We start from the raw sequence: 57,132 nt of genomic DNA on the forward strand, positions 1-57,132 counted from the left end.
CACGCCCTCGTGCTGCGGACCGACGCCGGCGTCTTCTCGGCGGGCGGGGTCGACCCGGGGACCCGCGTGCTGCTCGAGGACGGGGCCCGGCCGGAGCCGACCGACCGGGTGATCGCCGACGTCGGCTGCGGGTACGGGCCCATCACCATCGCCCTCGCCCGGCGCGCCCCCGACGCCGTCGTGTGGGCGATCGACGTCAACGAGCGGGCGCTCGAGCTGACGGCCGCCAACGCCGAGGCCCTCGGCGTGGGTGACCGGGTGCGGGTGGCGACCCCCGACGCAGTCCCCTCCGACCTCGTCGTCGACCGGTTCTGGTCGAACCCGCCGATCCGGGTGGGCAAGGCCGCCCTCCACGACGTGCTGGCCACGTGGCTGGCCCGGGTCGCCCCCGGCGGCGGCGCCCACCTGGTGGTGGGCAAGAACCTGGGCGCCGACTCGCTCCACCGGTGGCTGGCCGACCAGGGCCACAGCGTCACCCGACGGGCCAGCCGGAAGGGCTACCGGCTGCTGGACGTCGTACCGGGTGGCTGAGCACCTCGTCGAGCCCGAGCCCCAGGGCCCGTCGACGCCGCTGACGCTGCTGCGGGACCGAACGTTCGGGCCGTTCTTCTTCGGGAACCTGGTCTCCAACGCCGGCAACTGGTTCCAGAACCTGGCCGCGGCCGTCGTCGTCTACGAGCTGACCGAGTCGAACACGCTCGTCGGTGTCGTGAGCGTGCTCCAGTTCACGGCCACGCTGCTCCTGTCGCCCTGGGCCGGCGTGGCCGGCGACCGCTACGACCGGCGGCGGCTCCTCATCGGCGCCCAGCTGCTGTCGGCGACGGGGGCCGGCGCCCTGGCCGTCGCCGTCCTCGCCCTCGGGGTCGACGGGCTGGGCGGACCCGTCCCGGTGTTCGCGGCCACGGTCGTCATCGGCGTCGGCTACGCCATGTCGGTCCCGATGGTCCAGGCCATCGTCCCCCAGCTGGTCGAGGCGCGGGACCTCGACGGCGCCATCGCCCTCTCGTCGGTGACGTTCAACCTCGCCCGCGCCATCGGCCCGGCGGCCGCGGGGGCGCTCATCGCCGCCGCCGGGGTGGCCGCGGCCTTCGGCGTCAACGCCCTCACCTTCGTCGTGATGGTCGTGGTGCTGCTGGCGATCCGGCCTCACCCGACCCCCGCCCGCGACCCCGACGCCGACCGGTCACTCCGCGCCGGGTTCCGATGGGTGCGCGCCGACCGGGTGGCCGTGCCGGTGATGCTCGCCACGCTGGCCGTCGGCTGGGGATCGGATCCGGTCAACACCCTGACCCCCGCGGTCGCCGAGCAGCTGGGGCGGGGCGACGGCTTCGTCGGCGCCCTGGTCTCGGCCTTCGGGGCCGGGGCGGCGGCGTCGGCCCTCGTCGTCGAGCGCGTCCGTCGGCGGCTCGGGCACCGCGGCACGACCCAGCTCGGTCTGGGCCTGCTCGCCACCGGGATGGTCGGCCTCGCCGCCGCGCCCGGCCCGGTGCCCGCCGTCGCCGCCCTGGCCGTGGCCGGCTCGGGGTTCCTGGTCGGCATCACGTCGCTCAACGGCGCCATCCAACGGCGCGTGCCCGAGGCCATGCGCGCCCGGGTCATGGCCCTGTGGTCCGTCTCCCTGCTCGGCGTCCGCCCGCTCGCCGCCCTCGTCGACGGGGGCCTCGCCGACCTCACCTCGGTGTCGACCGCCCTCGCCGTCGCCAGCATCGTTCCGGTCGTCGCCCTGGTCGCCCTGGCCCGCACCGACCTCGACCCCGACGACGGGGGTGACCGGGCCTCCCGCGCCCCGACGTTCTGAGCCAGGAACCGGTCACGGGTGGCCGCCCTCTGGCTCAGAACCGACCCGCCGCACCCCACCCCCGTTCTGAGCCAGGATCCGGTCACGGATGGCCGACCTCTGGCTCAGAACCGAGGAGGACCGACCGGTGCCTCAGGCCCGGAGGGGGTCGACGTCGATGCGGAGGCGGCCGGGCGGTCGCTCCACGGCCGCGAGGGCGTCGCAGAGGGTGCGGTGGTCGTCGGCCCGGACCCGCCACGCGCCCGCGCCGGCCTGGACCTCGACCCCGGGCGGCCGCCCCAGGGCGGCCACGAAGGCCGGGGCGGCCTCGCCGGAGATGTCGGCCACGGCAGCGAAGGGCGCCAGCCGGAACGTCCGGCGGACGAGCTCCTCGGCCTCGGACACCCGCACCGGGTCGCCGTGGAGGGCGGCCTGCACCACCACGTCCTCGGGACGCCGGGTCTGCACCAGCAGGCGGCCGTGCTCGGCGCGGCCCCGCACCAGGCGGGCGGCCCGGGCCAGCAGGGCGAAGGCCTGCTCGCGCGCCCGCTCCCGGGGGGCGAGCAGCTCCTGGTCGAGGTCGAGGAAGGCGACGGCGTCGGCGGACGGGACGCGATGGAGTGCCGCCTCGGTCCCGACGACGACGCGGGTCGTGGGGGCGTCGGTCCCCCGGGCGCCGGTGACCTCGTCGACGGGCTCCCCGACCAGAGCCTCCAGGTCGTCGCGCAGGCGGGACACGCCCGGGCGCAGGACCCGGAACCGGGTCGACCCGCACACCGCGCACAGCACCGGCCGCTCGGTGCCGCACCGGGTGCAGCGCAGGACGTCGTCGTCGGGCTGGACCACGGGGCCCTCGCACGCCGCGCAGGCGACGATCTCCCGGCACGTGGCGCAGGCCGAGAGGCGGGACCGGCCCGTCCGGTTGACCACGCACACCACCCGGCCACGCCGACGCAGCAGCGCCGCCAACGGCTCGGTCAGCATCCCGGCGGCCGGGTCCTCCTCCCGCCGGTCGACGACCTCGAGAGCCGGCCACCCGCGCCGCTCGACCGACCGGTCGACGGTCGCCAGCTCCCCCCAGGCCTGGGCCTCGAGGGTCGGCTGCGACGAGACCAGCAGGACCGGCACCCCGGCCCGGCGGGCCCGCTCGACGACGACGTCGCGGGCGTGCCAGGTCGGCGAGCCCTCCTCGGCGTAGGCCTCGTCGTGCTCGTCGAGCACGACGACTCGCGCCAGCCGGGGCACGGGTGCCCACGCCCCGGCCCGGGCGCCGACGACGGTGGCCCCGCCGGCTGCGGCCCGGGCCCACTCGGCGGCGGCGGCCGTGCCCGGCTGGTCGTGGGCCACCACGGCCACGGGGCGCCCGGCGCGGCGCAGCCGGCCGCCGAGGGCCCGGGCCTGTCCGACCGACGGGCACAGGACGAGGGCGTCCCCGTCGGGCGGGAGGGCGGCGAGGGCGGCCAGGACCACCGGCAGGCGGTCGGCCGCCGGCGGCAGCCGCAGGACCCCCCGCTCGTGGCCCAGCACCTCGTCGACGCGGTGATCGGATCCCCCCTGGTCAGCGGGGATGCGATCACCGGTGGACGAGGGTGGGGGCAGCGCCGTCACCCGGCCGAGGGGCGATGCCGCCCGCAGGAAGGTGCGGGGGCGGCCGGCCCACCGCCAGGCCGCCCAGTCGGCCAGGGCGACCAGCTCGGGCGCGGGGCCGATCCCGGTGACCCGGGCGAGGGGCTTGATCTCGACGCCGGCGACGGGCTCGACGTCGTCCTCCACGACCCACCCCCCGACCCGGCGGCCGTGCAGGTCGATGCGCACCAGGGTCCCGACGGTGACCTCGCCCGCCAGGCGAGCCGGCACGACGTAGTCGAACCGGCGGCCGATCCCGGCCACGTCGGGGACCACCCGCACGACCCGCCCCTCGGGGCGCGCCGGAGCAGGCCGCACCGGCGGCCGCGGGTCGCCCAGCTCGAGCGCCCCCTGCTGGGTCGGGGCCGTTCTGTCGCGCTCAGGCGTCATCGGTGAGCGCCCACCGCGACAGAACGGACCGAACCGCCGGACCCACCCGTTCTGTCGCGCTCAGGCGTCATCCCTGAGCGCCTGCCGCGACAGAACCGAGGGGGCGGGGCGGGCGTCGCGACCTAGAGGCCGAGGGCCGACTTCACGTCGTCGACCTTGGTGGTGGCCTCCCACGGGAAGCCGTCGCGGCCGAAGTGGCCGTAGGCCGCCGTCCGGGCGTAGATCGGCCGGCGCAGGTCGAGGTCGCGCATGATCGCCGCCGGGCGGAGGTCGAAGATCTCGGCGACGGCCTTGTCGATCTGGTCCTTGTCGACCTTCTCGGTGCCGAAGGTCTCGACCAGCAGGGACACGGGGCGGGCCACGCCGATGGCGTAGGCGACCTGGACCTCGGCCCGGTCGGCGGCGCCGGCGGCGACCAGGTTCTTGGCGACCCAGCGGGCGGCGTAGGCGGCCGAGCGGTCGACCTTGGACGGGTCCTTGCCGGAGAAGGCGCCGCCGCCGTGGCGGGCCCAGCCGCCGTAGGTGTCGACGATGATCTTCCGCCCGGTGAGGCCGCAGTCGGCGTGGGGCCCGCCCAGGACGAACTGGCCGGTCGGGTTCACGTAGACCTTGAGGTCGGGGCTGGCCAGCCCCTCGGGCAGCACCGGGTTGATGACCTGCTCGATGAGGTCGGGCTTGATCGTGGTCTCGGAGTCGATCCCCGGGCCGTGCTGGGTCGAGATCAGCACCGTGCTGATGTCGACCGGCTTGCCGTCCTCGTAGTTGACCGTGACCTGGGTCTTGGCGTCGGGCCGCAGGTACGGGAGGGACCCCGCCTTGCGCACCTCGGCCAGCCGCTCGGCCAGGCGGTGGGCCACCCAGATCGGCAGCGGCATGTAGTCCGGCGTCTCGTTGGTGGCGTAGCCGAACATCATCCCCTGGTCGCCGGCGCCCTGGCTGTCGAGGATGTCCTCGCCGGAGGCGCCGGTGCGGCGCTCCTGGGCGGTGTCGACGCCCTGGGCGATGTCGGGCGACTGCGGGTCGATGGTGGTGATGACACCGCAGGTCTTGCCGTCGATGCCGTAGTCGGCGTTGTCGTAGCCGATGCGCAAGATGGTGTCGCGCACGATCTTGGGGATCTCGACGTAGGCGCTGGTGGTGATCTCCCCGGCGACCAGGGCCAGACCCGTCGTCACGAGCGTCTCACAGGCCACCCGGGCCATCGGATCCTCGGCCAGGATGGCGTCGAGGATCGAGTCCGAGATCTGGTCGGCCATCTTGTCGGGATGGCCCTCGGTCACCGACTCCGAGGTGAAGGTGAAACGGCTCACGGGTGGGTCTCCTTGGGTGTCTGTCTGAGATCTGGGGGGGCGGCGGGCAGCACCGACCGATCGGCGACCTGAGCACGGTGCTCCACCACGGCATCGATCACGGCCCGCGCCACGGCGCGCTTGTCGCTGAGGGGCACATCTTGGTCGATCCCCGAGGCGGACACGACAACGACCTGGTTGGTGTCGTGCTCGAAGCCGACACCGGGCGCCCCGACGTCGTTGGCCACGATGAGGTCCAGGCCCTTGCGCGCCAGCTTGTCGCGGGCGTTGGCCAGCACGTCGTCGGTCTCGGCCGCGAACCCGACGAGCACCTGGCCGGCGGGCTTGTCCCGCCCCAGGTCGACGAGGAAGTCGTGCGTCGGCTCGAGCTCGATGACCGGCGGGCCCTCGTGCTTCTTGAGCTTGCGGTCGGCCGGTGCCGCCGGTCGGAAGTCGGCCACGGCGGCGGCCATCACGACAACGTCCTGGTCGACGGCCCGGGGGACGACGGCGGCCTGCATGTCGGCCGCGCTCTCGACGGCGACCACCTCGGCCACGCCGGGCGGGACGGGTCGGTCGACCGTGGTGACCAGGGTGACGTGGGCGCCGCGGGCGGCGGCCTCGGCGGCGATGGCGTAGCCCTGCTTGCCCGAGGACCGGTTGCTGATCACCCGCACGGCGTCGATGCGCTCCCGGGTGCCGCCGGCGGTGACCAGGACCCGGAGGCCGGCCAGGTCGTCGGCGGCGGCCCCGCCGCCCGCGGCCAGGACGGTCTCGACCACCTGGGCGATGGCCCCGGGGTCGGCCAGGCGCCCGGCGCCGACGTCGCCGCCGGCCAGGCGCCCCTCCTCGGGGGGCACGATCACCACGCCCCGACGGGCGAGGGTGGCCACGTTGTCCTGCACGGCCGGGTGCTCCCACATCTCGGTGTGCATGGCCGGGGCCACGACCACCGGCGCCCGGGTGGCCAGGAGGGTGGCGGTCAGGAGGTCGTGGGAGCGGCCCGACGCGTAGTCGGCCAGCAGGCGGGCCGTGGCCGGGGCGACCACGACGAGGTCGGCGCCCTGCCCCAGACGGGTGTGCGGGATGGGGTCGGGGTCGTCGAACAGCGAGGTCCGCACCGGCTCGCTGGCCAGGGCGTCGAATGTCGTCTTGCCCACGAAGCGCAGGGCGCCGTCGGTGAGCACGGGCGACACGAAGGCGCCGGCGTCGACCAGCCGCCGACACAGCTCGATGGCCTTGTAGGCGGCGATGCCGCCGGTGACGCCGAGGACGACGCGCCGGCCCTCGAGGGGACGGGTCACGGCCTCGGACATGGGATGGGTCAGGAGGTCGGCGGGTGCCGGTCCTTCAGTCGTCCCCGGCCTCGAGGGCGGCGGCGTCGGCCGCGGCGGCGGCCTCGGCGGCCTCCATCTCGGCCAGCTCCTCCGCCGTCGGCGGGTCGACCGGCAGGATCTTGTCGGCCGCGATCTCCTCGAAGGCGATCGACAGCGGCTTGCGGGCGACGCTGGTGACCTGCGGCGGGACCAGGGTGCCGAGACCCTCGCCCAGCTGGCCGAAGTAGGAGTTGATCTGCCGGGCGCGGACCGCCCCGAGGGTGACCAGCTTGAACTTCGACTCGTCGGCCCGGGTGGTGAGGGCCTCGATCGAGGGGTTCATCATGGTGTCGTGCTGCCAGCTCATGGGCGCGCTGCTCTCCGGGTGCGTTCAGGCGGACGGTTGATCCTACCGGTCCGCCGGCACCGGGCGCGAACCCTTCGTCGTCTCGGCCACTCGGCTCCGCCTCGCCGGCCTGATCGCCGTCCGGGCCACTCGGCTCCGCCTCGCCGGCCTGATCAGGGTTGCGCGGAGCGGGCGGCGGCGGCGATCCGGGCGGCCACCTCCGCCTTGGGGGTGACCGTGGTGTCCACCACCAGGTCGTAGGGCGACAGGTCGGCGATGTCGATGCCGTAGTAGGCGAGGTAGCGCTGGGCCTCGCTCGCCTCCCGGACCTCGTTCAGGCGTCGGGCCTCGTTCGGGGTGCGCCCCTCGCGCTGGGCCACCCGCCGGGCCCGCTCCCCGTCGTCGCACGACAGCCACACCCGGAACCCCTCCAGGCCCTCGTTGCGGGCGATCCACCCCGCCAGCCGCGACTCGAGGACCACGTCGCCCTTGCGGCCCCGCTCGGCCAGGCGGGTGTCGAGCTCGAGGTCGATGCGGGGGTCGTGCTCGGCCACGGCGCTGAAGGCGCCCAGGTCGAGGCCCCGCTCGGCGGCCAGGGCCCGGAACACCTGGCCACCGTCGAGGTGGTCGAGGTCGAGGGTCTCAGCGACCGCCCGGGAGGCGGTGCTGGTCCCGGAGCCGGGCAGGCCGGAGATGGTGACGAGCACGGCCGGACCTTAGAGGCCGCCCCCCACGGGGGACGACGGCTCGCGGGCCGACCGGTCAGCCGAAGGCGTCGAGGAGGGCCTTGCGCTGCTGGGCCCCGAGGCCCTTGAGCGTGCGGCTCTCGGCGATGCCGATCTCGTCCATGGTCCGGCGGGCCTTGACCTTGCCCACGCCGGGCAGGGACTCGATCACGGCCAGGACCTTGGTCTTGCCGACGATGCGGTCGGCCTCGGCCTGGTCGAGCACGGCGGAGAGGCTGAGCGATCCCATCTTCAGCTTCTCCTTGAGCTCGGCGCGGGTGCGCCGGGCCTCGGCGGCCTTGGCCAGGGCGGCTTCACGCTGCTCCGGCGTCAGTTGGGGGGGCTGGGGCATGCGCGCACCCTACCCCCGCCACCCCCACCAGGCGCGGACTCCATGTGCCATGCGCCACATCCGTACCAGGAGCCATCACCGTGTGGGAGGAGCCGATGGCACACGACCCGCTCCGGTCGGCCCGGCGGCAGCCCCTCCCCCCGGCCTGCGTCGGATCGAGCCGGCGGCGAAGCCGCTTCGGCGGGAAGCGGCCCGGCCCACCGCGTCAGACGCTCAGGCCTGCGACATGGCTTCGGCGACCTCGGCGGCGACGGCCGAGGCGGCCGCGGCCCGGTCGATGGCCCGGGTGACGGTGCGCCCGACGACGAGGATGTCGGCGCCCTCGGCCGCCGCCTCGCCGGGGGTCGCCGGGCGGGCCTGGTCGTGGCGGGCGTCGCCGGCCAGGCGGATGCCGGGCACCACCCGGGTCATCGTCGGGGCGATGGTCCGGGCCTCCTCGAGGTCCGACGCGGCGCACACCAGGCCCCCGCACCCGGCCTCCATGGCGGCGGTGAGCCGCTTGCCCAGGATGTGGGGCGGGGCGCCGGCGTCGCTGGTGAGGATGGTGACGGCGAGCGAGGTGGGCTCGGGCAGGTCGACGGCGGCGGCGCCCTCGCGGAGGCCCTGGTCGCCGGCACGCAGCATCTCCCGCCCGCCGACGGCGTGCATGGTGACGTAGGTGGCGCCGAGGGCGCCGAGCACCCGGGCCGCCCGCCCCACCGTCGTGGGGATGTCGTGGAGCTTGAGGTCGACGAAGACCTCGTAGCCCATCTCGCGCAGCGGGGCGACGACGTCGGGGCCGACCGCGCTGTAGAGCTCGAGCCCGACCTTGGCCACGCCGAACCAGGGCCGCATCTCGCGCGCCAGCCGGGTCGCCTCGACCATGTCGTCGACGTCGAGCACCAGCGCCAGCCGGCGTCTGACGCGGTCGTCGACCTCGGCCGCGCGCGTCGTCACTTCGGTCATCGCATCCCTCCGATGAGCTCGGCCATCCCCGGGATCCCCCGTCGGCGGCACCAGTGTTCCAGGTCGGCGGCCACCCGGGCGGGAGCCCGGGGGTCGGCGAAGGTCGCCGTCCCCACCTGCACGGCGCAGGCCCCGGCCAGGAGCAGCTCCACGGCGGTGGGTCCGTCGACCACGCCCCCCACCCCGACGATGGGCAGGTCGGGGTGGGCCCGGTGCACGTCGTGGACGACGCGCACGGCGACGGGGTGGATCGCCGGGCCGGACAGCCCGCCGCCCCGCTCCCCCGCCCCCAGCCGGTAGGTCCGGGTCTCGGGGTCGATGGCCATGCCCATCACCGTGTTGATCAAGGTGACGGCCTCGGCCCCCGCCGCCGCCGCCGCCCCGGCGACCTCGGCCACCCGGGGCGTGTTGGGGCTGAGCTTGGCCCAGCGGGGCCGGCCGCAGCCCGCCGTCGCCGCCACCACGGCGGCGGTGGCCTCGGGGTCGTGGGCGAAGAGGTCGCGCCCGGCCTCGGTGTTGGGGCACGAGAGGTTCACCTCGACGGCCACGACGGCGGCGGGCGCCGCCGCCAGGGCGTCGGCGGCCCGGCGGTAGTCCTCGACGCTGCGGCCCCAGATGCTGGCCACGACCCGGGCCCCGGTGGCGACCAGGGCGGGCAGGTCGTCGGCCAGCCAGGCCTCCACGCCCTCGCCCTGGAGGCCGACGCTGTTCAGCATCCCCGACGGCGTGGCGTGCACCCGGGGGGCGGGGTTGCCGGGCCACGGGTCGGCGCTCAGGGACTTCACGACCACGGCCCCGAGGTCGGCCAGCGGCAGGTAGGCGTCGAGCTCGGCCCCGTGCCCGCCCGTCCCCGACGCCGTCATCACCGGGTTGGGCAGCGTGACCGACCCGACCGTCGTGCTCATGGCGCACGCCGGCAGATCCCTCCCCCGCCGCCGCATCAGCTCCCACCCCCCCAACTTTGTCCGGAAGTCCCCCTCCTCGGCAGGGTTCCGGACAAGGTTCGACGGGCGTCGCTCAACCTTGTCCGGAAGTCCCCCTCCTCGGCAGGGTTCCGGACAAAGGTCGCGGGGGTCACTGGAGGGCCCGGCCCCGGGCGTGGAGCTCCTGGAGGGACCGGACCTGGAGGGGGTGGGCCCGCCAGTCGGCCATGCCCTCGGCCGCGGCCAGGGCGGCCGCCGCGGTGGTGAGGATCGGGATGCCGGCGACGCCGGCGGCGGTGCGGATGTAGGCCCCGTCGGCACGGGGGCCGCGACCCTTGGGGCTGTTGACCACCAGCGTGCAGGTGCCCTCCTCGATGAGGTCGACCGCGGTCCGGCCCTCGTCGACGCCCAGCTTGCCGAGGACCTCGGCCACCTCGATGCCGGCCTCGTGCAGGGCCGCAGCGGTGCCGGCCGTGGCCGCGATGGTGAACCCCAGGTCCAGGAGGCGACGGGCGGCCACCACGCCGCCGGGCTTGTCCCGATCGGCCAGGGAGAGGAACACGCACCCGCCGGCCGGCAGGCGATCACCGGCGGCGATCTGGGCCTTGGCGAAGGCCAGGCCGAAGGTCTCGTCGATGCCCATGACCTCGCCCGTCGAGCGCATCTCCGGCCCCAGCACCCGATCGGCGTCGGGGAAGCGGTTGAAGGGCAGCACCGCCTCCTTCACCGCCACGTGGCCGCCGATCGGCGCCTGGAGCAGGCCCTCCTGGCGCAGCTCCTCCAGGGTGGCGCCGACCATCAGGCGGGCCGCCACCTTGACCAGCGGCACGCCGGTGGCCTTGGCCACGAACGGGACGGTGCGGCTGGCCCGGGGGTTGGCCTCGATCACGTACACCGCGTCGCGGGTCACGCCGTCGGCGCCGGCCTCGGAGCGGACGGCGAACTGCACGTTGATCAGGCCCACCACGCCGAGGGCCTCGGCGATGCGCCGGGTGTGGGTCTCGATCACGGTGACGGTGGCCGGGTCGAGCGAGTAGGGCGGGATGGCGCAGGCGGAGTCGCCCGAGTGCACGCCGGCCTCCTCGACGTGCTCCATCACCGCGCCGATGACGACCTCGCCGGTGGCGTCGCGCAGGGCGTCGACGTCGACCTCGGTGGCGTCCTCGAGGAAGCGGTCGACGAGGACGGGGCGCTCGGCCGACAGCCCGCCCTCGCGGCCGAGGGTGCCGAAGCCGGAGAGCTCGGCCATGGCCCGCCGCAGCTGGTCGTCGTCGTAGACGATCTCCATGGCCCGCCCGCCGAGCACGTAGCTGGGGCGGACCAGGGCCGGGTAGCCGATCTCGGAGGTGATGGCGTGGGCCTCCTCGACGGTGACGGCGGTGCCGCCGGCGGGCTGGGGGATGCCCAGCTGGTCGCAGAGGGCGTTCCAGCGGTCGCGGTCCTCGGCCAGGTCGATCGACGCCGGGCTGGTGCCGAGCACCAGGGCGGGGTCGATGTCGTCGGCCAGCTTCAGCGGCGTCTGCCCGCCGAGGCTGACGATCACGCCCCGCAGGTCACCGTGGGCGGCCTCGGCGGCGAGCACGTGCTCCACGTCCTCGGTCGTGAGGGGCTCGAAGTACAGGCGGTCCGAGGTGTCGTAGTCGGTCGACACCGTCTCGGGGTTGCAGTTGACCATGACCGTCTCGAAGCCGGCGTCGCGGAGGGCGAAGCTGGCGTGGACGCAGCAGTAGTCGAACTCGATGCCCTGGCCGATGCGGTTCGGGCCCGAGCCGAGGATGACGACCTTCGGCTTGGCGCTGGGCCGCACCTCGTCGGTGTCCTCCCAGGTCGAGTAGTGGTACGGCGTCTCGGCCGCGAACTCGGCGGCGCAGGTGTCGACGGTCTTGTACGTCGGGTGGACGCCGGCGGCCCGGCGGGCGGCCCGCACGTCGGCCTCGTCCTCGCCCCACAGCCACGCCAGCTGGGCGTCGCCGAAGCCGAGGCGCTTGGCCCGACGCCAGGCGGTCCGGTCCATGCCGGCCGAGCCCACGCCGGTGAGGTGGGCGCGCTCCTCGACGATGAGCGACATCTGGTCGAGGAACCAGGGATCGACCCGCGTCGCCGCCGCCACCTGGTCGATCGTCATGCCCCGACGGAGGGCGGCCTCGAGCTGGAAGGGCCGGTCGGGGGTGCCGATGGCGGCCGCGGCCAGGAGGTCCTCGTCGGACAGGTCGTCGAGGCCGGCCTCGGCCGGGTCGCAGTTGAGGCCCAGCTTCCCCTGCTCGAGCGAGCGCAGCGCCTTCTGGAGCGACTCGGGGAAGGTCCGGCCGATGGCCATGGCCTCGCCCACCGACTGCATCTGGGTCCCGAGGGTCGGCGACTGGCCCGGGAACTTCTCGAACGCCCAGCGCGGGACCTTGGTGACGACGTAGTCGATGACCGGCTCGAAGCTGGCCGGGGTGGCCCGGGTGATGTCGTTGGGGATCTCGTCGAGCGTGTAGCCGACGGCGAGGCGGGCGGCGATCTTGGCGATCGGGAACCCGGTCGCCTTCGACGCCAGGGCCGAGCTGCGGCTCACCCGGGGGTTCATCTCGATGACGACCATGGCCCCGTCCTCGGGGTTGAGGGCGAACTGGACGTTCGAGCCGCCGGTCTCCACCCCCACCCGGCGCAGGCAGGCGAAGGCGGCGTCGCGCATCGTCTGGTACTCGACGTCCGACAGCGTCTGGGCCGGGGCCACGGTGATCGAGTCACCGGTGTGCACGCCCATGGGGTCGAGGTTCTCGATCGAGCAGATGATCACGCAGTTGTCGGCCCGGTCCCGCATGACCTCCAGCTCGTACTCCTTCCACCCCGCGATCGACTTCTCGATGAGGATCTCGGTGATGGGGCTGGCATCGAGGCCGAGGGCGGCGAGGCGCTCGAACTCCTCGGGGGTCGAGGCGATGCCGGTGCCCTTGCCCCCGAGGATGTAGGCGGGGCGGATCACGACGGGGAGGCCGATGTCGGCCACCACCTCCCGGGCCCGCTCCATCGCCGCCTTGACCTGCTGGGCCTTGGGCACGTGCGCGGCCCGCATGCCCTCGTCGGGGGCCGCCGTGCCCGAGGCCGGGACCGACAGCCCGATCTCGGTCATGGCCACCTTGAACTGCTCGCGGTTCTCGGCCGTGGCGATGGCCTCGGCGTTGGCGCCGATGAGCTCGGGCGTGCCCGGGACGCCCACCAGGCCGGCCTCGAACAGCTCCATGGCCAGGTTGAGGGCGGTCTGGCCCCCGAGCGTCGGGAGCACCGCGTCGGGGCGCTCCTTCTCGATGATCTTCGCCAGCACGTCGACGTCGAGGGGCTCGACGTAGGTGGCGTCGGCGAAGTCGGGGTCGGTCATGATCGTGGCCGGGTTCGAGTTGGCCAGGATCACCCGGTAGCCCTCCTCGCGGAGGACCCGGCACGCCTGGGTGCCGCTGTAGTCGAACTCGCAGGCCTGGCCGATGACGATGGGGCCGGACCCGATCAGCAGGATCGACTCGATGTCGGTGCGCTTGGGCATCAGCGGCTCTCGGGCTGGCCGGCGCCGTCCATGAGGGCGGCGAAGGCGGCGAACAGGTGGGAGGCGTCGTGGGGGCCGGGGCCGGCCTCGGGGTGGTGCTGCACGCTGAAGGCCCGCTCCCGGGGCAGGGCGAAGCCCTCGCACACGCCGTCGTTGAGGTTGACGTGGGTCAGCTCGGCGTTCGACGGCAGGGTGTCGGCGGCCACCGCGAAGTTGTGGTTCTGGCTGGTGATGTCGATGCGACCGGACCGCACGTCGCGGACGGGGTGGTTGCCCCCGTGGTGGCCGAACGGGAGCTTGACCGTGTCGGCGCCGACGGCCAGGCCCAGGACCTGGTTCCCCAGGCAGATGCCGAACAGCGGCACCTCGCCCAGCAGGCCCCGCACGGCGTCGGCCACGTAGGGGACCATCTCCGGGTCGCCGGGGCCGTTGGAGAGGAAGACACCGTCGGGCTGGCGGGCCAGCACCTCCTCGGCGGTGGTGGCGGCGGGGACGACCTCGACGGTGGCGAGGGTCGACAGGTGGCGCAGGATCGTGGTCTTGATGCCGAGGTCGTAGGCCACGACCCGGCGGGGACCGTCGCCGACGGTGTAGGCCTCGGCCGTGCTCACCTGAGCCACCAGGTCGACGCCGTCGGTGCCGGTCTCGGTGGCCGCGGCGGCCCGCAGGGCGGCCTCGTCGACGACGGTGCCGTCGGGGGCCTCGCCCAGGGGGCCGAAGGCCCCCGGGGCCGCGCCCCGGTCGCGGATGTGCCGGGTCAGGCGCCGGGTGTCGATGCCGCCGATGCCGGCGACGCCGTGGTGGACGAGCCAGGCGTCGAGGTCGCCCTCGCTGCGCCAGCTCGACCGCCGCCGGGCCGGCTCCCGCACGATCACGCCCCGGCAGAAGGGCCGGACGCTCTCGTCGTCGTGGCGCGTGACCCCGTAGTTCCCGATGTGGGGGTAGGTGAAGGTGATGATCTGGCCGGCGTAGGAGGGGTCGGACAGCACCTCCTGGTAGCCGGACAGCACGGTGTTGAAGACGACCTCGCCGGTGGCGATCCCGGTCGGGGGCGTGGCGCCGAGGGCCTCGCCCTCGAACACCTCACCGTCGGCCAGCACCAGCAGCGCCGGGCGCACGTCACGTCGGGTCAACGGAGCTCCCGGGGGCGAGAAAAGCCCCCTGCCGGGAGGCAGAGGGCGGCGGCGACGGTGTCCAATCTGGGGCTCTCCTGCCGTGCGGGCCTCACGGGACCCGCTTCACGGTCAGGCGCCGAACCTAGCCGACACCGGCCCCGATCCCTCCCATCGATCTCACCGCTCGAGCACCTCGATGCGGAGCCGCTTGTTGCCCTTGCCCTTGGACTCGGTCTTCACCACCCGGAGCCGACCGACGTGGCCCGTCGAGGGGACGTGGGTCCCGCCGTCGGCCTGCTTGTCCAGGCCGACGATGTCCACCACCCGGATCTCGGTGACGGACTCGGGGATCATGTTCACCTTGGTGCGGATGAGGTCCTCGTCCTCGACGGCGACGTCCCGGGGCAGGAACCCGACCTCGATGGGCCGGTCGGCGGCGATCTCGGCGTTGACGAGCTCCTCGACGCGGGCCCCGAAGCCCTCGGGCAGCGGGTCGAAGGCGAAGTCCATCCGGGCCGTCAGCGGCTCCATGTTCCCGCCCGTGACCGGCACCCTCCACTCGTTCCAGATCACACCGCAGAGGATGTGGAGGGCGCTGTGGGTCCGCATGAGCGCCCAGCGCCGCTCGGCGTCCACCTCCCCCGCGACCGTGTCTCCGACCGCCGGCAGGGGGCCGTCGCCCACGGTGTGCCAGGCCACGGACCCGTCCTTGCGCACGTCGACCACCGGCAGGCCGGCCAGGGTGCCGGTGTCGTGGGGCTGACCGCCGCCGGTCGGGTAGAAGGCGGTCCGGTCGAGGGCGATCCGGCGGCCCTCGACGTCGACGACGGTGACCGTGGCCTCGAACGACAGCAGCCCGGCGTCGCGCAGGTACAGGAGATCGGTTCCCATCGGGCGAGTCTGCCGCCCTCAGAGCTCCCACCGGGTCGCGCCTCCGGGCTCCTCGAGGGCGAGGGCCATCGCTCGGCGGGGCGCGAGGCGGAACACGTGCCAGGGCGGCGGGCCGGCCGACGGGGCGCTGAAGTCGGCGGTGACGGCCGTCCCGGACGCGTCGACGCGGGCCGGCCACCCGCCGTCGACCGCGACCTGGACGAAGGCGGCCACCTCGTCGGGGTCCTCGACCACGGTCGCCGTCCCCTCGATCACCAGGTCGAACTGGTCGGTGGCGAGGCTGACGGTGCACCGGGGGTCGCGGGTCAGGTTGCGGCCCTTCCGCGTGGTGAGCCCGGTCTGGAACCACAGGGCCTCCCGGTCCCAGAAGCCGCCGATCCCGGCCACGTGCGGGGCGCCGTCGGCGTCGATCGTCGCCAGCCACCAGGTGTGGTGGTGCGGGCCGCCGGTCCCCGGCGCCTGGGTGATCTCCTGGGAGAGCCGGGTCGTCACCGCCCCCCAGTCGAGGAGGGGCAGGTCGTACAGCTCGGCCAGGTTGCGGGCGTCCATGGGAGGACCGACGAGGCAAAGGGGAGCCGATCATCGGTCGCGGTGGGCCACCATCGGCAGATGCCCACCGTCTCGTCCTGGATCTCGCCCCGCGCCCGCAAGGGCACGCCCAGCGCCATCTCCGGCCGCGGCCTCGTGGCCCTGGAGGACATCGCCGCCGGCGAGGTGGTCGCCGTCAAGGGCGGCCACATCGTCGACACCGCCACCGTGCGGGCCCAGCCCCCGCGCCTGCAGAACAGCGAGGTCCAGATCGCCGAGGGCCTGCACCTGATGGCCCTGGCCGAGGAGGAGTACGAGCCGGTGATGCTGTTCATCAACCACTCGTGCGCGCCCAACGTGGGCTTCCGGGGCAACACGGTGCTCGTCGCCATGGTCGACGTCCCCGCCGGCGAGGAGCTGACCACCGACTACGCGCTCTTCGACGGCACGGTGTGGCCCGAGCCCATCCGGTGCAGCTGCGGCGCCGAGGCGTGCCGGGGCGAGGTCACCGGCGACGACTGGCGACGCCCCGACCTCCAGCGGCGCTTCGCCGGCTGGTTCTCGACCTACCTCGCCGAGCGCATCGCAGCGTCGGGCACCATGGGGCCATGAGCACCCCCGACGCGACCACGGCCTCCCCCGCCGCCTCGACCACGCCCGAGATCGAGGTGGTGCTGGCGTTCCTCGGCCACCTCGAGCGCATGGACGTCGCCGCCGCCCTGGACCTGGTCGCCGACGACGTGGTGTACCAGAACGTGCCCCTGCCCCCCGACCGGGGCCGGGCCGCCGTCGCCCGCACCCTGCACGGGATGATGCGGCTGGGAAGCGGGTTCCGGGTCGAGAACCACAACATCGCCGCCAACGGTCCCGTCGTCTTGACCGAGCGCACCGACGTGTTGTCCGTCGGCCGGGTCGACGCCGCCTTCTGGGTGTGCGGCACCTTCGAGGTCCACGACGGGCGGATCACCCTCTGGCGGGACCGCTTCGACTGGGTCGACTTCTCCCTCGCCTGGGTCCGGGGCGGGGCCAAGGCGGCCCTCGCCGCCGCCCGCGCCCGGCCGGCGGGGGCCCCCACCGGTGGGTGACCTCCTGGTCGTCAGCGGACCGCCCGGGGCGGGCAAGACCGCCCTGGCGGCGGCGATCGCCGACCGGTGGGACCCGAGCGTCCTGATCGAGGGCGACGCCTTCTTCGGCTTCCTCCGTCGGGGGGCGATCGCGCCCTGGCGGCCCGAGGCCGACGCCCAGAACGCGGTGGTCGCGGCGGCCACGGGGGCGGCGGCGGGGCGCTTCGCCGCCGGCCCGGCGATGGTCGTCTACGATGGCGTCGTCGGGCCCTGGTTCCTGCCGACCTTCCTCGGCCATGCCGGGCTGGTCTCGTGCAGCTACGCCGTCGTGCTCCCCCCGCTCGAGCAGTGCCTGCACGGGATCCGGACCCGCGTGGGGCACGGGTTCACCGACGAGGGGGCGGCCCGGCACATGCACGCCCAGTTCGCCGGGGCGGCCATCGAGGCCCGGCACCTCTTCGCCAACCCGCCCGGTGCCTTCGAGCAGACGGTCGAGGCCATCGTCGCCGCCCACGCCGCCGGCACCCTGGCCACCCTGGCCGTCTGACGGGCGCCACGGATGGTGCCTGGCACCATCCGTGGTCGTCAGCGCTGGGCGGACCCGTCGACGACGACGGGCTCGCCGGCGACGACGGTGTGGCGGACCCGGCCCCGGAGGGTGCGGCCGACGTAGGGGATGTTGCGGCTGAGGCTGGCGGTGGCGCCGGCCGCGACGGTCCACTCGGCCGTGGGGTCGATCACGCACAGGTTGGCCGGGCGCCCGACGGCGACGGGGCCGCCCTGGGTGTCGGTGAGCCCGGCGACGGCCGCCGGCCGCCAGGAGAGGCGGGCCAGGACCTCGGCCAGCGGCAGGTCGAGCACGGCCAGGGCGACGCCGAGGGCGAACTCGAGCCCGAGCATCCCCGGCGGCGCCTCGGGGAAGGGCAGGGCCTTGGCCGCCGGCGTGTGGGGGGCGTGGTCGGTGGCGATCACGTCGAGGGTGGCGTCGACCACACCGGCCCGCACCGCCGCCACGTCCTCCTCGGTGCGCAGCGGCGGGTTGACCTTGAAGACGGGGTCGAGCGAGGCGACCTCGGCGTGGGTGAGCAGCATGTGGTGGGGGGTGGCCTCGGCGCTGATGGCCAGCCCGTCGGCCCGGGCCCGGGCGATGAGGGCGACCGACCCGGCCGTCGACATGTGCTGCATGTGGACGCGGGCGCCGGTGTGCGTCGCGAGGGCGATGTCGCGGGCGACCATGGCCTCCTCGGCGGTGTGGGGCTGGCCGGTGAGGCCCAGGCGCGCCGACCACTCGCCCTCGTGCATGGCGCCCCCGGCGGCGAGGACGGCGTCCTCGCAGTGCTGGGCCAGGACGACGTCATGGGGCAGGCCCACGGCGACCTCCATGGCCCGGCGCATGAGCTCGCCGTCCTGGACCCCCGTGCCGTCGTCGGTGAAGAGCCGGACCCCGAGGTCGGCCAGGTCGGCCATCGGCGTCAGGGTGTCCCCCGCCCGGTCGACGGTGATGGCGGCGGAGGGGTGGACGGCGCACAGGGCGGTCCGGCCCAGGGCGGCCACCTCGCGCACCACGGCGACGGAGTCCATGGTGGGCGTGGTGTTGGGCATGGCGACCACGGCCGTGAACCCGCCGAGCACGGCGCAGCGGCTGCCGGTCTCGATGGTCTCGGCCTCCTCCTTGCCCGGCTGGCGGAGGTGGGCGTGGAGGTCGACCAGGCCCGGCGCCACGACGCAGCCGCCGGCGTCGAGCACCCGGTCGCCGTCGAGGTCGGGACCGACGGCGGCGATGCGCCCGTCGACGACGACGACGTCGGCGGGCCGGGATCCGGTCGCGTCGACGACGGTGCCGCCCGTGAGGACGAGGGAGCGGTCAGCCATCGGCCGGGGCCGCCGTCACCGGACCATCTCGCCCAGGTCGACGCCCTCGGGGTGGACGTCGACCACCTCGTCGCGCCGGGTGGGAAGGTTCTTGCCCACGAAGTCGGGCCGGATCGGCAGCTCGCGGTGGCCCCGGTCGACCATCACCGCCAGCTGCACCGATCGTGGCCGCCCGTGGTCGTGCAGGGCGCCCAGGGCGGCCCGGATCGTGCGCCCGGTGAACAAGACGTCGTCGACGAGCACGACGCAGCTCCCGTCGATGTCGTCGGGGATGTCGGTCGCCTCCTCGGGCAGCACCGGCCGCAGACCGATGTCGTCGCGGTGCGACGCCACGTCGAGGACGCCGACCTCGGGGCGCACCTGCTCGATGGTGTCGAGGGCGTCGGCCAGCCGGTCGGCGATCCAGCAGCCACCGGTCTGGAGACCGACGAGGACGACCTGGTCCAGGCCGTGGTTGCGCTCGACGATCTCGTGGGCCATCCGCCAGACGGCCCGGGCCACGTCGTCCCGCTCGAGCACCCGTGTCCGGGGCACGAACACGCCGCCGTAGGGCGGCGAGATGCGACGCTCTCTCTCGGCCATCTCTCTCCCGCCGTGCGGGCCTCACCGGACCCGCTTCACGGCGTCGTCGACCCTACACGGGGGGTCGCGCCGTGGCCCACAGGTCCCGGTCGGCACCGAGCGGGCCGAGCCGGGCGAGGCCGACGGCCCGGGCCACGCCGGCCGAGGCGGTGTCGCCCCGGCCGATCCGGGCCACCAGGCGGGGGACCCCGAGGTCGTCGCCGGCCCACCGGGTGAGGAGGCCCGCGGCGGCGGTGGCCACGCCGCGACGGCGGTGCGGGGGCCGGACCCACCACCCGACCTCGACCTCGTCGCGGGCAGCCCCGGCCGCCGTCAGCCGGAGCGGGGCCAGCCCCACCTCGCCCCACACGTCGGCGCCGTCGACGGGCCCGACCACCAGGTCGAGGGAGAGCCCGACCTCGCGGCGCGCCGCGGCGCCCTCGATCCAGCGGCGGGCGTCCGCCTCGGTGCCCGACCCGGGCACGGTCGCCTGGGCGGCGATGTCGGGGACCGCCCACGCCTCGGCCAGGGCCGGCGCGTCGTCGACGGTCCACGGGCGGAGGCGCAGGCCCACGGCGGCGGACACCAGCGGCGGGGCCGGGAGCGGGAACGCCATGGCGGCGAGTCTCGCAGCCCGTCCGACCAGGCCCGGAGCGTCGCCCCAGCCGGCGCCGTACCGGTGGTACCGTCGCCGGCTTGGCCCGTCTCCGCCCGTCAGCCGCGCCCACCACGTCCCTGGTCTCCGGGGCCGTCGGCGGCGTCCTGCTGCTGGGGTCGACGTTCCTGCCCTGGTCCCGGGAGGGCGCCGGGTCCGCCATCGCCCTGCGCCGCATCGGCGACCTCGTGCTCTCCGGCACGGTCGACGCCCTGGTGCCCCGCTGGGCCGGCGTCACCGTGTACCTGATCCCGCTGGGGGGCGCCGTCCTCCTCGTCGGCACCGGTCTGGGCGGGCGGGTCGGATCGGTCATCGGCGCCGTCGGCGTGGCCCTCGCCGCCGCCGGCACCGCCCTCGCCCTCGCCGCCCTGGACCGCCTCCCGCGCTCCGGGGTGGGTGGGGGCACCGTTGCTGCCTGCGCAGGCGCGATGCTGGGCACGCTCGGCGCCGGCGCCGGGTGGCACGCACACCGGCCCGCTGTCCACGACCCCCGAGGGGACGACCCGACATGACCTACCCCCCACCTCCGCCCCCCGGACCCTGGAACCCGGGGCAGGGATCGCCGCCCCCCGGGGGACCGCCCCCGCCCGGGCCGGGCGGGTACCCGCCGCCGGGACCGCCGCCCCCACCGGGCTTCCCGCCGCCGGGGCCCACCCCACCGCCGCAGCCCGGCTACCCCGGGGGCCCCACGCCCCCGCCGCCCCCGCCCGGCGGCACCCCGCCCCCCGGGGGCCCGCCGCCCGGACCCGGCGCGCCGCCGCCCGGGTCGGGCTTCCCGCCACCGGGGCCGCCCGCCGGTCCGCCGAAGAAGAAGAGCCGCCTGCCGCTCGTCCTCGCCCTCGGCGTGGTGGCGGTCGTCGTGATCGCCGCCCTCGCCGTGGTCGGCCTGACGGTCCTCGGCGGCGACGACGTCGAGGCCGGGCCCGGGATGCAGGACATGACCGGTGAGGTGGTCGCCGTCGAGGAGACCCGCGCCCAGGTCGCGACGGCGGTGACCGACGCCGACACCGGGGCCCTGGCCACGCTCGCCGCCGACTCCCCCGAGGCGTTCGAGGAGACGACCGACGCCGTGATCGGGGAGGCCACCACCGCGTCGGTCGGCCGCTCCGGGTACGCCGTGTTCACCTTCGAGGCCTTCGTCGACGAGAGCTACACGATCGCCACCGAGCTCGTCGAGGGCGACGGCGACCTCGCCACCGCCATCCTCCCGCCCGAGGGCGGCTCGCCGGTCGCCCCGGCCGACACCCTCGACGTCACCGTCGACGGCCCGCACCGGCTGATCGTGGCGGGGGGCGAGGACGACGCCGAGGTGAGCGTGACGGTCAAGCAGGTCGAGATCATCCCCGTCGACCTCAGCGTGCCCGGCTCGCTCGACGACGAGCTGGCCGAGCCCGGGGACGCCATCGCCTACGAGCTCGAGGCCGAGAGCGGCGCCCACTACGTCGTCGACATCGACAACACCGATCTCACCACCACCGTCACCGGTCCGGACGGGCAGCCGGTGCCGACCGAGCCCGACATCGACACCGGGACGCCGCGGTTCGTGGCCGATCAGACCGGGCCCTACCGGGTGACGATCAGCGGCGGCGACGAGGGGACGACCGGCAGCTACACGATCGAGATCTTCGAGGTCGCCGAGTTCTTCTTCTACTACGACGGTCAGGCCGGCAACGACCTCACCCTCGAGCGGACCACCGAGCAGTTCCCGGCGCCCATCGACCAGGAGGAGCAGCGGGCCCACTTCTGCCTCTTCCTGCGCGAGGGCATCACCATGAACCTCGACATCCGGGTCACCAGCGCCACCCTCGACATGGGCATCGACGTCTTCGACCAGACCGACAGCGGCCCGCTCCGCGACCGCGTCAACGACCACGGCCCGGGCCAGAGCGAGGTCTGGTCCGTGACGGCCCAGACCGACATGCGCCGCTGCTTCCAGCTCTGGGCCGTCGACTTCACCGCCGGTGAGTTCATCGTCGACTTCACCACGGAGGGCTGATGGGGTCCCCAGAGCCACGAGGGACCTGGTCATGAGCTCGACGCCGCCATCGGACGACCAGCCGACGCCGGCCTGGCCCAGCCCCCGCCGCCCGGCGGGCCCGACCCCCCCACCCCCACCCCCGGCGTCCCCGCCGACGATCCCGGTCGGGTCGCCCCCGGGCGCCCCGGCCCCCGGCTCCCCTCCCCCGCCCCCGAGCCCCACCGCCCCGGCCTACGGCTCACCGCCGCCGCCGGGCCCGGCCGTCCCACCGCCCCCTCCCTATGGGCCCCCGGGTGCGCCCGGCGGCCCCCCCGCGGCCCCGACCCCTCCGGGGTGGGCCGCCCCGCCCGGCCCGACACCCCCACCGGGGACGCCGGCCCCGGCCCGCTCGCACACCGGTCTGGCCCTGGCCCTCGTCGCCGTCGGCGTCCTGGCGGTGGCGGCCGTCGGGTTCCTCGTCGTGCGGGCCGCCACCGGCGGCGGCGGGGGTGCGTCGAGCCCCGAGGCCGCGGTCGAGGAGCTGGCCGAGGCGCTCGAGGCCGAGGACCCCATCGCCGCCCTCGACGCCATGGACCCCGGCGAGGTCGAGGCCCTCACCGACGTGGTGGAGTCGGCCTCGGAGCGGGCCGCCGAGCTCGGGTTCTCGCCCGAGGAGAAGACCTTCGGCGGCGTCGACATCGGCCTCACCGGCACCCGGTACGAGGTCGACGAGCTGGGCGACGGCGTCGCCCGGGTGACCATCGTCGAGGGGTCGGCCCGCGTCAGCATCGACCGGGACGGCCTCGGCGAGGTGACCGGGGCGATCGTCGACGCCGAGGACCCCGAGTCCGACACCACCACGCTCGACGCCTCCGACCTGGCGGTCGAGGGCGACGAGGGCGAGGTCGAGCCCTTCGTCATGACCGTCCGACGCGGCGGGGGCTGGTACGTCAGCCCGACCTACACCGCGGCCCAGTACGCCGTCGACCTCGTCGGCCTGGCCGACCCGGACGTCCCCGGCCCCGACGCCGGGGAGGGCGCCGACAGCCCCGAGGCGGCCATCGAGGCCGTGCTCCTGGGCGCGGCCGGGGCCGACGGCGACGCCGTCGGCGACCTGGTCTCGGGCGAGACCGGCGAGGCCGTCCGCACCTACCGCGGTGCCCTCGAGGAGTGGGTCGGCGAGGGCATCGAGGACTCCTCGGCCGAGATCGACTCGCTCGAGACCGAGGTCGCCAACCGCGACGCCGGCGGCCGGCGCGTCGTCGTCACCGAGCTCGAGGGCCGGGTCGAGTGGACGAACGCCGATGGCGAGAGCGGGGAGTCCACCGTCGCCTGGGACGGCACCTGCCTCGACGTCACCGACGCCGACACCGGCGACGGCGACGAGATGGACGCCGCCGCCCCCGAGTCCGCCTTCTGCCTCACCGAGGCCTGGGGCCGTCTGGGTGTCGACGAGCTGGCGGTCGTGGTCGTCGAGGAGGACGGCGGCTGGCGGGTGGACCCGCTGGCCACCGTCACCGACTACGCCGCAGCCATCGTCCCCGAGCTGACGCAGAGCCACGTCCTCCGGGTGCTCGGCATCCCCGAGGCGGCCGAGCCGACGGCGGAGATCAGCGCCGGCGAGCCCACGACGGTGGAGCTGGACGAGGCCGGCGTGGCCGTGCTCTCGGCGACGATCGCCGAGGGCGAGCGCTTCACCGTCACCACCGAGGCCGAGGGTGAGGGCGAGATCGGTGCCTACCTCGTCGCCCCCGACGGCGACATCGACCCCGCCTTCACCATCGTCGAGCCCGAGGTGGCCGGCACCTACGAGCTGGTCGTCTTCACCGAGGCCTGGGCGCCGAGCGAGGTCACCGTCGGCCTCAGCACCGTGCAGGAGGAGCCCATCGCCGTCGGCGACGTCGTCGACGGCGAGCTGGCGTCCGGCAGCGAGGTCGTCGAGTACGCCGCCGACCTCGACGAGGACACGTCCTACGCCGTCGGCTTCGACAACGACGAGCTGGGCCTCGAGGTCATCGACCCCGACGGCCTGGCCCTGGAGCTCACCGAGGACGACGACCCCGACTCCAACGTCCGGACCTTCACCACCGGTGACGCGGGCACCTACCGGATCCGCGTCGACGGCGGCGACGACCGCTCACCCGGCACCTACGGCCTGACGCTCGACGAGGCCGTCCCGTTCGTCCTCGGCGACGGCACCACGGCGACGGCGCAGGGCCAGATCGACGGGCCGTCGGACGAGCAGTTCATCGACCTCGAGGTCCGGGGCGGCGCGTCCGTCGGCGTCACCGTCACCACGACCGCCCCCGGCTTCGACATCGTCGTGATCCTCCGGGACCCGATCGACGACACCGAGATCGAGCGCTACGACGACCGGGGGCCCGGCGAGGCCGAGTCGATCATCTTCACCCCGGACGTCGACACGACGTGGCGCATCTCGGTCGTGGGGCGCAACGACAGCACCGGCGCCTTCACCGTGGAGGCCTTCGAGGAGTGACGGCGACCCGGCTCAGGCCCCGCGCTGCTCGGAGGCGACGGCGGCCAGCACCCCGTTGACGAAGCGACCCGAGTCGTCGGTCGAGAAGCGCTTGGCCAGCTCGACGGCCTCGTTGATGATCACGTTCGGCGGCACGTCGGGCCGGTGGCACAGCTCGTAGGACGCCATGCGGAGGATGGTGCGATCGAGGGCGGGCATGCGCTCGACCGTCCACCCCCGGGCGTGGCGGCCGATGATCTCGTCGAGGGCGTCGCGGTGGTCGGCGACGCCGGTGACCACGTCGGCGGCGTACTCGTCGACCTCGATGGGCTGGGCGTCGAGCACCGCGGTGCCCGGGGTGTCCTTGGCCTCGGCCTCGTAGAGCAGGCCGAGGGCCCGCTCGCGCGCCTCGCGCCGGGACCCCACCCCGCCGGGGCGGTCAGGCACGGGTGATGTACTCGCCGGAGCGGGTGTCGACCTTGAGGGCGTCGCCGATGTTGACGAACAGCGGGACCTGGAGGGTGTGGCCGGTCTCGAGGGTCGCCGGCTTGGTGGCGCCCGAGACGCGGTCGCCCTGGATGCCGGGCTCGGTGTCGGCGACCTTCAGCTCCACGGCCGCCGGCAGCTCGCTGCCCACGATCTCGTCGCCGTGCATCTGGAGCTCGACGGTGGCCCCGTCGACCAGGAACTTGGCCGTGTCGCCCAGGGCGGCGGGGCCGACGTGCAGCTGCTCGTAGGAGGCGTTGTCCATGAAGACGTAGTCGTCGCCGTCGCGGTAGAGGTACTGCATCTCGCGCTTGTCGATGGTGACCCGCTCGACCTTCTCCCCGGCCCGGAAGGTCTTCTCCACCACCGAGCCGGTGCGGACGTTGCGCAGCTTGGTCCGGACGAAGGCGGGGCCCTTGCCCGGCTTGACGTGCTGGAACTCGACGACCTGGAGGAGCTTGCCGTCCTGGTCGAGGACCATGCCGTTCTTGAGGTCGTTGGTGGTGGTGGCCATCGGTGTTCCTCGTGGTGGGGATCTGGCGCGCCTCAGGCGGGCGCGGGGCTGGGGTCCTTGGGGGCGAGGGTGAGGGTCGAGCACCCCTCGTCGGTGACGACCACCGTGTCCTCGATGCGCACGCCGCCGTGGTCGGGGAGGTAGACCCCGGGCTCGACGGTGACGACGTGGCCGGCTGCGAGTGTAGCGGTGGAGACCCTCGAGACCCGAGGGTCCTCGTGGATCACCAGCCCCACCCCGTGGCCGGTGCCGTGCCCGAAGGCATCGGCCCAGCCCGCCTCGGCGATGACGTCGCGGCAGGTGCGGTCCACCTCGCGCGCCTCCACCCCGGCCCGCACGGCGGCCACGCCGGCCTGCTGGGCGGCGAGGACGACGTCGTACATCCGCTGCTGGGTCGCCGTGGCCTCGCCCACCATGAACGTGCGGGTCATGTCGGAGTGGTACCCGTCGACCAGGGCCCCGAAGTCGATGACCACGAGGTCCCCGTCGACGATGCGCCGATCGCCCGGCCGGTGGTGCGGTCGGGCCCCGTTGGGGCCGGAGGCCACGATCGTCTCGAAGCTGACGCCGTCGGCACCCAGGCGGCGCATCTCGGTGTCGAGGGCGAAGCCCACCTCGGTCTCGGTCGGCCCCCCGTTGAGCATGGGGGCGATGGTGACCAGGGCGGCGTCGGCGAGGGCCGCGGCCCGGGCCAGCCGGGCCACCTCCCCGGCGTCCTTGACCTGCCGGGGCCCCTCGACCACGCCGTCGGTGGCGACCAGGTCCGCCGTCCACGGCGCGCCCGCCACCCGCCGCTGGTCGGCCCACGAGATGGAGGCCGCCTCCAGGCCGAGGCGGATGGGGCCGGCCGCGGCGGCGAGCGTCGCGTCCTGCTCCTTGATCGTGGCGCCGACGGCGACCTCGGCGACGGCGCCGCACGCGCCGATCTGGTCGGGCGCCTGGACCGCGTAGCGGCCGTCGGTGACGAGCAGCATCCGCTCGGCCGTCACCAGGAGGCGGCCCGCCGACCCGGTGAAGCCGGTCAGGTACCGCACGTTGCTGAGATCGGTGACCAGCAGGGCGTCGATGGCGGCGGCGTCGAAGCCGGCCCGCACCCGGTCGGCCCGGCCGGCCACGTCCATCGGCGGCAGCGGCGTGGCGAGGTCGGCCGTCACGACGGCTCCCCGGCGGCACGCTCCGCCTCGGAGCCGTTCCCTGCATCCCGGGCCAGAAGGCCGGCGGTGGCATCGAGGGCGAGGCGGTAGCCGTCACCGCCGAAGCCGGCGACGGTGCCGGCGGCGACGGGGGCGATCACCGAGGTGTGCCGCCAGGGCTCGCGGCCGCCCGGGTTCGAGAGGTGGAGCTCGACGACCGGCCCGTCGAAGGCGGCCAGGGCGTCGTGCAGCGACCAGCCGTAGTGGGTCAGGGCGCCGGCGTTGATCACGATGGCGGCGGCCCGCCCCCGGGCCCCGTGGATCGCCTCGACCAGCTCCCCCTCGTGGTTCGACTGGAGGTGCTCGACCACCAGGCCGTGGCGCTCGCCCTCGGCGGTGGCGGTGGCCACATGGTCGGCCAGGGTGGCGGTGCCGTAGATCTCGGGCTGGCGCTCGCCGAGGAGGTTCAGGTTGGGCCCGGAGAGCAGCAGCACGGTGCGGGCGTCGTCAGGTGGGGGCACGGCACGCCTCCAGGGCGTCGAGGAGCAGGGCCCGGTCGGCGACGGCGACCGGCTCGACCCCGTCGGGACCGTCGAGCACGAAGGTCACCCCGCGGACGGCCTTCTTGTCCCGGCTGAACAGGTCGACGAGGCGCTGCGGGTCGAGCCCGGCGGGCACGGCGAGGGGCAGGTCGTAGCCGGCGACCACCCGGCGGTGCTCGGCGACCCGGTCGTCGTCGATGCGCCGGAGGCGGCGGGCCACCTCGGCGGCGTAGACGAGGCCCACGGCCACGGCCTCGCCGTGGCGCAGGTCGTAGCCGCCCTCGGTCTCGATGGCGTGGGCCAGGGTGTGGCCGTAGTTGAGGATCGCCCGTCGCCCGCCCTCGCGCTCGTCGCTGGCGACCACGTCGGCCTTGCAGCGGACGCAGGCGGCGACGGCCTCGTCGAGGGGCAGGTCGGGCAACCGGTCGACGCCGAGGAAGGCGTACTTGGCCATCTCGCCCAGGCCCGAGCGGTACTCGCGGGGCGGCAGGGTGCCCAGCACCTCGGTGTCGCACAGCACCGCCGAGGGCTGCCAGTAGGCACCGACGAGGTTCTTGCCCTCGGGCAGGTTCACGCCGGTCTTGCCCCCGATGGCGGCGTCGACCTGGCCGAGCAACGTGGTGGGCACGTGCACCACGGGCACGCCCCGGTGGTAGACCGCGGCCACGAACCCGGCCACGTCGGTGACCACGCCGCCGCCCACGGCGACCACCACGTCGCCCCGGGTGAACCCCCACTGGGCCAGGTCGCGGCACAGGTCCTCGACGGTGCCCAGGTGCTTGGCGTCCTCACCCTCGCCGATGGTGAAGACCTGGTGCTCGACGCCGGGGTCGACGTCCCACCCGATGGCCTCCTGGGTCACGACCGCGGCTCGGCGCACGCCGACGGGCAGCAGCTCGAGCAGCCGGTGGCGGGCGCCGGCCCCCACCAGGACGGGGTAGCTCCGCTCCCCCAGCGGCACCTGCAGCTCGATCACGACCCCACCCCCTGCGAACTCGGTGGTGGATGTGGGACGTTCGTCCCACATCTGCCACCGAGTTCGCCGGCGGTCTCGGCGGTCTCGGCGGCCTCGGCCTGGGTGATCAGCTCGGCGAGGCGGGCGGCCAGCTCGCGCTTGGGCTTGTCGTGGGCGACCCGGAACGGCTCGACGTCGACGGTGAGGGCGGCCACCTCCTCGTAGAGCGGCGTGCGGGCCTCGGCCAGACGGGTCAGGGCGGCGACGGGGTCGTCGTCGAGCAGGGGCCGGTGGCCCGGCTTCTGGGCCACGCGGGAGGCGAGGTAGGGCACGCCGGCCCGCAGCCAGACGACCAGGGCCCGGTCCCGCAGCAGGTCCCGGGTGCCGGGGGCGAGGACGGCGCCCCCGCCGGCGGCCACGACGGCCGGGCCCGGGGCGGACAGGAGGTCGGCGAGCAGGTCGGCCTCGGCGGCGCGGAACGCGGCCTCGCCCTCGGCGGCGAACCAGTCCCGCACGCTGCGGCCCGAGCGGCGGACGAGCTCGTCGTCGGCGTCGACGAAGGGCCGGCCGAGCCGCTTGGCCAGGCGGCGGCCGACGCTGCTCTTGCCGGCGCCGGGCATGCCGACGAGGACGATCGGGGCGGGCGGTGGCGCCGCCTGCTCAGCCAAGGGGGCTGTCCCGGAGGGCGGCCAGGTAGGCGGCCCGGTTGCGGCGGGTCTCCTCCACGGTGTCGCCACCGAACTTGCGGGCGACCTCGTCGGCCAGCACCAGGGCCACCATCGTCTCGGCCACCACGCCCATCGCCGGGACGGCGGTGACGTCGGTGCGCTCCTTGAACGAGACCGTCTCCTCCTTGGTGAGCACGTCGACGGTGCCGAGGGTGGGCCGGTTGAGCGACGCCAGGGGCTTCATGGCCACCCGGGCGATGACCGGCTCACCCGAGGACATGCCGCCCTCGACGCCGCCGGCCCGGGCGCTGGTGCGCGGGTAGGTGCGGGCGTCGGGGTCCCAGGTGATCGGGTCGTGGGCCTCGCTCCCCCGCCGGGCGGCCACGTCCCAGCCGTCGCCGATCTCGACGCCCTTGACGGCCTGGATGCTCATCAGGGCGGCCGCCAGCTTGGCGTCGAGCTTGCGGTCCCAGTGGACGTGGCTGCCGAGCCCGGCGGGGACGCCGTGGGCCACGACCTCGACGACGCCGCCGAGCGAGTCCCCGTCCTTGGCCGCCTCCTTGATCCCGACGACCATCGCCGCCGAGGCGTCGGGGTCGAGGCAGCGGACCTCGTCGGCGTCGATCTGCTCGAGGTCGGCGAGGGTGGGAGCGGGCCGGGGCGGAGCGGCCACGGCGCCGATGCGGACCACGTGGGACACGATGTCGACCCCGAGGGTGGCCAGCCACAGCTTGGCCAGCGTCCCGGCCACGACCCGGGCCGCCGTCTCGCGCGCCGAGGCCCGCTCGAGCACGTCGCGCGAGTCGACGAAGCCGTACTTCTGCATGCCGGCCAGGTCGGCGTGCCCCGGGCGGGGCTGGGTCAGCGGCTGCTGGGTGGGGCCGTCCTCGGCCCGCACCGACATCTCCCGCTGCCACTTGTCGGGGTTGCGCTCCCACTCGGTGTTGGCGATCTCGACGGCGACGGGCGAGCCGAGCGTCCGCCCGTGGCGGACCCCGCCCAGGATCCGCACGTCGTCGACCTCGAAGCGCATGCGCGGGCCCCGGCCGTAGCCGAGCCGGCGGCGCCGCAGCTCCTCCTGGATGGCCTCGACGGTGACCTCGAGCCCGGCCGGGAGGCCCTCGACGATCACGACGAGGGCCGGGCCGTGGGACTCGCCGGCGGTCAGGAAGCGGAGCACGTGCCGAAGTTACCCGCCGCCCCCTCCCCCTCCCGCAGCGATCCCCTCCGTCCACCCCCTCGCCGGCGCGACGGCCCGGCGCGCCAGCCAGACGACGCCCGAAGTGCGACGCCCCGGATCTCCCGCGGAGAGGCCCGGCCCGGCGCAGCCGCTGGGGGGCGCGGGGGGTCTCCCCCCGCAGAGGGGCCGTGGCGCCGAGGGACGAGGCGTCCGGCTCCGGGAGGACCTTCGGCGCGAACGCAGCGAGCACCTCGAGCTCGAGGAAGGAACCGAGCGCAGCGAGGTTCCTGACGAGACTAGAGCCACGCCGGGATGTCGATGAGGTAGCTGTCGAGGAGGGGGTCGGAGAAGAGGAGGGCGAGGACGCAGCCGAGGGCGAGCCACGGGCCGAAGGGGAACGGCTCGCTCTTGCCCCGGCGGGCGACCAGGACGAGGAGGCCGACCACGATCCCCAGGCCGCAGGCGATGATCAGCGAGAACAGGATCAGCACGGGGTGGAGCCACCCGAGGAACAGCCCGAGGAGGAGGGCGAGCTTCACGTCGCCCAGGCCCATGCCCCTCGGCATGACGAAGGCCGGGACGCCGAGGAAGGCGCCGTAGGCGACGCCCCCGAGGACGGCCATGCCCACCCGGGTGGGGTCGCCCTCGAGCGCGGACGCGGCCGCGATCAGCACGACCGACGCACCGAGCACCGGGAAGGTGATCTTGTCGAGGAGCCGGTACAGCTCCAGGTCGATCACCGACTGGGCCAGCAGCGTGGAGACCAGCACCAGCATCGGGACCAGGGCCCACGACGGGCCGAAGCGCAGACCGGCGCCCACCCACAGCACGGCGTTGGCCAGCTCGACGAGCGGGTACCCGGCGGGGATGGGCTCGCCGCAGCTGCGGCACCGGCCCCGCAGCAGGATCCAGGAGAGCACCGGGATGGCGTCGCGCCTCCGGATCGGGGTCTCGCACTCCGGGCAGCGCGACGGGCCGAGGAGGGAGTCGCCGTCGGGCAGTCGCACGATCACCACGTTGAGGAACGCCCCGACCACCAGGCCCCCGAGGCCGAGCCCGACGAGGCCGACGACCGGCATCTCTCCCATCGGCGGCACCCTATGGCGCGCCCGCGACCGCCCCGGTGATCTCCGTCAGCCCGGCGGCTCCACGGGCGGCGCCCCGCCGACCTTGACCTCGTCGACCACCTCGAGGATGGCGTCGGCGAGGAGGTCCGCACCGCCGCGGTCGAGGTGGATGCCGTCGCCCTGGCGGAGGGCGACGTCGCCCGCGGTGGCCTGGTACTCCCCGCCGTCGGGGCTGAGGACCGGGCGGCTGTCGAGGAACCGGACCCACGGCCGCGAGGCGGCCTCCTCCTCGTAGATCGCGTCCAGGGCCCCCATGCGGGCGTCGAAGCCCTCGTCGCGCATGCGGGGCTGGCCCACCCACACCACGAGGCGCCCGTCGCCCTTCAGCAGGTCCATCACCACGCCGACCCGGCGGCGGTACTCGGCCTGCCACCGCTCGTCGTCGGGTTGGACCGCCTCGCCGTCGACCTCCATGCCCTGGGAGTCGTTGGCCCCGAACATCACCACCACGACCTCCGGGTCGCCGGGGAGGACCTCCTCGGTGAGGTACGCAGGCCAGTCGAAGAAGTCGGGGCGGGTCAGGCCCGAGCTGACCTGGGCGTGGGTCGTGAGGGCGATCTCGGGCCGCGACGTCACCGCCTCGGCGGCCGACTGCTCCAGCTCGATGGTCATCGAGTCCCCGCCCAGCCACATCCGCAGCGGGTCGGCCGCCGTCGGCACCCGGGTGGTGATCGCGGGCGCGGTGGTGCCGGACGGTGTCGTCGTGGTGGCGGTCGTCGAGGGGGCGACGAAGGCGTCGGAGCCGCTCTCGACGTCCTCGGAGCAGTCCTGGCTGTCCTTGTCGGCCGCGTCGCGGATGGCCGAGCGGACGTCCTTGAGGCGGGTGAGGTCGCCGATGGCGCACACCGGGGCCACCGCGGCACGGGCCACGTCGCGCTTCCAGCCCACGGGCTGCCGGTTGGCCAGCTCGAAGAGGCCGTCGGCGTTGAGCACGGCGGCGAGCAGGAGGGCGATCGCCCCGATGGCCAGGACGCGCCCGGCCGGCTGCGGCTGCGACCCGGCCAGGGCGTGGTACTGGAGCGAGCGGGGCTCGGACCGGGGCCGGGGCGTCGCCCCGGGCGGGGGCGCGGTCTCGTGCTGCTCGCCGTGGGGGTCGGGGTGGGCGGGCCGACCAGCACGGGGGTCGGGAGGGGTCGGCGTCATCGGACCTCGAGCTCGTAGGGCGAGTCGACGACCTCCACGGTCGCGTACCAGCCACCGGGGACGGGGGTCAGGGCCGGTTCGCCCAGGCCGTCGCCGGTGACGTCGGGTCGCTCCTCCCCCGGGATCCACACGACGAGGTCGCGCCCGGTGGCGAGGTCGTCCTCGATCACCCCGTGGAGCGTGAGCGTGCCGCGGTCGGCGTCCGAGGCCAGGTCGGTGATCCGCCCGGGGGCCGCCCGCGGGTAGGCCCGGCCGACGACCCGCAGGAGCTCCTCGTTGGGCCCGGTGTCGGCGTCGGCCGGGCAGGCCACGTCGTTCAGCTGGACCTGGGTCTCGGCCGCCACCCCGCCGGGCACCCCGAGGGCGTGGGGGTCGCCGCACCACTGCCGCCACTGCCAGTGGGCCCCGCCGACGACGGCGTCGTCCTGGGCGGCGGCGAACCGGCGCTGGAGGTCCCGCGACGCCTCGTCCACCCCGGCCACGCCGTGCTCGCCGACCCAGAGCGGCCAGCCCCGCTCGGCGGCGGTGGCCACGCCGGCCCCCACCACCTCCTCCCCGGTGGCCGCCCCGACGTCGGCGTGGGGCGCGAAGGCCAGCTGGTCGTCGAGCGCCAGGGGGTCGGCCGGCATCTGGCCGGGCTGGGGGTAGAGCCGCAGCGGCTCGACGAACACGACCCGCGCCGGGGCGCCGGCGTCGGCCTCGCCCGCCCGCACCTGGGCGAGGGCGGCCTGGAGGAGCTCGGTGTAGCGGGCGGGCGCCAGGAACGGGTCGACAGGGCTGGGCTCGTTGAGCAGGTCGTAGCCGACGACCGCCGGGGTGGGGCCCAGGGCGGCGACGAGCTGGCGCCAGGTGGCGACGAAGGCGTCGCGGATGCCCTCCCGGTTCTCGTAGAAGGCGGTGAACGCGGCGCGCACGGCCGGTGAGCCGTCTCGGTCGCCGAGCGGCCGGCAGGTGTCGGCCCCGTCGGTGAGGGTCGCCCACTGCGGTGCCCCGTCCCACCCGATGGCGGGCTCGGTCAGCGGCGGGCAGACCGTGCCCGGAGGGGTGGCGATGAACTTGCTCCACGCGTCCTGGTGCATGTCGATCACGGTGTAGATCCGCCGGGCCGCGGCGGCCTCCACGGCGGCGGTGATGCGCTCGACGTAGGCGGGGTCGATCTGGCCGCGGACCGGCTCGATGGCGGACCACGAGACGAGGAGCCGCACCACGCCGAAGCCGTGGGCCGCCATGGCATCCCAGTCGTCGTCGGTCGGAGGCCGGGTCGGCGCGAGGGCGGGGTCGGCCTGGTGGTAGTCGACGAGCGAGCTGAGGTTGGCGCCGCGGAGGAGGACCTGCCGCCCCGTCCCGTCCACGAACACCCGTCGGCCGCCGACGGAGGCGACCCGGACGGGCGTCAGCTCGGGGAGCGCGCCCGACGCCGTGGTGGCCCGGTCGTCGACGGCGGTCGCCGGGGCCCCCTCGTCGGGTGGGGTGCCGCCGTCGTCGTCGTCGGTGCAGGCGCCGGTGGCCACGACGGCGAGCACCAGGGCGATCCGCACCAGGGCGGCGCGCCCTCGCCGGCGGGGTCGGGGGTGGGGGCCGGTGCGCATCAGAACTGGAAGTAGATGAAGGGCGGGACGCCCTCCGGTCCGAGGGCGTCGATCAGCAGGAGCCCGCCGGCCAGGGCGAGGGCCTGCAGGGCGGGGACGGCCCGGGAGAAGGCGGCCTGGACCTGGTCGACCCAGTCGGTCGGGACGAACTGCGAGGCGATCGAGATGGCGATGACGAACAGGAGCATCGGGGTGACCGCCGAGCCGATGCCCGGGGCGGCGACGAGCCGCCACAGCAGCTCGAAGGCGTGCCCGAAGGACTCGGCCCGGAAGAACACCCAGCCGAGGCACACGACGTGGAAGGTGATGGCCCACCGGATCACCGGTGACCAGCGCCCGGGCACCTTGCCGGCCGCGGCCCGGGCCTCGAGGATGCGCCGCTCGGCGCCGAGGGCGATGCCGTGCAGGGCCCCCCACACGAGGAACGTCCAGGCCGCCCCGTGCCAGAACCCGCCGATGAGCATGGTGAGGAACAGGTTGAGGTCGCGCCGGTTGGGCCCGCCCTTGTTGCCGCCGAGGGGGATGTAGAGGTAGTCGCGCAGCCAGAACGAGAGCGTCATGTGCCACTTGCGCCAGAAGCCCTGCATCGAGGTGGCGGCGTAGGGGGCGTCGAAGTTCTGCGGGAACCGGAGCCCGAGCAGGAGGGCACAGCCGATGGCGATGTCGGTGTAGCCGCTGAAGTCGGCGTAGATCTGGACGGCGTAGGCGTAGACGGCGATCAGGATCTCGAAGGACCGGTACTGGCCGGGGACGGCGAAGACGTCGTCGACGATGGCGGCCGAGACGAAGCTCGAGATCACGACCTTCTTGAAGAGCCCGGCCATGATCAGCCGGAAGGCCAGAGCGCTGTTGACCTTCCGGGGGTCGGCGCGCTGGCGCAGCTGGGGCAGGAGCTCCCGGGCCCGGACGATCGGCCCGGCGACGAGGTGCGGGAAGAACGACAGGTAGACGGCGAAGTCGAGCAGCGGTGACGGCTCGGCGTCGCCCCGGAACACGTCGATGACGTAGCTGAGGGCCTGGAAGGTGAAGAACGAGATGGCGACCGGCAGCACGATCTGGAGCGGCACCCAGCCGGTCTCGATCCCGACGGCGCCGAGCGTCCCGGTGACCGACTCGATGAAGAAGTCGGTGTACTTGTAGTAGCCGAGCACGCCGAGGTTGACGAGCACGGCGAGGGCGAGGATGGGCTTGCGTCGGGCCTCGTCGGGTTGGCGGTGGATCGCCAGGGCGAACGCCTGGTTGGCCAGGATCGAGAACCCCAGGAGCAGGCAGTAGACCCACTCGAAGGCCCCGTAGAACACGAAGCTCGCCGCCAGCAGGAACCACCGCCACGGCTGGGGGTGCGGGCGGAGCAGCCAGCTGACGACGAACACCCCGGAGAAGAACAGGGCGAACTCGAAGGTCGGGAACAGCACGCGCCGTGCTCCAGGGGGCCGTCAGGGGCCACCCATCGTGGCACCCGCGGTCGGCTGCGAGGGGGATCGGGTCAGCGCTCGGCGGTGGCGCTCGCACCCGCCGCCCAGAGGAGCTCCTCGCCGGACCCGGGGACGCCCAGGAGGAAGCCCTGGGCCTGGTCGCAGCCCATCTCGCGCAGCATGTCGAGCTGGTGCTCGGACTCGACTCCCTCCCCCAGGGCGGCGATGCCGAGGGCGTGGGCCAGGCCGATCACCGACGCCACGATCGTCCGGTCCTGCTGGTTGGCGGTCATCTGGGTGACGAAGGTGCCGTCGACCTTCAGCAGCTGGACCGGGAAGGCGCTGAGGTAGCTGAGCGAGCAGTAGCCGGTGCCGAAGTCGTCGATGGCCAGGCTGATGCCGAGGCCCCGCAGGCGTCGCAGGGTGTCGAGCGCCCGCACCGGGTCGTCCATGAGCGCCGTCTCGGTCACCTCGACGACCAGCGCCTCCGGCGGGGCGCCGGTGGTGGCCAGGGCCCACTCCACGTCGGCGACGAGGCCCGGGTCGCCCAGCTGGCGGGCCGACACGTTGACGGCCATCGTCAGGCGGGCCCCCGCCTCGTGCCAGCGGGCCAGCTCACGGCAGGCCACCTCCAGGATGCGACCCCCCAGCGGGACGATGAGCCCGGTCTCCTCGGCGACGCCGATGACCTCGGCCGGCCCTCCGAGCCGACCGTCGGCGCCCGGCCAGCGGAGGAGCGCCTCCGCCCCGATCAGCACCGGAGCACCGTCGGTGATGTGCCACAGCGGCTGGTAGTGGAGCACGATCGCACCCTCGGTGCGGATGGCCTCGCGGATGGCGCTCTCGGTGCGGCGTCGGGCCTCGGCCCGGGCGCGGAGGCTGTCGTCGAACACCTCGATGGCCCCGCTGACCCGGGCCTTGGCCTCGTACATGGCGGCGTCGGCGTCGTTGACGACGGTCGCGGCGTCGAACGGCCCGACGGCCAGCCGGGCGCCGATCGTCGCGCTCACCTCCAGCTCCGTCCCCGAGACGGTGATCGGCGGTCGCAGGCTGTCGGCCACCCGGGTGGCGATGGCGGTCGCCTCGGCCGGCTCGGTCACCCCCTCGCACAGGATCACGAACTCGTCGCCGCCGAAGCGGGCGACCATCTCCCCGGCGCGGAGCCCGTTGCGGAGCCGCCCGGCCACGGCCCGCAGCACCTCGTCGCCCCGCTCGTGGCCGTAGGTGTCGTTGATGGACTTGAACCCGTCCAGGTCGCAGAACAACACGGCGACGGGAGCGCCGGCGGGGACGGCGTCGAGGCGGGCGAGCAGCATCGACCGGTTGGGCAGGTCGGTGAGGGCGTCGTGGGCGGCCTGGTGGCTCAGGGCCTCCTCGGCGTGGTGGCGGTCGGTCGTGTCCCGGGCGTTGACCACCACGCCGCCGATGGAGGGGTCGTCGAGGAGGTTGGTCGCCATGGCGTCGATCCACCGCCAGCCGTGGTGGCGGGCGTCGAGGACGCGGAGCTCGCCCCGTCCCGTCCCCGTGGCCAACACGGCCGCGGTCACCCCGTCGAGGACCGAGATGTCGTCGGGGTGGACCAGGGGACGCAGCGAGGTCCCGATCACGTCGTCCACGCGGTAGCCGAGGATGCGCTCGACCGACGGGCTGATCTCGACCAGGTTGTGGTAGCCGTCGGTCACCAGGACCAGGTCGCTGGAGTTGCGCACCAGGGCCTCGTAGTGGTCGGCGGTGGTCTGCACGACACGGGCGAGGTGCACGTTCTCGGCGATGGTGAGCAGCTGCCGCACGGCCATCAGCACCACCACGGTGACGCCCGCCAGGACGAAGGGCGGCCCGATGCCGTCCTCCTCGAAGAACTGCCCCGTCAGCACCCCGGCCAGGATCGCCGCCGCGATGGGCAGGTACACGAGCAGCGTGCCGGGGACCGACGGTGCATCCCCCGTCGCCTGCCCGCTCACGTCGCTGGAGTCCCGGCACCGGTGGGCGGCGGCCCCCATGAGGCACAGCCCGGCCAGCCACAGGACCTCCAGGACGGCGCTCCCGGTCTGGTAGGACCCGTGCAGCTGCTGCAGGGCGAAGGCGGTGGTGCACAGGGCGTTGGCCAGCTGGCCGGCGGCCAGGAGGCCGAAGACCGCCCGCCGGTCGCGGTGCACGCGGCTCAGCATCATCAGCACCACGCTCGCCACCGAGCCGGTGGCGAAGGGGTAGACCAGGGCCACCACCCGCTCGAGGGGGTCGCCGCCGCCCGCGAGCAGGTCGTCGAGGAAGAGGAGCCACGCCAGGCAGAACGTGGCCGCCGCCGCGATCAGCGCGTCGGTCGCCCGCCGGAGCCGGGCCGGCACGCTCCGGCTCCCGATGGGGAAGCTCAAGACGCCGACCAGGCCCAGGGGGAGGGCGGCGGTGAAGCCGATGTCGGCCGGCGACGGGAACGGGGAGATGGTCCCCGCCACCTCCTCGAGGAGCGTCCAGGCGACCTGGCCGCCCCACCACAGGACCATCGACGCCGAGAGGAAGCCCCAGGCCCGGCGGGCGGGGCCCGTGCAGCGGCGCGCGGCGCGGACCATCAAGATGGCGACGCCCCCCGAGACCACGACCCACGCCAGGTTGACCACCGCCCGGCTCACCACCGGTCCCCCGGGATCGATCACCAGGAAGAGGGCGAAGACCCCAGCGATGGCGGCCACGACGGCCAGCAGGCGCGCGGGCGCGGGACGGGGATCGTCTCGTCCCGCTCGCGCCGCGTCCACCCGGGCCCCATCGGCAGGCGCAGCCGGGCCTGAACCCGTCGGGCAGGAGAACCAGGTGAGCCACCCGGACGGAGGAGGCGGTGCGTGGCCCGGTCGGGGGAGGTGAGCCGCAGGTCACGGGCCGGAAACCGTTCAGGACGTGGGGCCGCTGCCGAAGTGCGGGGCATGTCGCCAGCGGACGTGGACGGACGGGAGGGGCGGCTCGTCATCCCGGCGCCACCGCTGTGGACGGTGGCGGTGGTCGGGGCCGCCGTCCTCGTGGTCCACCTGATCTGGCCCGCCGGTCCGACGGGCGACGCGACCTACCTCGGCGCCCTCATCGGGGCGTCGGTGCTGGCGTGGCTGATGGTGGCCGGCGGCGGCCCGGGCGACCGGCGGGCGTGGGCGATGGTCGCCGTCGGCCTCTCGCTCTCGGCGACGGCCGACCTGGTCTGGTATGTCGACTACTGGCTGACCGGCGTCGAGCCCGACATCTCCCTCGCCGACCCCCTCTGGCTGGTCTCCTACGTGGCCCTCGGGATCGGCCTGATGCGCCTCACGCCGAAGCGGGACGGGGCCCGGGGCGTCGACGTCGACGCCATCATCGACTCCCTCGTCCCCGCCGTGCTCGTCCTGGTGGCCCTGTGGGAGCTGGCGATCGCCGACCTGATCTCCGACGAGGCCTCGTCGCCGCTGGCCCGCACGGTCTGGGCCACCTACCCCATCCTCGACGTGGTCGTGCTCACCCTCGCGGTCCGCCTGGCCATCCACCACCACCGGACCCGGTCCCGGGCCCTGACGCTGTTCGGTCTCGGCGTGGCGGCGTGGCTGGCGGCCGACGTCGGGTACCTGCTCGCCACCGCCGAGGGCCTCTTCCGCTGGCTCGACGCCGGGTGGATGGTGGCATCCGTGCTGCTCGCCGCGGCCATCGTCGCCCACCGGCGCGACGGCGGCCCCGCCCTGGGCGAGGACGTCGCAGGGGCGCACCGCGGCCGCATGTGGCTCGTCATGGTCCCCCTGCTCGTGCCCCCCGTGATCGAGGTGCGGGGCTTCCTGGACGGGACCGACGCCAACCCGGTCGCCCTGGGCGCGGCCACCGTCGCCCTGGTCGTCCTGGCGAGCATCCGCGGCCACCGGCTCCTCCGTGCCGCCGAGCGGGCCCGCGCCACCCTCCAGGTGGGGGAGGCGCACTTCCGCGCCCTGCCGCCAACTCCGCCGACGCCGTCGTGGTGCTCGACGCCGAGGGGCGCGTCGTCGAGTCGTCGGGCAACCTCGTCCGCCTGACCGGGCGCGAGGCCGACGACGTGCTGGGCGAGCCGGTGACCGTCGCCCTCTCGTGCACCGACCACGACGCCCTGGAGACCTACGTCGGCACGGTCCACCGGCGCCCCGGCTCGGTGTCCGAGCACGAGGTCGAGATCCGGAACACCGACGGCGAGACCCGCTGGCTGGCGACGCGCATGGTGAACCTCCTCGACGACCCCGCCGTCGCGGGCATCGTCGTGAACCTCCAGGACGTGACCGAACGCCGCCGGGCCCAGGACGAGCTCGCCCACCAGGCCTTCCACGACGGCCTCACCGGCCTGGCCAACCACGGGCTCTTCGGTGACCGGATCGAGCACGCCCTCCGCCGGTCGGCCCGGACCGGGGCCGCCGCCGCCGTCCTCTACCTCGACATCGACGGCTTCAAGTCGGTCAACGACCGCTTCGGGCACGACGCCGGCAACCACGTGATCCAGGAGGTCGCCGACCGCCTGCGGGGCACCGTCCGGGCCGCCGACACCGTGGCCCGCCTGGGCGGTGACGAGTTCGCCGTGCTGATCGACGAGAACCACCTCCACGCCGACGAGGCCCGGACGACGGCGGAGAGGATCCTGCAGGCGCTCAGCATCCCCGTCGAGGTCGACGGGCAGCTCATCGCCATCTCCGCCAGCATCGGCCTCGCCGTCGGCGACGCCACGTGCACCGCGGCCGCCCTGCTCCGCAACGCCGACATCGCCATGTACCAGGCCAAGGCGGGCGGCAAGGCCCGCACGGTCGTGTACGACGAGCAGATGGGGGCCGCCGCGAGCGACGCCCTGCGGATCGAGGCCGACCTGGTCGGCGTCATCGAGCGAGGCGAGCTGGAGCTGCACTACCAGCCCGTGCTGCAGCTGGAGACCCGGCGCCTCACCGGCTTCGAGGCCCTGGTCCGGTGGCGGCACCCCGAGCTGGGGCTGCTCGGCCCCGACCGGTTCGTGCCCCTGAGCGAGGACACCGGCCAGATCGTCCCCATCGGCCGGTGGGTGCTCGACACGGCGTGCACCGCCGCCACCCGCTGGCACGACGCCGGGGACGGCCCGCCCCCGCTGACGATGGCGGTCAACCTGTCCGCCGTCCAGCTGGCGACCGACCAGATCGTCGACGACGTGCGGGCCGCGCTGGAGCGATCGGGCCTCGACCCGTCGCTCCTCGTGCTGGAGATGACCGAGACCAGCCTCATCACCGACCCCGTGGCCGCCGCCACCCGGCTGCGCGCCCTGCACGACCTGGGCGTCCGCCTGGCGATCGACGACTTCGGCACCGGCTACTCGTCGCTCAGCTACCTGCGGCAGTTCCCCATCGACATCTTGAAGATCGACCGGTCCTTCGTCGACACGATCACCGACGGCGACGACATCCCCCCGATCGTGCGGGGTCTGCTCGACCTGGGCCGCACCCTGGACCTCGAGATCATCGCCGAGGGCATCGAGAACGCCGCCCAGCACGAGGGTCTGCGGCGCGAGGACTGCGAGATGGGCCAGGGCTTCCTCTTCGCCCGGCCCATGCCGGCGGCCGACGTCGACCGGCTGCTGGCCGAGCGCACGCAGCGGGCCGACGCCATGCGCTCGCCCGCGGCCGGTGCCGGGGGGGCCGAGTCCCCGTCGGGCGCCCCCGACGAGGTGGCCGGCCCCGAGGTCGTGCCCCGCTAGTCGCTCACCCACCGGGGTGGTCACGGTCCGCCGGCGACCGCCGATGGTCCAGGCGCGTGGACGGTCGGCTGGACCGCGACGGCGGCGATGCCGCCATGGTCAGACCTGGGGCTCGACCTCGGTGCGCAGCGCCGGTCGGGCCGTGAGGCGCGCCGCCAGGGAGTCCGACGAGCGGGTGATCAGCGGGCCGGCGATGGCGGTGAGCAGCACGTAGCAGGCGGCGACGGCGGCCAGGTCGGAGCCGAAGGCGGCCGATGCCCCGATGGCGGCGATGACGATGGAGAACTCCCCGCGGGCGATGAGGACGGTCCCGGCCCGCAGCCGCCCGGGGACGGCCACCCCCAGGCGCCGCGCTGCGACCCACCCGGTGACGATCTTGCCGGGACCGGTGAGGCCGAGCAGGACGAGGGCCGGCAGGGCGCCGTCGAGGAGGTCGCCGGGGTCGATCTGGAACGAGAAGAAGAGGAAGAACGAGGCCGCGAAGAGGTCGCGGAGGGGGGCGACGAGCGTCGCCGCCCGGTCCCGGACGGGGTCGGAGAGGGCCAGGCCGACGAGGAACGCGCCGATGGCGGCGGACACCTGGAGGCGCTGGGCCAGCCCGCCGACCAGCAGGGTCAGTCCGAACACCGAGAGGAGGAGGGCCTCGTCGGACCCGGGGGCGAGCAGGGCGCTCAGCCGGTCCCCCCACCGCATCGAGGCCGCCAGCACGACGCCGACGGCGGCGAGGGCGACGGCGACCGTGAGCGCCGTCCGGGCGGCGGACTCGCCGCTCAGCAGGGCGGCGACGACGGGCAGGTACACCGCCATCGCCAGGTCCTCGAGGACGAGGAGGTTGAGCACGGCCGGCGTCTCCCGGTTGCCGAGGCGGCCGAGGTCGGTGAGGACCTTGGAGACGACGCCCGACGAGCTGATCCAGCTCACGCCGCCCAGGAGGACGGCGCTGCGCCCGTCCCACCCCATCACCAGCCCGAGGGCGAGCCCCGGCACGAACCCCAGGAGGGCGTCGACGGCCCCGGCGACCAGGCCCCCGCGCAGCCCGGCCCGCAGCTCGGCCGGGGTGTACTCGAGACCGAGGGTGAGCAGGAGCAGCAGGACGCCGATCTCACCGCCCAGCGAGATGAAGTCGGCGCTCACGTCGAGGGTCGTGATGCCCCCCTCGCCGACGACCAGGCCGACGAGCAGGTAGAGGGGGATGGCCGTGATGCGCCACCGGCCGGCCAGGCGGGCCAGGACGGCGAGGGCGGTGATGACCGCCCCGATCTCGATGAAGGCGACGGTGGCGTCGCCCGAGGCGGCCGCCAGCAGGTGGTTCACCCGTTGAGCAGGCGGTCGAGGGCGGCGAGCCCCTCGTCGGTGCCGACGGCCACGATCGTCTCGCCGCCGACGAAGCGGTGCTCGGGCCCCGGTGCCGGGATCGTGGTCTCGTCCTTGATCACGGCGACGATCGACACCCCGGTCTGGGTCCGGAAGGCGCCCTCGGCGATCGTGCGGCCCACGAACGGCGACGACGGCTCGACGGTCAGCCACTCGATGGCCAGCCCCTCGATGCGCTGCTGGACGGCGGTCAGGGCCTCGTTGACCCGCGACGCGCCGAGCAGCTCGGCCAGGGTGCGGGCGTCGTCGCCGTCGAGGACGATCTGGGCCAGGCACCGGTCGGGGTCGACCCGGTCGTAGACCACCAGCTCGCGCCGCCCGGTGCGGTGGGTGATGACCCCGACGATGGTCCCGCTCGCCGTCGTGAACTCCAGCCGGACCCCGACGCCGGGCAGCTGGGTCTCGGTCACCTCGGCCACGGGGCCTCCTCCGGTCGTCCGGCGGCCGACAGTACCGGGACGGCGCGGCCGAGCGGCCCGTCAGCCGTCCCGGTGGTCCTCGACCCGGCCGGCCCAGCACGCCGGGTCCCCGCCCTCGTCGTCCTCGTGGCGGCCCAGGAACGAGACGTGGAACCGCACCGGCCCTCGCAGGACCACGCGGTGGACCACCTCGGGCGGGATCGCCTGGGCCTCCCCGGCCCGGACGGTCCGCTCGCCGGACGGGTCCGACGCCAGCCAGAAGCCGAGCGCGCCGTCGAGGACCTGCAGGCGGCCCCAGCGACCGGCGGCGACGCGGTGCTCGCCGGTGAGCCCGGCGGGGGTGCTGTGCTCGTCCCACGTCGCCGTGGTGCGCAGCACGCTCAGGCCCGCAGGCAGCTCCGCCCGGTCGCACGGGGGGCAGTCGAGGCTGGTGCCCACGTGCGCGGTCCTCCCCTCGGCGGTGTCCACCCAGGGGGCGACGCGGTACGGCGGGCGGTGGCGGACGTGCTGGCCGTGGAGGCACGACAGCTCGGCCACCCAGTCACCGTCGTCGCCCCGGTGCCAGCCGGTGATGGTGCGCTCCATGCCGATCAGGACCCGGCCTCGGGGGGCGCGCCCTCGCCCCGGAGGGCCGCGGTGGGGGCCCGTCTCGTGGTCCGCATGCCCTCCAGGCCCTCGGCCAGGGCCTCGTGCCCGGACATGGCGGGCGACCAGCCCAGCACGTCGCGAGCCCGGCTGGAGTCGAGCAGAGGGCACCCGAACACGAGCCGCACCCACCCCGGGTCGACGGGCTGGAGGTGCGCCCGCCAGGTCAGCGAGGCGGCGGCCCGGGCGGGCAGCCGGAGGGCGGGCACGTGGCGGCCCCCGACCACGTCGTCGGTGGCCAGGTTGAACGCGCCGGAGACCGACCCGAGGGCGGCCTCGGCGAAGGCCCGGGCGACGTCGATGGCGTGGACGACCTGGAAGCGGGTGGGGACCCGGTCCACCAGGGAGGGGCGGAGGGCGGCGGGGAGCCCCGGCAGACGGGGCAGGAAGTACCGCTTCAGCTCCAGCCCGGCCCGCTCCTGGAAGATCAGGGCCGGTCGCATGCGCACGACCCGCAGCGTCGGGTGGTCGGCCTCGATGGTGTCGAGCAGTCCCTCGACCTCGGCCTTGTGCCGCGAGTACGGGTGGTGCGGGTGGCCGCCGAGCGGCCAGCTCTCGTCGACCGTCCGGTCCTTGGGCCCGGCCGCGTAGGCCCCGACCGACGAGGCGTGGACGAGAGCGGGCACCCCGGCGGCGACGGCAGCGGCGAAGACCCGGGCCGAGCCGTCGACGTTGGTGCGCCGCTGGGCGTCGACGTCCCACGAGGGCTGGATCAGCCAGGCCAGGTGCACCAGGGCGTCGGCGCCGACGACGGCTGGCTCCAGGTCGTCCACGGTGATGTCGGCCCCGAACCAGCGGACCTTGGCGCGGTGCTCCTGCTCGGGCGGGCGCCGGGACAGGGCCCGCACCTCGGCGACGCGGGGGTCGGTGTCGAGGACGTCGAGCAGGGCGGCGCCGACGTTCCCCGACGCCCCGGTCACGGTGATGGTGGATCCGGGCACAGCCCACCGCTCCCCCCGGCGCGCGGCCTTGAACCGGGTCGTGCTGGGACCCGGGCGCTCGTCGGGGTAGACGGGGTCCGTGACCGCCTCCCCCGCCCCGTCCCCGGCCGAAGGCCGGACCACGCTGCTGACGGTCGGGCACGGGACGTTGCCGGCCGCCGGCCTGGCCGAGCTGCTCGAGGGCGCCGGGGTCGCGCACCTCGTGGACGTCCGGGCCTTCCCCGGGAGCCGGCGGAACCCGCAGTTCGGCCAGGACGAGATGCGCCGGTGGCTGCCCGAGGCCGGCATCGGGTACCACTGGGCCGAGGCCCTCGGCGGGCGGCGGCGGCCGGTCCCCGACTCACGGCACGTCGCCCTGCGGAACGAGTCGTTCCGGGCCTACGCCGACCACATGGAGACACCCCTCTTCACCGACGCCCTCGACCACCTCCTGGCCGGTGCGGCCGGCGCGCCCACCGCGGTGATGTGCAGCGAGTCGGTGTGGTGGCGGTGCCACCGCCGTCTGCTGGCCGACCACGCAGTCCTGGTCCGGGGCGTCGACGTCCGCCACCTCATGCACGACGGCCGGCTCACCCCGCACCCGCCGACCGACGGCGTCCGCCGCGACGGCGACAACGTCGCCTACGACCTCCTGGCCCAGCCGCCCCTGCCGCTGTAGCCGCCCGTCCCGCGAACCGGCGACCCGTCCGAGCCCGGGAGGCCGGCCTCAGCTGTCGACGACGTGGGCGTGGAGGTGCATGTCGTGCCACCCGTCGTCGTGGAGCAGGGCGCGTCGGAGGGTCCCCTCCGCCGGGTAGCCGGCCCGCTCGGCGACGCGGCACGACCCCGGGTTCTCGACCGAGTGCCTGATCTCCAGGCGTTGGAACCCGGCGCCGTGGGCCCAGTCGGTCACGGCCCGGACCGCCCGTGCCGCCACGCCCCGCCCTCGGGCCGAGGGGAGGACCCAGTAGGTGACCTCGCCCTGGCCGGCGGCCAGACGGAGGTACAGCGTGACCCGCACCGCCACCGCCCCATCGGCGGTGCGGGCAGCCCAGGTGGCCGCCGTCTCCGACGACCAGCCGGCGTGCGTGCCGAGGACCCAGTCCGCCGCCTCGTCGGGGTCGTCGAGCCGGCGGAGGTTCCAGCGCTGCACGGCCGGGTCGGCGAACGCATCGAGGACCGCCGGGACGTCGTCGGGCTCGAACCGCCGGAGGATCAGGTCGTCGTCGGCGGCGAGCGTCGGCTGGGCCGAGGAGGCCAGCGCACCCGGTGCGAGCACCGGCGGGACGAGGCGGGGCACGACCGCCTAACGGTGCCGGGCACCGGTCAGCGTTTGCACGGCGTCCACGGCCGCAGCCTACGGACCAGGCACCCGGCGATCGAGGCCGCGAGCGCCGGCCTGGCGGCTTCGATCGGTACCGTGCCGTCCTATGCGTCTGATCCTGGTGCGACACGGCGATGCCCACGCCGGCTTCCACGGCCCGATCGCCGGCCCGACCGGGTGCGGGGGGCTGACGCCGCTCGGCCGCCGCCAGGCCGAGGCCCTCCGCGACCACCTGGCGACCACCGGCCGGTACGAAGCCGACGTGCTCGTGGCGAGCATCCTCCCCCGGGCCATCGAGACGGCGACGATCATCGCCCCGGGGCTGGGCATCGAGCTCTCGGTCCGCGACTGCGACCTGTGCGAGGTGCACACGGGCGAGGCCGACGGAGTCGACTGGTCCGAGTACAACGGACGCTACGGCTCGTTCGACATGGAGGCCGAGCCGGATCGGCCCTTCGCCCCAGGCGGCGACAGCTGGAACGGGTTCCACGTCCGTGTCCGTCGCACCGTCGAGCGGCTGGCGGCCGACCACGCCGGCCGGACGGTGGTGGCGGTCTGCCACGCCGGCGTGATCATGGCGTCGATGCGGCTACTGCTCGGCATCCCCGACCCGGCCACCAGCGCCCACCTGCGACCCACCAACACGGGCCTCACGGAGTGGGAGCACGACCCCGAGCTCGGGACGTGGATCCTCCGGGCCTACAACCAGGCCGACCACCTCATGGACCTCCCCCGCCCGCCCCGACCCGACGACGACCCCGTGGTGGTGCCGCCCGACCCGGCGGGGTAGGGGCGCCAGCCATGACCGACGGCGAGCAGTACACGACCGAGGCGGCCCGGGCCGCCGCCGCCCACGACGAGCTGGCGGAGTGGGTCGCCGCCTTCCTGTCCAGCCCCGGCAGCGACAACGCCGCCCTGGCGGAGCAGCTCGCCGACCAGCCGCGCTGGTGGATCGGACCGGTCGAGGTCCCCCTCGACCAGCTGGGTCGGCTGGCCGGGCCGCCCGGTCACCCGGTCGTGGAGGTCGTCGACGACCACGAGTGGCGCGACGACGTCGACGACCTGGCGCAGCAGGTCGAGGACGGGCAGGAGCCGGCGCCGGTGATCGCCACGCACACCGACGACGGGCTGAAGCTCGAGGACGGCAACCACCGGGTCGAGGCCCTGCGCCGGGCCGGCGTGGACCGGGCCTGGACCGTCATCGGCTTCGACGACCCCGAGGCGCGCGACCGCTTCATCGCCCGCAGCGAGCAGGCCCCCTCGGTGTGAGGGGGCCGCCCGCAGCGCCACGGACGACGGCCGGCGCTCGGGGCGCCGGGGGTCAGGCCGTCGGCAGCTCGTAGTCCTGGAACTGGGTGCGCAGGTCCTTCTTGGAGAACTTGCCCACGCTGGTCTTGGGGATCTCGTCGACGAAGGCCACGTCGTCGGGCAGCCACCACTTGGCCACCTTGCCGTCGAGGAACTCGAGGATCTCCTCCTTGGTGGCCTCCTCGCCCTCCTTGAGGACGACGCAGGCCAGCGGCCGCTCCTGCCACTTGGGGTGCTTGACGCCGATGACGGCGGCCTCGGCGACCTTGGGGTGGCCCATGATCTCGTTCTCCAGCTCGACTGTGGAGATCCACTCCCCGCCGGACTTCACCACGTCCTTGGTCCGGTCGACGATGCGCATGTAGCCGTGCTGGTCGACGGTGGCCACGTCGCCGGTCTTGAGCCAGCCGTCCTCGGTGAAGCTCTCCGGCGAGCGGTCGTCGTTGTAGTACGCCCGGGCGATCCAGGCGCCCTTGGCCTGGATCTCGCCCTGGGCCTCGCCGTCCTTGGCGACCGGCTCGAGGCTCTCGGGGTCGACGACCCGCAGGTCGACACCGGCCAGGGGCACGCCGATGGTGGCCCGCAGGTCGGCGAGCTCCTCCTCGCCCAGGCCGTCGGCCAGGGTCGTCTTGATGTGGCCGGCCGACGCCACGGGGCTGGTCTCGGTCATCCCCCACGCCTGGTAGATGGGCAGGCCGACCTGCTCGCGGTAGGCCTCCGACAGGGCCTTGGGCACGGCGGAGCCGCCGCACGGGATGGCCCGCAGGGCGGACAGGTCCCGGCCCTTCAGCTCGGGCAGGACACCCATCCAGATCGTCGGGACCCCGGCGGCGATGGTGACCTTCTCGCTCTCGATCAGGTCGGCGAGCGGCGCCGGCGCCATGTTGGGGCCGGGCATGACGAGGTTGGCGCCGACGGCGACGCCGACGTGGGCCAGGCCCCAGGCGTTGGCGTGGAACATGGGCACGACCGGCAGGATCGTGTCGGTCTCGGAGGCGCCGATGGCGTCGACGGCCATCACGCCCATGGTGTGCAGGTAGGTCGAGCGGTGGCTGTAGACGACGCCCTTGGGGTTGCCCGTGGTGCCGGACGTGTAGCACATGCTCGCGGCCTGGTTCTCGTCCCGGACGTCCCAGGTGGCGGGCTCGGCCGCGGCGAGGAGCTCCTCGTACTGGTGGACGGTCTTGCCCGGCGGGGCCTCGTCGGGCACCTCGCCGGCCCCGTCGTCCATGACCACGATGTGCTTGACGGTCTCGAACGTCGGGAGCAGCGGCCACACCAGGGCGGCCAGGCTGCGGTCGACGAAGACGACCTCGTCCTCGGCGTGGTTGGCGATGTAGGTCAGCTGCTCGGGGAACAGGCGGATGTTCAACGTGTGGAGGACCCGGCCGCTGCACGGGGCGGCGAAGTAGAGCTCGAGGTGGTTGGCGGTGTTCCACCCGAAGGTGGCCACCCGGCCGTCCGCCGAGATGCCCAGGTCGGCCAGCACCCCACCGGCCTTGCGGGTGCGGGCCGCCCACTCCCCGTAGGTCCGGGTCTCCCGGCCGGTGGCGGTGGCCGTGATGACCCGCTTGTCGTGGAAGAGGTTCTCGGCCCGGTCGAAGAAGTGCTCCAGCGAGAGCGGGTGGTCCTGCATCAGGCCCAACATGGGGTCCTCCGGGGGTTCGTGCGACGGCGTGGGTGGGTCGGTGGGGAGATGGGGCCCCGACCGTAGCGGCCGCCCTCCCCCCGGTGTCGGCCGTCACGACGGATGCCCGTACCCTCCCCGACGTGGGACGACTGGTCGGGGTCGAGGCGCGGGGCGGACCTGGCTTCGTCGACCGGCTGCGGCGGACCTGGGACGACGGTGACGCCTTGCTGCCCATCGACCCCCGGCTGCCCCCGCCGGCCCGCCAGGACCTCATCGACCGGCTGCGACCGGCCCGGGTGCTGTCGGCCGCCGGCGACGTCGTCGCCCGCGACCCTGGCGCGCCGCCGGTGGCCGAGGACGACGCCCTCGTGGTGGCGACCAGCGGGTCGACCGGCGCCCCCAAGGGCGTCGTCCTCACCGGCGCCGCCCTCGCCGCCCACGCCGCGGCCGTCCACGCCCACCTGGGCGTCGGCCCCGACGACCGCTGGCTGGCCTGCCTGCCCCTGGCCCACATCGGCGGGCTCGGCGTGGTCGTGCGGGCCGTGGTCGACGACGTCGGCCTCGTGGTCCACGACGGCTTCGACCTCGCCGCCGTGGCCTCGGCCCGGGACGCCGGGGCCACCCTCACATCGCTGGTGCCCACGGCCCTCGACCGCCTCGGCAGCGACGGGTGGCGGTGGGTCGTGCTGGGCGGGTCGGCCGACACCGTGGCGGCGCGGCCGGCGAACGTGGTCCGGACCTACGGCATGACCGAGACCGGCGGGGGCGTGGTCTACGACCGGCACCCGCTGCCGGGGGTCGCGCTGGAGGCGAGGGACGGCCAGCTGTGGGTCCGCTCCCCCACCCTCGCCCGGGGCGTGCGCCAGCCCGACGGCTCGGTGCTCGACCGCCGCCGGGACGGCTGGCTGGCGACCGGCGACGCCGGGCGGGTCGAGGCCGACGGCACCGTCCACGTCGACGGCCGGGTCGACGAGCTGATCGTGACGGGGGGCGAGAACGTGTGGCCCACGGTCGTCGAGCGGGCCGTCCTCACCCACCCCGAGGTGGCCGAGGTGGCCGTCGCCGGTCGTCCCGACCCCGCGTGGGGCGAGCAGGTCGTGGCCTGGATCGTGCCCGTCGACAGGACGGCGCCGCCGTCCCTCGCCGCCCTGCGCGACCACGTCGCCGTCACCCTCCCGCGCCACGCCGCCCCCCGCCGGCTGGTCGTGGTCGACGCTCTCCCCCGCACGCCGCTGGGCAAGGTCGCCCGCCGGGCCCTGTCCGCCGGCTGACCCGCCCGACCGGGTCTACGTTCGGGGCATGGCCGACGAGCTGACCGCGACCGACCTCGCCGCCGACGAGACCCTCGCCGACTGGCGCTACCTGCTGAACACCATCGTGGCGACGTACCGCGCCCCGTCGCTCACCGAGGCCGCCGCCTTCGTGACCGCCGTGGCCGCCCTGGCCGCCGAGGGCGGGTCCGACGTCGACGTCGACCTCCGCCCGCCCGGCGTGGTCCGGGTCGGCCTTCCGGCCCCCGACCTCGTCGTGCCCGGCGGGTCCGTGGCCCTCGCCCGCGCCACCTCCGACCGGGCCGCGGGCGACGGCCTGGTCGCGGTGCCGAGCCAGGCCCGGCTGGAGGAGATCGCCATCGACGTGCTCGACATGGCGGCGGTGAAGCCGTTCTGGCAGGCCGCCCTCGCCTACGAGGACGACGGGGCCGACGCCATCGTCGACCCGCTCCGCCTCGGGCCGTCGGTGTGGTTCCAGCCCATGGACGCCCTCCGCCCCGAGCGCAACCACATCCACATCGACATCACCGTCCCCCACGACGTGGCCGACCAGCGCGTGGCCGACGTGGTCGCCGCCGGCGGCACGATCCGGTACCGCCGCGACCGGGCCTTCACGGTCCTGGCCGACCGCGAGGGCAACGAGGTCTGCATCTGCACTTGGCTCGACCGCGGCTAGGGCCCGCACCGGACGCATCGCACCGCGAGCGGGAACCGGACGAGCGGTCGCCGGTCAGCCCTAGGGTGCCGCTGTGTCCACCGTGGTGCTCCTGAGCGTGCTCGCCGTCGTGATCGCCGTCGTGATCGTCGTCGGCGTCTCCGTGGTCGTCGGGCTCAGCCGCCCGATCCCGCCACCAGCAGGGGACTGGGAGGTCAGGCTCGCCGCCGTCCGGCCCGTGGTGGTCCGGCAGCTGTGGGAACGCCGGCCCGTCGAGGCCGTGAAGACGGTCCGCTCCGCCACCGGGCTGGGTCTCGCCGAGGCCAAGCAGGTCACCGACGCCATCGCCTTCGAGGAGCGGGTCGACCCCCGCCGTCGACGGCGCTGAGGAGGAGCGAGACCTCAGGCGTCGACCAGCTCGTCGAGCTCGCGGTCGAGCTCGGCCCGCTGGCGCCGGGCCCGCTTGTCGGGCGACGAGAAGCGGATCGACTCGGTGAGGTCGCCCCGCTTGAACGCCAGCAGGTCGAGGATGAAGTTCTGGCGCAGCAGCCAGGGGGCCCGGTTGCCCTGCTTGGGCATCAGGGCGGCGGCCCGCTGCACGTAGCCCGAGGTCAGCCCGAGCAGCGGCTGGGCCGACGACGCCTCGTCCTCGGTGATCTCGGCCACGGCCATGGTGTGGCCCCGGCGCCGCATCAGGTTCCACAGGCGGCACACCGACTGGGCCGTGATGTCCGCCCGCAGCGTCCAGGACGCGTTGGTGTAGCCCACGCACATGGCGGCGTTGGGCACGCCGCTCAGCATGAAGCCCTTGTAGACGAAGGTCTCGCCCGGCGTGATCGTGCGACCGTCGACGTCGAAGGTGATGCCGCCGGCGGCGACCAGGGTGAGCCCGGTGGCGGTGACGACGATGTCGGCCTCCAGCTCGGCCCCGGACACCAGGCGGATGCCGGTCTCGGTGAAGGTGTCGATGCGATCGGTGACGACCGAGGCCCGGCCGGCCCGCATGGCGGTGAACAGGTCCCCGTCGGGCACCAGGCACACCCGCTGGTCCCACGGGTCGTAGGTGGGGTCGAAGTGGGGGTCGACGGGGACGTCGTCGGGGAGCTCGGCCGCGACCCTCTTCTTCATGAGCGTCTTGGCCAGGGCCGGTCGTCGCTGGCAGAACTGGTAGAAGGCCGTGTTGAACAGGACGCTGCGCCAGCGGTTGAAGGTGTGGGCCGCCCTGGTCGGCAGCGCCCTGCGGACCAGCTGGCCGAGGGGGTCGACGGCCGGCAGCGAGCCGATGTAGGTGGGCGAGCGCTGGAGCATGGTGACGTGCTCGGCCGTCTCGGCCAGGTTGGGGATGAGGGTCACGGCGGTGGCGCCCGACCCGATGACGACGATGCGCGTCCCGCTGACGTCGAGGTCCTCGGGCCACTCCTGCGGGTGGATGACCCGGCCCCGGTAGTCCTCGATGCCGGGGAAGTCCGGGGTGTGGCCCTTGTCGTAGGAGTAGTAGCCGCTGCACATGAAGAGGAACGACGCCGTGATCCGGGTCGGCGCCGCGTCCTCGCCGACGACCACGTCCAGGGTCCAGCGGGCCTCGTCGCTCGACCACGACGCGGCCACCACCTTGTGGCGGTACCGGATGTGACGGTCGATCCCGTTCTCGGCCGCCGTGTCGCGGATGTACTGGAGGATGTCGGCGCCGTCGGCGATCGCCTTCTCCCCGGTCCACGGCTTGAACGGGTAGCCGAGGGTGAACATGTCGGAGTCGGAGCGGATGCCCGGGTACCGGAACAGGTCCCAGGTGCCGCCGCTGGCGTCGCGCCCCTCGAGGATCGTGTAGGTCGTGCCCGGGCACTGCTCCTGGAGGCGGTAGGCGGCGCCGACGCCCGAGAGCCCGGCGCCCACGATCACGACGTCGACGTGCTCGGGCTGGTCGGTCCGGTCGGGCTGCTCCTGCGCCATGGCCGAGACGTTACCGTCGGTAGCACTTGGGGGCCAGGGGTCGTCGGGCACACGGCGATGCTAGGCATCAGGGCGTGAGCCCGGACTCCCCCGCCGACGCCCTGGCCGACCTGGCCACCGACCCCGACACCCGGACCGAGCGCATCATCGCGGTCCTGGCCGAGGCCTTCTCCGACCTGATCGCCGCCGACCCGGCCGCCTTCCGGCGCAAGTTCCGCAAGATGGCCCGCGACCCGTTCGCCTTCTACCGGGGGACGGCCTGCCTCTTCTACGACGACGTCGCCCGCCTCGACGACCCCTGGGTCGACGACCGCACCTCCCGCGTGTGGATCCAGGGCGACCTGCACGCCGAGAACTACGGCACCTACATGGACGCCGAGGGGATCCTGGTGTTCGACGTCAACGACTTCGACGAGGCCTACATCGGGCACTACACGTGGGACCTCCAACGCATGGCGGCCAGCGTCGCCCTGCTCGGCTTCTCCAAGGCCCTCTCCGACGACGCCGTCGACCGGGCGATCCGCGCCTACGCGACCAGCTACCTGGCCCAGGTCCGCGCCTTCACCGAGGGCGACCGTGACGACGAGTTCCGCCTGACCCTCGAGTCCACCACGGGCCCGGTCCACCACGTCCTGCGCCGGGCCCGGCTCCTCTCCCGCAACGACCTCCTGGCCCGCGACACCCACGTCAGGGACGGCGAGCGCGAGTACCTCGACATCAGCGGCGTGCGCCGCCTCGACGACGACGAGCGCCGGGCCGTCTGCGCGGCCTACGAGGAGTACCTCGACACGATCCCGTCGGAGAAGCGCCAGCAGAGCGTCTCGTACGCAGTGAAGGACGTCGTGGGCCGGAGTGGCTTCGGCATCGGCAGCGCCGGCCTGCCCGCCTACAGCCTGCTCCTCGAGGGCCGCACCCAGGCCCTCGAGAACGACGTGCTCCTCTCGATGAAGCAGGCCAACGTGGCCGCACCCAGCCGGGTGGTCGACGACACCGACGTCGCCTCCGCCTTCCTCCACCACGGCCACCGCACGGCCCTGTCCCAACGGGCCCTCCAGGCGCACTCCGACCCGTGGCTGGGCTGGTGCGAGCTCGACGGCGTGGGACAGGTGGTGCAGGAGGTGTCGCCCTACGTGGCCGACCTCGACTGGGACGACGTCCACGAACCCGACGAGATCATCGCCCTGGTCACCGATCTGGGCCGGGCCACGGCCAAGGTCCACTGCGTGAGCGACGAGACCAGCGAGGCCTCCCTGGTCGACTTCCAGACCGAGGAGGCGATCCGCCACGTGGTCGGCGACCGCGACGAGGACCTCGCCGCCGACCTCAGCGCCTTCGGGATGGCCTACGGCGCCCTGGCCCGCGACGACCACCGCCGCTTCGTCGATGCCTTCCGCAACGGCCAGATCCCCGGCCTCCCGACCGACTGACCCCCGCCCACGCCCGGCGCGCCAGCACAGACGACGTCCGCCGACGAACCCGACCAGATCTCCCGCGACCAGTCCCGGCCCGGCGCAGCCGCAGGGGGGTGCGGGGGGTCTCCCCCCGCAGAGGCGAGCGTGTCGGCGAGGGACGAGCCGTCCGCCGCCGGGAAGGTCTTCAGACCGAGCGCAGCGAGGGCGTCAAGCTCGAGGAACGGAGCGAGCCGCCAGGCGAGCGAGTGACGAGATCACCGACCCTGCGAGATGTACTCGTGGAGGGTCTGCTTCTCCTGCTCGAGGTCCCTGATGTAGGCCTTGACGACGTCGCCGATGCTGACGATGCCGCACAGGGCGCCGTCGACGACGACGGGCACGTGGCGCATGCGGCCCTCGGTCATCAGCGCGGAGAGCTCGTCGACGGTGGTGCTCATGTCGCAGGTGACGACGTCGCGGGTCATGATCGACGCCACGTCGTGGTCGAGCAGGGCGCTGCCGTGGGCGGCCAGGCCCCGGGTGACGTCGCGCTCGGAGACGATGCCATCGACGACGCGACCGTCGTCGGACACCACGAGGGCGCCGACGCCCCGGTCGGCGAGGGCGGCCACCACCTCGCCGATCGTGGCCGACGAGGCGACGGTGGCCACGTCGTCGCCCTTGCGTCTCAGCAGCCCTGCGACGTGCACGGTGGATCCTCCTGGTCGCGGACCCCCATGGTGTCACACGTCACCCGGTGGGTGCTGGCGGCTACCGCCCCCCGAGGTTCGGGACCGAGAAGACCTCCTCGCCGGCGACGGTGCCGGTGAAGTCGCCCTCGAGCTCGGTGGCACTGGCCCCGGGCAGCTCGGAGGTGGTGCCCGTCAGCTCGGCGTCCTCGCCGTCGGTGGTCGTCCCGGTGCAGGTCACGTCGACGGCGTCCTCGCCGCCGGCGGCGTCGGCCTCGCACTCCAGCTCGCCGTCGATGGCGTGCCCGGCCTGCTCGAACTCGTCGGCGCCGTGCTGGGCGGCCAGGCTCCGCACCGCGGCCTCGGCGGCGTCGGTGGCCCCCTCGTCGATCTCCGAGGAGGCCGACGAGACGGCGTCCTCGGCGTCCTCCTGGAGGTCCTCGGCGGCGCTCTCGGCGTCGTCTTGGATGTCGTTGACCGCGTCCTCGGCGTCGTCGCTGCAGGCTCCGACGCCCAGGACGAGGCCGGCGGCGAGGAGGGCGGTGGGGACGAGGCGAGGGCGCATGGTGACCTCCGGGTCGGTGGGTGCCGCCCGCCCTACCCGCCGTCGCCGACGGGACACCGGGCGGCGGCGAGCCCCGCGGGTCAGCCCCGCAGGAGGGCCCCGCCGTCGACGACGAGCGTCGTGCCCGTCACCCACGCCGAGAGATCGCTCACGAGGTACAGCACCGCGCCGGCGATGTCCTCGGGCTCCCCCAGCCGCTGGAGCGGGAAGCGCGGCGCGATGGCCGCCTCGTGCTCCTCCCACAGGCCGCGGGCCATGTCGGTGCGGACCAGCCCCGGTGCGACGGCGTTGACCCGGACGGTGGGCCCCAGCTCCTGGGCCAGGGTCCGGGTGAGGTGCATGAGGGCGGCCTTGGTCACGTTGTAGATGCCGATGCCGGGCTCCACGAGGAGCCCGCCGATCGAGGCGATGTTCACCACGGCCCCGCCCCCGCCGGCGGCCAGCGGGTCACGGGCCTCGCGCACCAGGGCGTGGGCGCCCCGCAGGTTCACGTCGAAGGTCTTGTCCCACTGGGCGTCGCTGATGTCGAGGGCGGGGCCGAAGTAGGGGTTGGTCGCGGCGTTGTTGACGACGATGTCCAGGGCGCCGAAGCGGTCGAGGGCGGCGGCCACGATGGCCGCCGGGCTCTCCGGGGCGCCGGCGTTGGCCGCGACCCACCCGACCTCGGCGCCGGGCACGGCCGCCCCGATCTCGGCCGCGGCGGCCTCGAGGGCGTCGGCCTTGCGGGAGGTGAGCAGCACCCGGGCGCCGGCGTCGGCCAGCATCAGGGCCGTCGCCCGGCCGATGCCCTTGGACGCGCCCGTCACCACGGCCACCTTGTCGTCGAGGCGGATCTCCACGGGCCGGGACCCTAGATCGACGGGCGACGGGGAGCCGCCACCGGGCCCGTACCCTGGCCCCCCATGAACCGCCTGGCCGACCAGACCAGCCCCTACCTGCGTCAGCACGCCGAGAACCCGGTCGACTGGTGGCCCTGGGGCGACGAGGCCTTCGCCGAGGCCCGGCGGCGCGACGTCCCGGTGCTGCTGTCGGTCGGCTACTCGGCCTGCCACTGGTGCCACGTGATGGCCCACGAGAGCTTCGAGGACGACGAGGTCGCCGCCGTCGTCAACGAGCTGTTCGTGAGCATCAAGGTCGACCGGGAGGAGCGTCCCGACGTCGACGCCGTGTACATGGAGGCGACCCAGGCGATGACCGGCGCCGGCGGCTGGCCCATGACGGTGTTCATGACGCCCGAGGGCGAGCCGTTCTTCTGCGGCACCTACTTCCCCCGCGAGAAGCGCCCGGGGATGCCCGGGTTCCTCGACGTGTGCCGGGCCATCGACGACGCCTGGACGAACCGCCGGGCCGAGGTCGTCGAGCAGGGCGGCAAGCTGGCCGAGCACCTGCGCCAGACGTTGGCCGCGGCCCCCGGGTCGCGGCCGGTCCCGGGCGCCGAGGTCGTGGACGCGGCCGTGGCCGGGCTGATCGGGGCCCACGACGAGGCCCGGGGCGGCTTCGGCGGGGCGCCCAAGTTCCCGCAGCCGGCGTCGGTCGAGCTCCTGCTGCGGGCTGCGTCCCGCCACGCCGGCGACCTCGAGGGCGACGACGGCACCGCCCTGCGGGCGGCGACCACCACGCTCGACCACATGGCGGCCGGCGGGATCTACGACCACCTGGGCGGCGGCTTCGCCCGGTACTCCGTCGACGCCCGGTGGCTCGTGCCCCACTTCGAGAAGATGCTCTACGACCAGGCCCTGCTGATCCGGAGCTACCTCCATGCCTGGCAGCTCACCGGCGCCCCCCGCCACCGCCAGGTCGTCGACGAGACGATCACCTACGTGCTGCGCGACCTGCGGCACCCGGCGGGCGGGTTCTTCTCGGCCGAGGACGCCGACAGCGAGGGCGAGGAGGGGCGGTTCTACGTGTGGACCCCCGACGAGGTCCGCAGCGCCCTCGGCCCCGACGAGGCCGTCTCGGCCATGGAGTGGTGGGGCGTCACCGAGGAGGGCAACTTCACGGCCGGCGAGGCGCAGCCGAGTGGCCCAGGTGGCGCGGGACGGACGATCCTCAACCGGCTCCACGCCGTGGGCCGCATCGAGCGCCCGCCGCTGATCCAGGACTGCCGGCTGCGCCTCTTCGACGCCCGGGGCGAGCGGGTCCGGCCCGGTCTCGACGACAAGGTCCTCACCGAGTGGAACGGGCTGATGCTGGCCACGCTGGCCGAGGCCGCCGCCGCCACCGGGAAC

Annotated in this window: 55 protein-coding genes (2 of these 55 only partly in view); 18 read left to right on the top strand and 37 right to left on the bottom strand. The window is 74.7% G+C overall.

Annotated features, from left to right (window positions below):
• Together HC251_RS11975 and HC251_RS11980 are read left to right on the top strand one after the other, a co-directional pair.
• A protein-coding gene (locus HC251_RS11975) for a class I SAM-dependent methyltransferase (protein ID WP_219945510.1) crosses the window boundary here: on the top strand, positions 1-531 show its 3' portion. 93 nt of this gene lie to the left of the window's left edge; the window shows 531 of its 624 coding nt (coding positions 94-624); its start codon lies off the left edge, out of view; its stop codon occupies positions 529-531.
• Entirely contained in the window at positions 524-1,798 is a 1,275-nt protein-coding gene (locus HC251_RS11980; RefSeq protein ID WP_219945511.1) for an MFS transporter, read from the top strand. Before HC251_RS11975 ends, HC251_RS11980 begins: the two co-directional genes overlap by 8 nt.
• A gap of 132 nt (positions 1,799-1,930) precedes the next feature.
• On the opposite strand, the gene HC251_RS11985 is transcribed toward HC251_RS11980, so the two are convergent.
• The 12 genes from HC251_RS11985 to HC251_RS12040 all read right to left on the bottom strand — a co-directional run bounded on the left by HC251_RS11985 (position 1,931) and on the right by HC251_RS12040 (position 15,767).
• On the bottom strand, positions 1,931-3,793 hold the full coding sequence (locus HC251_RS11985) for a hypothetical protein (RefSeq protein ID WP_219945512.1): 1,863 nt from the start codon (positions 3,791-3,793) through the stop codon (positions 1,931-1,933).
• A gap of 122 nt (positions 3,794-3,915) precedes the next feature.
• On the bottom strand, positions 3,916-5,103 hold the full coding sequence (metK, locus tag HC251_RS11990; protein WP_219945513.1) for a methionine adenosyltransferase: 1,188 nt from the start codon (positions 5,101-5,103) through the stop codon (positions 3,916-3,918).
• On the bottom strand, positions 5,100-6,386 hold the full coding sequence (gene coaBC, locus HC251_RS11995) for a bifunctional phosphopantothenoylcysteine decarboxylase/phosphopantothenate--cysteine ligase CoaBC (protein WP_219945514.1): 1,287 nt from the start codon (positions 6,384-6,386) through the stop codon (positions 5,100-5,102). The genes metK and coaBC overlap by 4 nt, the downstream gene beginning before the upstream one ends.
• Before the next feature lie 46 nt (positions 6,387-6,432).
• Entirely contained in the window at positions 6,433-6,765 is a 333-nt protein-coding gene (gene rpoZ, locus HC251_RS12000) for a DNA-directed RNA polymerase subunit omega (RefSeq protein WP_219945515.1), read from the bottom strand.
• Positions 6,766-6,917: 152 nt separating this feature from the next.
• Positions 6,918-7,451 carry a (d)CMP kinase gene (gene cmk, locus HC251_RS12005; RefSeq protein WP_219945516.1) on the bottom strand — a complete coding sequence of 178 codons (534 nt, stop codon included), beginning with the start codon at positions 7,449-7,451 and terminating at the stop codon, positions 6,918-6,920.
• Positions 7,452-7,506: 55 nt separating this feature from the next.
• The gene (gene mihF / locus HC251_RS12010; protein WP_219945517.1) at positions 7,507-7,821 is read right to left on the bottom strand and encodes an integration host factor, actinobacterial type; all 315 of its coding nucleotides are present in this window, start codon (positions 7,819-7,821) and stop codon (positions 7,507-7,509) included.
• Positions 7,822-8,034: 213 nt separating this feature from the next.
• Positions 8,035-8,766 (bottom strand): orotidine-5'-phosphate decarboxylase, encoded by a 732-nt coding sequence (gene pyrF, locus HC251_RS12015; RefSeq protein WP_219945518.1) that lies wholly within the window; start codon positions 8,764-8,766, stop codon positions 8,035-8,037.
• On the bottom strand, positions 8,763-9,671 hold the full coding sequence (locus HC251_RS12020) for a dihydroorotate dehydrogenase (protein WP_255566699.1): 909 nt from the start codon (positions 9,669-9,671) through the stop codon (positions 8,763-8,765). Before HC251_RS12020 ends, pyrF begins: the two co-directional genes overlap by 4 nt.
• 169 nt (positions 9,672-9,840) lie before the next feature.
• Positions 9,841-13,212, bottom strand: coding sequence for a carbamoyl-phosphate synthase large subunit (gene carB, locus HC251_RS12025; RefSeq protein ID WP_219945520.1), 3,372 nt, complete (start codon positions 13,210-13,212; stop codon positions 9,841-9,843).
• Positions 13,212-14,345 carry a glutamine-hydrolyzing carbamoyl-phosphate synthase small subunit gene (gene carA / locus HC251_RS12030; RefSeq protein ID WP_219945521.1) on the bottom strand — a complete coding sequence of 378 codons (1,134 nt, stop codon included), beginning with the start codon at positions 14,343-14,345 and terminating at the stop codon, positions 13,212-13,214. The genes carB and carA overlap by 1 nt, the downstream gene beginning before the upstream one ends.
• 159 nt (positions 14,346-14,504) lie before the next feature.
• A complete protein-coding gene (locus tag HC251_RS12035) occupies positions 14,505-15,218 on the bottom strand; it encodes an alanyl-tRNA editing protein (protein ID WP_219945522.1) in 714 nt (237 codons plus the stop codon).
• Between the two features lie 18 nt (positions 15,219-15,236).
• Positions 15,237-15,767: a pyridoxamine 5'-phosphate oxidase family protein gene (locus tag HC251_RS12040; protein ID WP_219945523.1), complete on the bottom strand. Its 531-nt coding sequence runs from the start codon at positions 15,765-15,767 to the stop codon at positions 15,237-15,239.
• Positions 15,768-15,827: 60 nt separating this feature from the next.
• Between HC251_RS12040 and HC251_RS12045 the strand changes: the two genes are divergently transcribed.
• The 3 genes from HC251_RS12045 to HC251_RS12055 are packed head-to-tail and all read left to right on the top strand — an operon-like array spanning position 15,828 to position 17,357.
• Positions 15,828-16,358: an SET domain-containing protein gene (locus tag HC251_RS12045; protein ID WP_219945524.1), complete on the top strand. Its 531-nt coding sequence runs from the start codon at positions 15,828-15,830 to the stop codon at positions 16,356-16,358.
• Entirely contained in the window at positions 16,355-16,831 is a 477-nt protein-coding gene (locus tag HC251_RS12050; RefSeq protein ID WP_219945525.1) for a limonene-1,2-epoxide hydrolase family protein, read from the top strand. Before HC251_RS12045 ends, HC251_RS12050 begins: the two co-directional genes overlap by 4 nt.
• Positions 16,824-17,357, top strand: coding sequence for an AAA family ATPase (locus tag HC251_RS12055; RefSeq protein ID WP_219945526.1), 534 nt, complete (start codon positions 16,824-16,826; stop codon positions 17,355-17,357). Before HC251_RS12050 ends, HC251_RS12055 begins: the two co-directional genes overlap by 8 nt.
• 38 nt (positions 17,358-17,395) lie before the next feature.
• Here the strand turns inward: HC251_RS12055 and HC251_RS12060 are convergent, their stop codons facing one another.
• The 3 genes from HC251_RS12060 to HC251_RS12070 are packed head-to-tail and all read right to left on the bottom strand — an operon-like array spanning position 17,396 to position 19,859.
• On the bottom strand, positions 17,396-18,682 hold the full coding sequence (locus tag HC251_RS12060; protein ID WP_219945527.1) for a dihydroorotase: 1,287 nt from the start codon (positions 18,680-18,682) through the stop codon (positions 17,396-17,398).
• Positions 18,683-18,697: 15 nt separating this feature from the next.
• The gene (gene pyrR / locus HC251_RS12065; RefSeq protein WP_219945528.1) at positions 18,698-19,264 is read right to left on the bottom strand and encodes a bifunctional pyr operon transcriptional regulator/uracil phosphoribosyltransferase PyrR; all 567 of its coding nucleotides are present in this window, start codon (positions 19,262-19,264) and stop codon (positions 18,698-18,700) included.
• Between the two features lie 52 nt (positions 19,265-19,316).
• A complete protein-coding gene (locus tag HC251_RS12070; protein WP_219945529.1) occupies positions 19,317-19,859 on the bottom strand; it encodes a GNAT family N-acetyltransferase in 543 nt (180 codons plus the stop codon).
• An 80-nt stretch (positions 19,860-19,939) separates the two neighbouring features.
• Between HC251_RS12070 and HC251_RS12075 the strand changes: the two genes are divergently transcribed.
• From HC251_RS12075 to HC251_RS12085, 3 genes are read left to right on the top strand one after another with little or no spacing between them, the layout of a single operon-like run.
• Positions 19,940-20,410, top strand: a complete 471-nt coding sequence (locus HC251_RS12075; protein WP_219945530.1) for a hypothetical protein — start codon at positions 19,940-19,942, stop codon at positions 20,408-20,410.
• A complete protein-coding gene (locus HC251_RS12080) occupies positions 20,407-21,894 on the top strand; it encodes a hypothetical protein (protein ID WP_219945531.1) in 1,488 nt (495 codons plus the stop codon). Before HC251_RS12075 ends, HC251_RS12080 begins: the two co-directional genes overlap by 4 nt.
• A gap of 31 nt (positions 21,895-21,925) precedes the next feature.
• Entirely contained in the window at positions 21,926-24,352 is a 2,427-nt protein-coding gene (locus tag HC251_RS12085; RefSeq protein ID WP_219945532.1) for a hypothetical protein, read from the top strand.
• 12 nt (positions 24,353-24,364) lie between these two features.
• Here the strand turns inward: HC251_RS12085 and nusB are convergent, their stop codons facing one another.
• The 12 genes from nusB to HC251_RS12145 form a co-directional block, all read right to left on the bottom strand.
• Positions 24,365-24,778: a transcription antitermination factor NusB gene (nusB, locus tag HC251_RS12090; protein WP_219945533.1), complete on the bottom strand. Its 414-nt coding sequence runs from the start codon at positions 24,776-24,778 to the stop codon at positions 24,365-24,367.
• Positions 24,771-25,331 (bottom strand): elongation factor P, encoded by a 561-nt coding sequence (efp, locus tag HC251_RS12095; protein ID WP_219945534.1) that lies wholly within the window; start codon positions 25,329-25,331, stop codon positions 24,771-24,773. Before efp ends, nusB begins: the two co-directional genes overlap by 8 nt.
• 32 nt (positions 25,332-25,363) lie before the next feature.
• Positions 25,364-26,452 (bottom strand): M24 family metallopeptidase, encoded by a 1,089-nt coding sequence (locus tag HC251_RS12100; protein WP_370651295.1) that lies wholly within the window; start codon positions 26,450-26,452, stop codon positions 25,364-25,366.
• Between the two features lie 29 nt (positions 26,453-26,481).
• The gene (locus HC251_RS12105; RefSeq protein ID WP_219945536.1) at positions 26,482-26,985 is read right to left on the bottom strand and encodes a type II 3-dehydroquinate dehydratase; all 504 of its coding nucleotides are present in this window, start codon (positions 26,983-26,985) and stop codon (positions 26,482-26,484) included.
• Positions 26,972-27,982, bottom strand: coding sequence for a 3-dehydroquinate synthase (locus HC251_RS12110; RefSeq protein ID WP_255566700.1), 1,011 nt, complete (start codon positions 27,980-27,982; stop codon positions 26,972-26,974). Before HC251_RS12110 ends, HC251_RS12105 begins: the two co-directional genes overlap by 14 nt.
• On the bottom strand, positions 27,979-28,629 hold the full coding sequence (locus tag HC251_RS12115; protein WP_219945538.1) for a shikimate kinase: 651 nt from the start codon (positions 28,627-28,629) through the stop codon (positions 27,979-27,981). The genes HC251_RS12110 and HC251_RS12115 overlap by 4 nt, the downstream gene beginning before the upstream one ends.
• Positions 28,622-29,809 carry a chorismate synthase gene (gene aroC, locus HC251_RS12120; protein ID WP_219945539.1) on the bottom strand — a complete coding sequence of 396 codons (1,188 nt, stop codon included), beginning with the start codon at positions 29,807-29,809 and terminating at the stop codon, positions 28,622-28,624. Before aroC ends, HC251_RS12115 begins: the two co-directional genes overlap by 8 nt.
• Before the next feature lie 296 nt (positions 29,810-30,105).
• Positions 30,106-30,897 (bottom strand): A24 family peptidase, encoded by a 792-nt coding sequence (locus HC251_RS12125; RefSeq protein WP_219945540.1) that lies wholly within the window; start codon positions 30,895-30,897, stop codon positions 30,106-30,108.
• Between the two features lie 45 nt (positions 30,898-30,942).
• Positions 30,943-32,079, bottom strand: coding sequence for a DUF459 domain-containing protein (locus tag HC251_RS12130; RefSeq protein WP_219945541.1), 1,137 nt, complete (start codon positions 32,077-32,079; stop codon positions 30,943-30,945).
• Positions 32,076-33,668 (bottom strand): glycoside hydrolase family 5 protein, encoded by a 1,593-nt coding sequence (locus tag HC251_RS12135; protein ID WP_219945542.1) that lies wholly within the window; start codon positions 33,666-33,668, stop codon positions 32,076-32,078. The genes HC251_RS12130 and HC251_RS12135 overlap by 4 nt, the downstream gene beginning before the upstream one ends.
• A complete protein-coding gene (locus HC251_RS12140) occupies positions 33,668-35,083 on the bottom strand; it encodes an MBOAT family protein (RefSeq protein WP_219945543.1) in 1,416 nt (471 codons plus the stop codon). Before HC251_RS12140 ends, HC251_RS12135 begins: the two co-directional genes overlap by 1 nt.
• Before the next feature lie 71 nt (positions 35,084-35,154).
• Positions 35,155-37,770, bottom strand: a complete 2,616-nt coding sequence (locus tag HC251_RS12145; RefSeq protein ID WP_219945544.1) for a bifunctional diguanylate cyclase/phosphodiesterase — start codon at positions 37,768-37,770, stop codon at positions 35,155-35,157.
• 243 nt (positions 37,771-38,013) lie between these two features.
• Between HC251_RS12145 and HC251_RS12150 the strand changes: the two genes are divergently transcribed.
• Together HC251_RS12150 and HC251_RS12155 are read left to right on the top strand one after the other, a co-directional pair.
• Positions 38,014-39,096 carry a hypothetical protein gene (locus HC251_RS12150; protein WP_219945545.1) on the top strand — a complete coding sequence of 361 codons (1,083 nt, stop codon included), beginning with the start codon at positions 38,014-38,016 and terminating at the stop codon, positions 39,094-39,096.
• Positions 39,042-40,763, top strand: a complete 1,722-nt coding sequence (locus HC251_RS12155; protein ID WP_219945546.1) for a bifunctional diguanylate cyclase/phosphodiesterase — start codon at positions 39,042-39,044, stop codon at positions 40,761-40,763. Before HC251_RS12150 ends, HC251_RS12155 begins: the two co-directional genes overlap by 55 nt.
• 99 nt (positions 40,764-40,862) lie before the next feature.
• Here the strand turns inward: HC251_RS12155 and HC251_RS12160 are convergent, their stop codons facing one another.
• The 4 genes from HC251_RS12160 to HC251_RS12175 are packed head-to-tail and all read right to left on the bottom strand — an operon-like array spanning position 40,863 to position 44,142.
• Positions 40,863-42,077 (bottom strand): cation:proton antiporter, encoded by a 1,215-nt coding sequence (locus HC251_RS12160; RefSeq protein ID WP_255566701.1) that lies wholly within the window; start codon positions 42,075-42,077, stop codon positions 40,863-40,865.
• Positions 42,074-42,556, bottom strand: a complete 483-nt coding sequence (locus HC251_RS12165; RefSeq protein ID WP_219945547.1) for a cation:proton antiporter regulatory subunit — start codon at positions 42,554-42,556, stop codon at positions 42,074-42,076. The genes HC251_RS12160 and HC251_RS12165 overlap by 4 nt, the downstream gene beginning before the upstream one ends.
• A 60-nt stretch (positions 42,557-42,616) precedes the next feature.
• Positions 42,617-43,141 carry a DUF3565 domain-containing protein gene (locus HC251_RS12170; protein WP_219945548.1) on the bottom strand — a complete coding sequence of 175 codons (525 nt, stop codon included), beginning with the start codon at positions 43,139-43,141 and terminating at the stop codon, positions 42,617-42,619.
• 5 nt (positions 43,142-43,146) lie between these two features.
• Positions 43,147-44,142, bottom strand: coding sequence for an NAD-dependent epimerase/dehydratase family protein (locus tag HC251_RS12175; protein WP_219945549.1), 996 nt, complete (start codon positions 44,140-44,142; stop codon positions 43,147-43,149).
• A 79-nt stretch (positions 44,143-44,221) separates the two neighbouring features.
• Between HC251_RS12175 and HC251_RS12180 the strand changes: the two genes are divergently transcribed.
• A complete protein-coding gene (locus HC251_RS12180; RefSeq protein ID WP_219945550.1) occupies positions 44,222-44,800 on the top strand; it encodes a DUF488 family protein in 579 nt (192 codons plus the stop codon).
• Between the two features lie 48 nt (positions 44,801-44,848).
• On the opposite strand, the gene HC251_RS12185 is transcribed toward HC251_RS12180, so the two are convergent.
• Positions 44,849-45,421 (bottom strand): GNAT family N-acetyltransferase, encoded by a 573-nt coding sequence (locus HC251_RS12185; protein WP_219945551.1) that lies wholly within the window; start codon positions 45,419-45,421, stop codon positions 44,849-44,851.
• 130 nt (positions 45,422-45,551) lie between these two features.
• Here HC251_RS12185 and HC251_RS12190 point away from each other — a divergent pair, with 130 nt between their 5' ends.
• Together HC251_RS12190 and HC251_RS12195 are read left to right on the top strand one after the other, a co-directional pair.
• Entirely contained in the window at positions 45,552-46,235 is a 684-nt protein-coding gene (locus tag HC251_RS12190; RefSeq protein WP_219945552.1) for a histidine phosphatase family protein, read from the top strand.
• 11 nt (positions 46,236-46,246) lie between these two features.
• The gene (locus HC251_RS12195) at positions 46,247-46,714 is read left to right on the top strand and encodes a hypothetical protein (protein WP_219945553.1); all 468 of its coding nucleotides are present in this window, start codon (positions 46,247-46,249) and stop codon (positions 46,712-46,714) included.
• A gap of 52 nt (positions 46,715-46,766) precedes the next feature.
• Here the strand turns inward: HC251_RS12195 and HC251_RS12200 are convergent, their stop codons facing one another.
• Positions 46,767-48,401, bottom strand: a complete 1,635-nt coding sequence (locus HC251_RS12200; protein WP_219945554.1) for a long-chain fatty acid--CoA ligase — start codon at positions 48,399-48,401, stop codon at positions 46,767-46,769.
• Positions 48,402-48,523: 122 nt separating this feature from the next.
• Between HC251_RS12200 and HC251_RS12205 the strand changes: the two genes are divergently transcribed.
• The 3 genes from HC251_RS12205 (at position 48,524) to HC251_RS12215 (ending at position 50,697) form a co-directional block, all read left to right on the top strand.
• Complete coding sequence (locus HC251_RS12205) at positions 48,524-49,654, top strand: class I adenylate-forming enzyme family protein (RefSeq protein ID WP_219945555.1); 1,131 nt, start codon at positions 48,524-48,526, stop codon at positions 49,652-49,654.
• Between the two features lie 28 nt (positions 49,655-49,682).
• Positions 49,683-50,330, top strand: a complete 648-nt coding sequence (locus HC251_RS12210; protein ID WP_219945556.1) for a VOC family protein — start codon at positions 49,683-49,685, stop codon at positions 50,328-50,330.
• 73 nt (positions 50,331-50,403) lie between these two features.
• The gene (locus HC251_RS12215) at positions 50,404-50,697 is read left to right on the top strand and encodes a hypothetical protein (protein WP_219945557.1); all 294 of its coding nucleotides are present in this window, start codon (positions 50,404-50,406) and stop codon (positions 50,695-50,697) included.
• 14 nt (positions 50,698-50,711) lie between these two features.
• On the opposite strand, the gene HC251_RS12220 is transcribed toward HC251_RS12215, so the two are convergent.
• Entirely contained in the window at positions 50,712-52,259 is a 1,548-nt protein-coding gene (locus HC251_RS12220) for an NAD(P)/FAD-dependent oxidoreductase (protein ID WP_219945558.1), read from the bottom strand.
• 74 nt (positions 52,260-52,333) lie between these two features.
• On the opposite strand from HC251_RS12220, the gene HC251_RS12225 reads away from it, so the two are divergent.
• Positions 52,334-53,686, top strand: a complete 1,353-nt coding sequence (locus HC251_RS12225) for a DUF2252 domain-containing protein (protein WP_219945559.1) — start codon at positions 52,334-52,336, stop codon at positions 53,684-53,686.
• Positions 53,687-53,925: 239 nt separating this feature from the next.
• On the opposite strand, the gene HC251_RS12230 is transcribed toward HC251_RS12225, so the two are convergent.
• From HC251_RS12230 to HC251_RS12240, 3 genes are all read right to left on the bottom strand, one after another.
• On the bottom strand, positions 53,926-54,360 hold the full coding sequence (locus HC251_RS12230; protein WP_219945560.1) for a CBS domain-containing protein: 435 nt from the start codon (positions 54,358-54,360) through the stop codon (positions 53,926-53,928).
• 61 nt (positions 54,361-54,421) lie between these two features.
• On the bottom strand, positions 54,422-54,904 hold the full coding sequence (locus HC251_RS12235; RefSeq protein ID WP_219945561.1) for a hypothetical protein: 483 nt from the start codon (positions 54,902-54,904) through the stop codon (positions 54,422-54,424).
• Between the two features lie 80 nt (positions 54,905-54,984).
• Positions 54,985-55,743 (bottom strand): SDR family oxidoreductase, encoded by a 759-nt coding sequence (locus tag HC251_RS12240; RefSeq protein ID WP_219945562.1) that lies wholly within the window; start codon positions 55,741-55,743, stop codon positions 54,985-54,987.
• A 63-nt stretch (positions 55,744-55,806) separates the two neighbouring features.
• Here HC251_RS12240 and HC251_RS12245 point away from each other — a divergent pair, with 63 nt between their 5' ends.
• Positions 55,807-57,132: the 5' portion of a thioredoxin domain-containing protein gene (locus HC251_RS12245; RefSeq protein ID WP_219945563.1), read on the top strand. The gene runs 741 nt beyond the window's last position; only the first 1,326 of its 2,067 coding nucleotides appear in the window; the start codon lies at positions 55,807-55,809; its stop codon lies off the right edge, out of view.

It is taken from the genome of Iamia sp. SCSIO 61187 (assembly GCF_019443745.1).
GTDB lineage: Bacteria > Actinomycetota > Acidimicrobiia > Acidimicrobiales > Iamiaceae > Iamia.

Coding starts and splice junctions, on each gene's coding strand:
- HC251_RS11985 (WP_219945512.1), bottom strand. CDS start 3,793: ATGACGCCTGAGCGCGACAGAACGGCCCCGACCCAGCAGGGGGCGCTC.
- rpoZ (WP_219945515.1), bottom strand. CDS start 6,765: ATGAGCTGGCAGCACGACACCATGATGAACCCCTCGATCGAGGCCCTC.
- mihF (WP_219945517.1), bottom strand. CDS start 7,821: ATGCCCCAGCCCCCCCAACTGACGCCGGAGCAGCGTGAAGCCGCCCTG.
- pyrF (WP_219945518.1), bottom strand. CDS start 8,766: ATGACCGAAGTGACGACGCGCGCGGCCGAGGTCGACGACCGCGTCAGA.
- HC251_RS12020 (WP_255566699.1), bottom strand. CDS start 9,671: ATGAGCACGACGGTCGGGTCGGTCACGCTGCCCAACCCGGTGATGACG.
- carB (WP_219945520.1), bottom strand. CDS start 13,212: ATGCCCAAGCGCACCGACATCGAGTCGATCCTGCTGATCGGGTCCGGC.
- HC251_RS12035 (WP_219945522.1), bottom strand. CDS start 15,218: ATGGGAACCGATCTCCTGTACCTGCGCGACGCCGGGCTGCTGTCGTTC.
- HC251_RS12040 (WP_219945523.1), bottom strand. CDS start 15,767: ATGGACGCCCGCAACCTGGCCGAGCTGTACGACCTGCCCCTCCTCGAC.
- HC251_RS12045 (WP_219945524.1), top strand. CDS start 15,828: ATGCCCACCGTCTCGTCCTGGATCTCGCCCCGCGCCCGCAAGGGCACG.
- HC251_RS12050 (WP_219945525.1), top strand. CDS start 16,355: ATGAGCACCCCCGACGCGACCACGGCCTCCCCCGCCGCCTCGACCACG.
- HC251_RS12060 (WP_219945527.1), bottom strand. CDS start 18,682: ATGGCTGACCGCTCCCTCGTCCTCACGGGCGGCACCGTCGTCGACGCG.
- pyrR (WP_219945528.1), bottom strand. CDS start 19,264: ATGGCCGAGAGAGAGCGTCGCATCTCGCCGCCCTACGGCGGCGTGTTC.
- HC251_RS12070 (WP_219945529.1), bottom strand. CDS start 19,859: ATGGCGTTCCCGCTCCCGGCCCCGCCGCTGGTGTCCGCCGCCGTGGGC.
- HC251_RS12080 (WP_219945531.1), top strand. CDS start 20,407: ATGACCTACCCCCCACCTCCGCCCCCCGGACCCTGGAACCCGGGGCAG.
- HC251_RS12085 (WP_219945532.1), top strand. CDS start 21,926: ATGAGCTCGACGCCGCCATCGGACGACCAGCCGACGCCGGCCTGGCCC.
- efp (WP_219945534.1), bottom strand. CDS start 25,331: ATGGCCACCACCACCAACGACCTCAAGAACGGCATGGTCCTCGACCAG.
- HC251_RS12100 (WP_370651295.1), bottom strand. CDS start 26,452: ATGGACGTGGCCGGCCGGGCCGACCGGGTGCGGGCCGGCTTCGACGCC.
- HC251_RS12125 (WP_219945540.1), bottom strand. CDS start 30,897: ATGGGAGAGATGCCGGTCGTCGGCCTCGTCGGGCTCGGCCTCGGGGGC.
- HC251_RS12130 (WP_219945541.1), bottom strand. CDS start 32,079: ATGACGCCGACCCCTCCCGACCCCCGTGCTGGTCGGCCCGCCCACCCC.
- HC251_RS12135 (WP_219945542.1), bottom strand. CDS start 33,668: ATGCGCACCGGCCCCCACCCCCGACCCCGCCGGCGAGGGCGCGCCGCC.
- HC251_RS12170 (WP_219945548.1), bottom strand. CDS start 43,141: ATGGAGCGCACCATCACCGGCTGGCACCGGGGCGACGACGGTGACTGG.
- HC251_RS12190 (WP_219945552.1), top strand. CDS start 45,552: ATGCGTCTGATCCTGGTGCGACACGGCGATGCCCACGCCGGCTTCCAC.
- HC251_RS12195 (WP_219945553.1), top strand. CDS start 46,247: ATGACCGACGGCGAGCAGTACACGACCGAGGCGGCCCGGGCCGCCGCC.
- HC251_RS12200 (WP_219945554.1), bottom strand. CDS start 48,401: ATGTTGGGCCTGATGCAGGACCACCCGCTCTCGCTGGAGCACTTCTTC.
- HC251_RS12210 (WP_219945556.1), top strand. CDS start 49,683: ATGGCCGACGAGCTGACCGCGACCGACCTCGCCGCCGACGAGACCCTC.
- HC251_RS12220 (WP_219945558.1), bottom strand. CDS start 52,259: ATGGCGCAGGAGCAGCCCGACCGGACCGACCAGCCCGAGCACGTCGAC.
- HC251_RS12235 (WP_219945561.1), bottom strand. CDS start 54,904: ATGCGCCCTCGCCTCGTCCCCACCGCCCTCCTCGCCGCCGGCCTCGTC.